At 49.3% G+C, this 57,671-nt stretch carries 47 protein-coding genes (2 of these 47 only partly in view); 33 read left to right on the top strand and 14 right to left on the bottom strand.

All coding sequences use genetic code 11. The features are described from left to right. Both porZ and recO read left to right on the top strand, forming a co-directional pair. Positions 1 to 341 carry the 3' portion of a type IX secretion system anionic LPS delivery protein PorZ gene (porZ, locus tag J3P35_RS20920; RefSeq protein WP_210466662.1) on the top strand. Its footprint begins 1,975 nt before the window's first position, so 341 of the gene's 2,316 nt are visible here — the last part of the coding sequence; the start codon falls outside the window, past its left edge; its stop codon occupies positions 339 to 341. Between the two features lie 93 nt (positions 342 to 434). Further along, on the top strand, positions 435 to 1,142 hold the full coding sequence (gene recO / locus J3P35_RS20915) for a DNA repair protein RecO (RefSeq protein WP_210466661.1): 708 nt from the start codon (positions 435 to 437) through the stop codon (positions 1,140 to 1,142). Positions 1,143 to 1,238: 96 nt separating this feature from the next. Here recO and J3P35_RS20910 read toward each other — a convergent pair whose 3' ends face one another. The 3 genes from J3P35_RS20910 to J3P35_RS20900 are packed head-to-tail and all read right to left on the bottom strand — an operon-like array spanning position 1,239 to position 3,820. Further along, on the bottom strand, positions 1,239 to 1,757 hold the full coding sequence (locus tag J3P35_RS20910; protein WP_210466660.1) for an FKBP-type peptidyl-prolyl cis-trans isomerase: 519 nt from the start codon (positions 1,755 to 1,757) through the stop codon (positions 1,239 to 1,241). Positions 1,758 to 1,768: 11 nt separating this feature from the next. Then, entirely contained in the window at positions 1,769 to 2,776 is a 1,008-nt protein-coding gene (locus J3P35_RS20905) for an FKBP-type peptidyl-prolyl cis-trans isomerase (protein ID WP_210466659.1), read from the bottom strand. A gap of 33 nt (positions 2,777 to 2,809) precedes the next feature. After that, positions 2,810 to 3,820, bottom strand: a complete 1,011-nt coding sequence (locus J3P35_RS20900) for a DHH family phosphoesterase (protein ID WP_210466658.1) — start codon at positions 3,818 to 3,820, stop codon at positions 2,810 to 2,812. A 193-nt stretch (positions 3,821 to 4,013) separates the two neighbouring features. Here J3P35_RS20900 and J3P35_RS20895 point away from each other — a divergent pair, with 193 nt between their 5' ends. Then, positions 4,014 to 4,433 carry a nucleoside-diphosphate kinase gene (locus J3P35_RS20895; RefSeq protein WP_210466657.1) on the top strand — a complete coding sequence of 140 codons (420 nt, stop codon included), beginning with the start codon at positions 4,014 to 4,016 and terminating at the stop codon, positions 4,431 to 4,433. A gap of 140 nt (positions 4,434 to 4,573) precedes the next feature. Here the strand turns inward: J3P35_RS20895 and J3P35_RS20890 are convergent, their stop codons facing one another. Beyond that, the gene (locus J3P35_RS20890) at positions 4,574 to 5,050 is read right to left on the bottom strand and encodes a cell division FtsX domain-containing protein (protein ID WP_210466656.1); all 477 of its coding nucleotides are present in this window, start codon (positions 5,048 to 5,050) and stop codon (positions 4,574 to 4,576) included. Positions 5,051 to 5,495: 445 nt separating this feature from the next. On the opposite strand from J3P35_RS20890, the gene J3P35_RS20885 reads away from it, so the two are divergent. Beyond that, positions 5,496 to 6,623: an energy transducer TonB gene (locus tag J3P35_RS20885; protein ID WP_210466655.1), complete on the top strand. Its 1,128-nt coding sequence runs from the start codon at positions 5,496 to 5,498 to the stop codon at positions 6,621 to 6,623. Positions 6,624 to 6,656: 33 nt separating this feature from the next. Continuing rightward, positions 6,657 to 7,616 (top strand): DUF1684 domain-containing protein, encoded by a 960-nt coding sequence (locus J3P35_RS20880; RefSeq protein ID WP_210466654.1) that lies wholly within the window; start codon positions 6,657 to 6,659, stop codon positions 7,614 to 7,616. Positions 7,617 to 7,702: 86 nt separating this feature from the next. Here the strand turns inward: J3P35_RS20880 and J3P35_RS20875 are convergent, their stop codons facing one another. Together J3P35_RS20875 and J3P35_RS20870 are read right to left on the bottom strand one after the other, a co-directional pair. Then, entirely contained in the window at positions 7,703 to 8,821 is a 1,119-nt protein-coding gene (locus J3P35_RS20875; RefSeq protein WP_210466653.1) for a lysylphosphatidylglycerol synthase transmembrane domain-containing protein, read from the bottom strand. After that, entirely contained in the window at positions 8,805 to 9,581 is a 777-nt protein-coding gene (locus J3P35_RS20870; protein WP_210466652.1) for a segregation and condensation protein A, read from the bottom strand. Before J3P35_RS20870 ends, J3P35_RS20875 begins: the two co-directional genes overlap by 17 nt. A 395-nt stretch (positions 9,582 to 9,976) precedes the next feature. On the opposite strand from J3P35_RS20870, the gene dxs reads away from it, so the two are divergent. The 5 genes from dxs to J3P35_RS20845 all read left to right on the top strand — a co-directional run bounded on the left by dxs (position 9,977) and on the right by J3P35_RS20845 (position 17,273). Beyond that, positions 9,977 to 11,893, top strand: a complete 1,917-nt coding sequence (dxs, locus tag J3P35_RS20865) for a 1-deoxy-D-xylulose-5-phosphate synthase (RefSeq protein WP_210466651.1) — start codon at positions 9,977 to 9,979, stop codon at positions 11,891 to 11,893. A 370-nt stretch (positions 11,894 to 12,263) separates the two neighbouring features. Continuing rightward, entirely contained in the window at positions 12,264 to 12,518 is a 255-nt protein-coding gene (locus J3P35_RS20860) for a hypothetical protein (RefSeq protein WP_210466650.1), read from the top strand. A 132-nt stretch (positions 12,519 to 12,650) separates the two neighbouring features. Continuing rightward, positions 12,651 to 13,259, top strand: coding sequence for a hypothetical protein (locus tag J3P35_RS20855; protein ID WP_210466649.1), 609 nt, complete (start codon positions 12,651 to 12,653; stop codon positions 13,257 to 13,259). Positions 13,260 to 13,316: 57 nt separating this feature from the next. Then, the gene (locus J3P35_RS20850) at positions 13,317 to 14,132 is read left to right on the top strand and encodes an alpha/beta fold hydrolase (protein ID WP_210466648.1); all 816 of its coding nucleotides are present in this window, start codon (positions 13,317 to 13,319) and stop codon (positions 14,130 to 14,132) included. 207 nt (positions 14,133 to 14,339) lie between these two features. Continuing rightward, entirely contained in the window at positions 14,340 to 17,273 is a 2,934-nt protein-coding gene (locus J3P35_RS20845) for a VPS10 domain-containing protein (RefSeq protein WP_210466647.1), read from the top strand. Between the two features lie 121 nt (positions 17,274 to 17,394). Here the strand turns inward: J3P35_RS20845 and J3P35_RS20840 are convergent, their stop codons facing one another. Further along, positions 17,395 to 17,835 carry a response regulator gene (locus J3P35_RS20840; RefSeq protein ID WP_210466646.1) on the bottom strand — a complete coding sequence of 147 codons (441 nt, stop codon included), beginning with the start codon at positions 17,833 to 17,835 and terminating at the stop codon, positions 17,395 to 17,397. Positions 17,836 to 18,143: 308 nt separating this feature from the next. Between J3P35_RS20840 and J3P35_RS20835 the strand changes: the two genes are divergently transcribed. Both J3P35_RS20835 and J3P35_RS20830 read left to right on the top strand, forming a co-directional pair. Beyond that, positions 18,144 to 19,202: a hypothetical protein gene (locus tag J3P35_RS20835; RefSeq protein WP_246850394.1), complete on the top strand. Its 1,059-nt coding sequence runs from the start codon at positions 18,144 to 18,146 to the stop codon at positions 19,200 to 19,202. 188 nt (positions 19,203 to 19,390) lie between these two features. Beyond that, positions 19,391 to 19,738 carry a DUF6970 domain-containing protein gene (locus J3P35_RS20830; protein ID WP_210466645.1) on the top strand — a complete coding sequence of 116 codons (348 nt, stop codon included), beginning with the start codon at positions 19,391 to 19,393 and terminating at the stop codon, positions 19,736 to 19,738. 81 nt (positions 19,739 to 19,819) lie between these two features. Here J3P35_RS20830 and J3P35_RS20825 read toward each other — a convergent pair whose 3' ends face one another. Next, a complete protein-coding gene (locus J3P35_RS20825; protein WP_210466644.1) occupies positions 19,820 to 20,809 on the bottom strand; it encodes an aspartate-semialdehyde dehydrogenase in 990 nt (329 codons plus the stop codon). Positions 20,810 to 20,984: 175 nt separating this feature from the next. Between J3P35_RS20825 and J3P35_RS20820 the strand changes: the two genes are divergently transcribed. From J3P35_RS20820 to J3P35_RS20770, 11 genes are all read left to right on the top strand, one after another. Continuing rightward, positions 20,985 to 23,558: a lamin tail domain-containing protein gene (locus J3P35_RS20820; protein ID WP_210466643.1), complete on the top strand. Its 2,574-nt coding sequence runs from the start codon at positions 20,985 to 20,987 to the stop codon at positions 23,556 to 23,558. A gap of 120 nt (positions 23,559 to 23,678) precedes the next feature. Next, complete coding sequence (locus J3P35_RS20815; RefSeq protein ID WP_246850392.1) at positions 23,679 to 24,434, top strand: sulfite exporter TauE/SafE family protein; 756 nt, start codon at positions 23,679 to 23,681, stop codon at positions 24,432 to 24,434. Between the two features lie 162 nt (positions 24,435 to 24,596). Continuing rightward, the gene (locus J3P35_RS20810; protein WP_210466642.1) at positions 24,597 to 25,709 is read left to right on the top strand and encodes a DUF6588 family protein; all 1,113 of its coding nucleotides are present in this window, start codon (positions 24,597 to 24,599) and stop codon (positions 25,707 to 25,709) included. Between the two features lie 732 nt (positions 25,710 to 26,441). Then, positions 26,442 to 29,471: a SusC/RagA family TonB-linked outer membrane protein gene (locus J3P35_RS20805; protein ID WP_210466641.1), complete on the top strand. Its 3,030-nt coding sequence runs from the start codon at positions 26,442 to 26,444 to the stop codon at positions 29,469 to 29,471. 12 nt (positions 29,472 to 29,483) lie between these two features. After that, positions 29,484 to 30,989, top strand: a complete 1,506-nt coding sequence (locus J3P35_RS20800; protein ID WP_210466640.1) for a RagB/SusD family nutrient uptake outer membrane protein — start codon at positions 29,484 to 29,486, stop codon at positions 30,987 to 30,989. A gap of 11 nt (positions 30,990 to 31,000) precedes the next feature. Further along, on the top strand, positions 31,001 to 31,564 hold the full coding sequence (locus J3P35_RS20795) for a DUF4843 domain-containing protein (protein ID WP_210466639.1): 564 nt from the start codon (positions 31,001 to 31,003) through the stop codon (positions 31,562 to 31,564). 1,106 nt (positions 31,565 to 32,670) lie between these two features. After that, positions 32,671 to 35,664, top strand: coding sequence for a SusC/RagA family TonB-linked outer membrane protein (locus tag J3P35_RS20790; protein ID WP_210466638.1), 2,994 nt, complete (start codon positions 32,671 to 32,673; stop codon positions 35,662 to 35,664). A gap of 13 nt (positions 35,665 to 35,677) precedes the next feature. Continuing rightward, on the top strand, positions 35,678 to 37,168 hold the full coding sequence (locus J3P35_RS20785) for a RagB/SusD family nutrient uptake outer membrane protein (RefSeq protein ID WP_210466637.1): 1,491 nt from the start codon (positions 35,678 to 35,680) through the stop codon (positions 37,166 to 37,168). A gap of 11 nt (positions 37,169 to 37,179) precedes the next feature. Next, positions 37,180 to 37,806 carry a hypothetical protein gene (locus J3P35_RS20780; RefSeq protein ID WP_210466636.1) on the top strand — a complete coding sequence of 209 codons (627 nt, stop codon included), beginning with the start codon at positions 37,180 to 37,182 and terminating at the stop codon, positions 37,804 to 37,806. A gap of 142 nt (positions 37,807 to 37,948) precedes the next feature. Next, positions 37,949 to 39,622 (top strand): amidase, encoded by a 1,674-nt coding sequence (locus J3P35_RS20775; protein ID WP_210466635.1) that lies wholly within the window; start codon positions 37,949 to 37,951, stop codon positions 39,620 to 39,622. A gap of 262 nt (positions 39,623 to 39,884) precedes the next feature. After that, positions 39,885 to 42,170 (top strand): S9 family peptidase, encoded by a 2,286-nt coding sequence (locus tag J3P35_RS20770; RefSeq protein ID WP_246850390.1) that lies wholly within the window; start codon positions 39,885 to 39,887, stop codon positions 42,168 to 42,170. Between the two features lie 79 nt (positions 42,171 to 42,249). Here J3P35_RS20770 and J3P35_RS20765 read toward each other — a convergent pair whose 3' ends face one another. After that, the gene (locus J3P35_RS20765) at positions 42,250 to 43,089 is read right to left on the bottom strand and encodes a phosphatase PAP2 family protein (RefSeq protein ID WP_210466633.1); all 840 of its coding nucleotides are present in this window, start codon (positions 43,087 to 43,089) and stop codon (positions 42,250 to 42,252) included. Beyond that, on the bottom strand, positions 43,089 to 43,898 hold the full coding sequence (locus J3P35_RS20760) for a phosphatase PAP2 family protein (RefSeq protein ID WP_210466632.1): 810 nt from the start codon (positions 43,896 to 43,898) through the stop codon (positions 43,089 to 43,091). The genes J3P35_RS20765 and J3P35_RS20760 overlap by 1 nt, the downstream gene beginning before the upstream one ends. 323 nt (positions 43,899 to 44,221) lie before the next feature. Here J3P35_RS20760 and metK point away from each other — a divergent pair, with 323 nt between their 5' ends. Then, positions 44,222 to 45,526, top strand: a complete 1,305-nt coding sequence (metK, locus tag J3P35_RS20755) for a methionine adenosyltransferase (protein ID WP_210466631.1) — start codon at positions 44,222 to 44,224, stop codon at positions 45,524 to 45,526. A 74-nt stretch (positions 45,527 to 45,600) separates the two neighbouring features. Here metK and hpf read toward each other — a convergent pair whose 3' ends face one another. From hpf to J3P35_RS20735, 4 genes are all read right to left on the bottom strand, one after another. Beyond that, the gene (gene hpf, locus J3P35_RS20750; RefSeq protein WP_149092113.1) at positions 45,601 to 45,900 is read right to left on the bottom strand and encodes a ribosome hibernation-promoting factor, HPF/YfiA family; all 300 of its coding nucleotides are present in this window, start codon (positions 45,898 to 45,900) and stop codon (positions 45,601 to 45,603) included. A gap of 26 nt (positions 45,901 to 45,926) precedes the next feature. Beyond that, complete coding sequence (locus tag J3P35_RS20745) at positions 45,927 to 46,805, bottom strand: tyrosine-type recombinase/integrase (protein WP_210466630.1); 879 nt, start codon at positions 46,803 to 46,805, stop codon at positions 45,927 to 45,929. 74 nt (positions 46,806 to 46,879) lie between these two features. Next, positions 46,880 to 47,074, bottom strand: coding sequence for a 30S ribosomal protein S21 (rpsU, locus tag J3P35_RS20740; protein WP_149092115.1), 195 nt, complete (start codon positions 47,072 to 47,074; stop codon positions 46,880 to 46,882). An 84-nt stretch (positions 47,075 to 47,158) separates the two neighbouring features. After that, positions 47,159 to 48,298 carry an acyl-CoA dehydrogenase gene (locus J3P35_RS20735; protein ID WP_210466629.1) on the bottom strand — a complete coding sequence of 380 codons (1,140 nt, stop codon included), beginning with the start codon at positions 48,296 to 48,298 and terminating at the stop codon, positions 47,159 to 47,161. Positions 48,299 to 48,668: 370 nt separating this feature from the next. Between J3P35_RS20735 and J3P35_RS20730 the strand changes: the two genes are divergently transcribed. The 9 genes from J3P35_RS20730 to J3P35_RS20690 all read left to right on the top strand — a co-directional run. After that, complete coding sequence (locus J3P35_RS20730; RefSeq protein WP_210466628.1) at positions 48,669 to 49,499, top strand: polysaccharide biosynthesis/export family protein; 831 nt, start codon at positions 48,669 to 48,671, stop codon at positions 49,497 to 49,499. Positions 49,500 to 49,514: 15 nt separating this feature from the next. Then, positions 49,515 to 51,953 carry a GumC family protein gene (locus J3P35_RS20725; protein ID WP_210466627.1) on the top strand — a complete coding sequence of 813 codons (2,439 nt, stop codon included), beginning with the start codon at positions 49,515 to 49,517 and terminating at the stop codon, positions 51,951 to 51,953. A gap of 4 nt (positions 51,954 to 51,957) precedes the next feature. Beyond that, entirely contained in the window at positions 51,958 to 52,710 is a 753-nt protein-coding gene (locus tag J3P35_RS20720) for a tyrosine-protein phosphatase (RefSeq protein WP_210466626.1), read from the top strand. Positions 52,711 to 52,738: 28 nt separating this feature from the next. Next, positions 52,739 to 53,704 carry an NAD-dependent epimerase/dehydratase family protein gene (locus J3P35_RS20715; protein ID WP_317195411.1) on the top strand — a complete coding sequence of 322 codons (966 nt, stop codon included), beginning with the start codon at positions 52,739 to 52,741 and terminating at the stop codon, positions 53,702 to 53,704. A 74-nt stretch (positions 53,705 to 53,778) separates the two neighbouring features. Next, positions 53,779 to 55,179 (top strand): tetratricopeptide repeat protein, encoded by a 1,401-nt coding sequence (locus J3P35_RS20710; protein ID WP_210466624.1) that lies wholly within the window; start codon positions 53,779 to 53,781, stop codon positions 55,177 to 55,179. Between the two features lie 7 nt (positions 55,180 to 55,186). Further along, a complete protein-coding gene (locus J3P35_RS20705) occupies positions 55,187 to 55,969 on the top strand; it encodes a phosphosulfolactate synthase (RefSeq protein WP_210466623.1) in 783 nt (260 codons plus the stop codon). 18 nt (positions 55,970 to 55,987) lie between these two features. Beyond that, the gene (locus tag J3P35_RS20700; protein WP_210466622.1) at positions 55,988 to 56,632 is read left to right on the top strand and encodes a DedA family protein; all 645 of its coding nucleotides are present in this window, start codon (positions 55,988 to 55,990) and stop codon (positions 56,630 to 56,632) included. A gap of 33 nt (positions 56,633 to 56,665) precedes the next feature. Beyond that, complete coding sequence (locus J3P35_RS20695; RefSeq protein ID WP_210466621.1) at positions 56,666 to 57,403, top strand: shikimate dehydrogenase family protein; 738 nt, start codon at positions 56,666 to 56,668, stop codon at positions 57,401 to 57,403. A gap of 205 nt (positions 57,404 to 57,608) precedes the next feature. Next, on the top strand, positions 57,609 to 57,671 hold the 5' end (the start) of the coding sequence (locus J3P35_RS20690) for an RNA polymerase sigma factor (RefSeq protein WP_246850388.1). It continues 513 nt past the right edge of the window; the window shows 63 of its 576 coding nt (coding positions 1–63); the start codon lies at positions 57,609 to 57,611; its stop codon lies off the right edge, out of view.

Here is a 57,671-nt window from a genome sequence, read left to right as displayed (position 1 = left end):
CTGGCGAGGTGCTTATTGGTACCGAGGGCGGCATTGCGGTTTTCAGGGGTAGTGCCACCCGCAATGAGACTGTGAACAAGAACTGTCTGCAGGTTTTCCCTAACCCGGTGAGAACAGGTTTCACGGGTAACATCGGGATCTCCGGAGTGCCGGAGAACGGGTGGGTGAAGATCACGGATGTTGCCGGTTTTCTGGTGTTTGAGGGCAAGGCGGCTGGTGGCACATTTGCCTGGCACGGGCGTGACTACAACGGCCGCAAAGCCAAGCCTGGGGTATACGTGGTCCTGGCCTCTTCGCAGGATGGCTCGCAGACGTGTAACACCAAAATCGCCATTCAATAGGGGCAAGCCCTGCCATATTCTCCCGGAGCTGCGCCCTTGTAGTACCATGACCCACGCGCCTACGTATGGGTAATCAGAAATCAGAATCCTTTTATGCTGGTAAAAACCCGGGGCATTGTCCTGAACTACATCAAGTTCAAAGAGTCTTCCATTATTGTGCGCATCTACACCGAGGAACTGGGCCTGCAGAGCTACATTGTGAACAGTGTCCGGAAGAAGGGGAGTGCCTCACGCATTGCCTTGTTTCAACCTTTTACGCTGCTGGACATGGTGGTGTACCCGGGCAAAGGCGGTTTGACGCGCATCTCTGAGTACAAATGCAGCCATCCGTTCATGACCGTGCCTTATGACATCCGGAAGAGCAGCATCCTGCTGTTTCTGTCTGAGATGGTATCCAGAACGGTGCGGGAAGAGGAGGAGAACCGGCAACTTTTCTCGTTCCTGCACAATGCCATCCTGCTTTTTGACCAGATGGAGACCGGCTTCGAGAATTTCCACTTGGCTTTCCTCATCCAGTTGGCTAATTACCTGGGTTTCGGGGTGCCCTCCGCTGATGAGGTGATCACGCAGGTGGCCTTTGAGATGGGTGGTGCCTCGGCGCTGGGCAACAGCCTCATGCAGCTGCAGCAACTGGAGCCTTACCTGGCCGAGGTGATCAAAGATGCGGAGAATGCCAAGCTCCCCAATGGGAAAGTCCGGCGTGAACTGCTGCAACTGTTGGTGCGCTACTTCCAGCTGCACGTAGATCAGTTGGGCGAGATCAAGTCACTGCCGGTACTGTCTGAGGTGCTGAGTGAGTAAATAGCTTAGCCGGGTTTAGCGGCTATTTTCATAAAACAAGGCAAAAAAGAAGGGCCTCCTGTGCAGGAGGCCCTTCTTTTTTAATGCTTACAACAATTAGAAGTTGATGAGGTGAATCTCAAACATAAGCGGGGTGTTAGGCGGAATGCTGCCTGACCCGTAGAGACCGTAAGCCAGGCGGGACGGAATCAGCAATAAGGCTTTCTCGCCTTTTTGCATCATGGCCACGCCTTCATCCCAGCCCGCAATCACTTTCTTCTGACCCAAAACAAACTTGAAGGTCTGCGCCCGGTCATAGGAGGAGTCAAACTTCTGACCGTTCTGTAAGAAACGGCCTATGTAGTTCACTTCTACTGTGGCTCCGGCAGTTGGTTTATCTCCGGTACCCGCATCCTTTTTCACGTAATAAAGCCCTGAGGCTGTCTTGGTGAAATCGGTGATGTTGTTATCCGTGAGGTATTTCTGAATCAACGCATCTTCCAATGCCGCCTGGGCCGCATGGTCAAAGTTTGCATACGGATCATAAGGATCCTTGTCATTGCAGGCGTTAAAGACGAAAAGTACCCCAATCGCCAGTAGCCACTGCCAGGCTTTTCTTCTTATTAATTGTTGCATATAACGTTAGATTATAAACCTGCGCCTGGGCCGGCAGGACCGCCAGCTGGACCAGCAGGGGCTGCCGGAGCATCTTTAATGTCTACCAGTTCCACATCAAAACGCAGGATAGAGTTAGCTGGTAACTCGGCACCGCGTGCCATAGAGCCGTATCCCTGAGGAGAAGGAATCAACAAGGTGCCTTTGCTGCCTTTGTTGAATTGCTTGATGCCTTCTTCCCAGCCTTTGATCACCTGGTTCTGACCCAGCGGGAATTCAATTGGGTTACCGCCGTTTGATTTGTCAGAAGAGTCAAACTCTTTGCCGTTCAACAGGGTGCCTTTGTATTTCACGCTCACTACTTTGCCGTCTGTGGCGTTAGGACCGCTGCCTGGCTGGGTGATCACGTAGTACACGCCGGAAGCGGTTTTCTGCACTTGTAGGTTGTTTTTCTTCACGTACTCCTGGATGAGTTTGTCATCAATTGGAGCTTGTTTGGCGGCGCGGGCTTCCATCTCTTTCTGCTGACGCTCCATCATCTTAGGATAGTCGGCCATGGCCTCCTGCTCAGTCTGCAGGTTGATGGCTTTCACGAAGAAAGTAAGGAAACTGCCTTTCTCAATGAAGGGAGGAAGCGGGCTTCTGAAAGTTTTGGCGAATAGAGTATCTGCGTTGATTCTGAACACGGCGCTATCGCCTTTGTCTAACATCAGGAACGCTTCTTCAATGCTGCCTTTGTTTGGAGACGCCACCATTTTGATCTGGATAGGCATTGCGTTGTCTTTGGTGCTGAACAGCAAAGAGTCTTTGGCGTTGCGGTACTCCATCTCAAAGCTCATTACTTTGTCAAGTTTGGCTTTGTAGGCGGCGGAATCAACTTTCGCTTCTTTTACCTCATATTTTCCGTCTTTCTGGGTGTACAGTTTGTACTCTAGACCAGAAGGGGTTTTCATAAACTTATCCTCGCCCAGGTTCTTGCAAGAAGAAGTAAACAAGGCCGCCGCCAGAGCAGGCAGCAGGTAAATTGATTTTTTGAACATTGGTTTTAGTTTAATTAAGCGTCTTTTAAGGGTTTAGTTTACCAGTTGTTCCGCGTACTGCGGTAATAGACTCACAAATTTCTCTACGGTTTCGTTCAGGGGGAGAGGGGAGATCCCGCCTGCGGCGTTCTTGTGCCCGCCGCCGTTGAAGTGCGCCCGCGCAAACTCATTCACCGAGATGTCTCCCACAGAGCGGAAGGAGATTTTCACGGCCTCCTGGCGTTCAATGAACAGGGCGGCAAAGCGTACGCCTTCAATAGAGAGGGCAAAATTCACCAGTCCTTCGGTGTCGCCGGTCTGGGAGTTATAGGCCTTCAGTTCCTCAGCAGTCACCGCAATAAAGGCGGTGTTGAATTCCCGTACCACCGTGAGCTTGTCTTTGAGCACATAGCCCAGGAACCGCAGCCGGGTCTCTGAGTAGCTGTCATAGATGTTGCGGTGCACCTTGCAGATGTCAATGCCGTTGTGGAGCAGGTCTGCAATGATCATGTGCACGTTGCGGGTGGTGCTGGAGTGCCGGAAAGAGCCCGTATCGGTCATGATACCGGCGTAGAGGCATTCGCCAATGGCTACATCCACGAGCGACTCATCGCCCATTTCCCTGATCACCTCGTACACGATCTCCGCGGTGGCGGCGGCGTTGGTGTCAGAGAACATGATGTCAGCGAAGTCTTCGGGCTGGAGGTGGTGGTCAATGAGCACCTTGGTGCCCGTGGCCTGCTGAATGTAGGCGCCCAGCTCGTTGATGCGGCTGAGGGCACTGAAATCCAGACAGAAGATGGCTTCAGCGTCTTTGATGATGGCCTGGGCCTGGGCATCGGTTTTAGGGCTGTACACCAAAACGTCTTCGTTGCCGCTCATCCAGTTAAGGAAAGAGGGGTAGTCAGACGGGGTGATCACCTGTACCTGGTGCCCTTTTTTCTTAAGGTAGCCGGCCAATCCTAGTGAAGACCCCAAAGCATCCGCATCCGGTTTATGGTGCGTGGTGATCATGATCTTCTTAGGAGACTCTAAAAGCTCCTTTAGCGCGTTGATTTGCTGCATTGTATACTCACAGTCCGCTGTGAAAAAATAGCGGATACAAGCTGCAAAATTCTAAAGAATTAAAGTACAAACCAAATAAAATCAATCAACTGGCCAACGCCCCAGTATTTTTGCCGTACAGAATGGGTTTTGGCCCAAAGAGTATTAATTTTGCCGGGCAAATTCTATTTAAACCGATAACGAAAGAAGAAAAATGGCTGGAAACGTAACGTTCACCATGATTAAACCAGATGCCGTGAAGGATAACCACATTGGCGGTATCACCAAAATGATGGAAGAGGCTGGCTTTAGAGTAGTGGCCCTGAAAAAGACCCGTCTTACCGAGGAGCGTGCCGGTCAGTTCTACGAGGTGCACAAGGAGCGTCCTTTCTACGGCGACCTGGTGAAATACATGAGCTCTGGACCAATCGTGGCCATGATTCTGGAGAAAGACAACGCCGTGCTTGATTTCCGTACCCTTATTGGCGCCACCAACCCAGCCCAGGCTGAGGAAGGAACCATCCGGAAGATCTACGCCAAGTCTGTAGAAGCCAACGCCGTGCACGGTTCTGACTCTGACGAGAACGCCCAGATTGAAGGCGATTTCTTCTTCACAGCTGACGAGCGTTTCTAAGCTCTTTTAGAGAAAAGATAATGAAAACGCCTGGCCGCAAGCCAGGCGTTTTTTTGTGGGCTTCTGTTTTTGCCCCGTTTTGGTGAAAACAAGCTGTAATCCCCAGTTGTACTCTTAGCGCTTACCTTATACCCCAAGAACTAGTATTCTGCTTTTTCAGGTTGGCCGCCGGAATGGTCAAAAGCCATCATAAGGATGTAGCTTGTCATGGCACCCACGGCAGTACCTAGAATCACCACGGAGCCCAGCACCATCAACAGCGGCAACCGGAAGCCAAAATAGTCCTGGTTATGGAGTACGCCGGCATACCCAGGATTGAGGAAGATCGCATGGAAAAGAATAAAGGCTGCGTAGAGCGCGGCGCCTACCAGGCCTACCAGAAACCCAATGGACAACCCAGAGAGGTAAGGCGGATGTCTGTGCAGGGCGTCATAGTTTCTCCTGAAGGTGTTAATAGCCATGATGACGGCTATCAGGATGAAGATATTGCTGGCAAAACGAATGATTTCGCTGTTTTGTAAGCCAACGAAGTTAATAAACAAGTAATAGACGATCATCGCAACGGCGGACATGGTGCCATAATAAAAGCCTATGCGTTGGGCTGAATTTGTTGCCATTGTTCCATTCTTATGTTGGAGTTTGCAAATACCAAAGGAGCTGAACGGGCGCTTTTTCTGAGAGGCGAAAAAGTACGATGGGCAGTAATTGATACGTAAAAATCTGTATTTCGTCAATTACACTTGATAAAACAGGAGACTTCCTCGGAAATCTATTCTTGTAACCACCACTTTTCTGAAATGTTTAGGTGAAAAAAAATTCTCCGTAACACCTCCTCTTTTCTGAAGGAACAGCCTTATCTTTTCCAAAAAAAAGAACAATTCCGTTTTCAGCCTACTTTCATAAAATCGGCCTTAAAATGGATTTACTGCGTTTCATTTCTCCGCTTGAACACGGTGCAAGAGATTTGCTTTATTTTAGGCAGTAGTTTAAAGCCTCTTTTACAAAAAGTATATCAAAAATCAGATCAAATCATTTATCCGTTAACTATCCTGCTTCACCGCCATGCGATTTCGTATTCTCCTTTCTTTGTGTCTGTTGGTTTTCCTGCTCCAGCATGCCGGTGCGCAGGTGGTACCGGTGACCATCTACTATGACCTTAACAAAATTGTCACTACCAAGCAGAAGTCCGCTTTCATACGGGTAGCGTCTTTAGACACTGTCTCCTTCAAGTTCAAAGGGAAAGTCACTGACTATTTTGCCAACGGGCAGGCATTTCAGCAGTTTACCTACGGTGAGGCCGGGAAAGAAGGGATATTCCAGCTTCTGCACCCAAACAAGAAGTTAGACCGGGAAGGCTTTTTCAAAGAGAACCAGCCTGTGGGGCAATGGCGGTTCTATTACCCAGACGGCAAGCCGATGCAGACCGTGGAGTTTCTGCCAAACCAGGACTACAAGGTTCTGGAGTCCTACAACTTCCTGGGGCAGCAAATGGTCAAAGACGGTACGGGTACCTGGGAAACCACCAGCAGAATCAGGGTGGGATTAACCTTCTATGACTTGCTGTTGGAAGGGCAGTGGAAGGACGGGGTAAAAACCGGTCAGTGGCAGTTCCTGAAGCCCGACGGGAAGAAAGTACTGGTGAAAGAGTATGAAAACGGCATCGTTAAGAAAAGGAAGTTGTATGACCTGCAAAGCGGGAGAGCGGTGGAAACCAAACTGCATCAGGAAGACGAACTCTGGCCTTTCCTGATATCCCTGGACGATATGGAGCAGTTGCGTTTTGATCCGGCGGTATTCGGGAGTAAAGAACGGGCCCTGCAGTACATCTTAAGGAAAGAGCATCTGTTACCCTTAGATTCCCTCAACCTGGCGGCAAACGCGAAGGTTGAAAAGGAGCCCGAGTTTCCGGGCGGCCAGGAGGCTTTTATGCGGTTTTTGGGTAATAACTTTAGAATATCCCCTGTTGATGCAAGAAGCAGAGTATCTGGGACCGTGCTGGTTTCATTTGTGGTGGGTGTGGATGGAACCCTGTCTGATTTCAAAGTGGTGAAATCACTGTCTAAGGGGCTTGATGCAGAAGCGCTAAGGGTCCTTAAATTGATGCCCAGGTGGAAACCTGCCATTAGTAACGGAAAACCAGTGCCTTATACTATGACCGTTCCTTACAAAATTATGTTCGGAAACGGGTAAGCCGATTGGCCTATCAATAAGAAAGTGTTTTATATGTTGCCAAAAATATTTGCCACCTCTTTGCTGGCTTTTCTCTTACTTCCCCTGCTTAGCATAGCACAACAAGTCCCGGTCACCGATTACAGAGCAGAAATAGCCCGGCACCGCGCTCATGAAGACAGCGTGTTCAAGTTTGATGAGCACTCTCCCCTGAAAGCCGAGGCAAAGACCATTTTCAAAGGCTTGGAGTACTTCCCGGTGAACGAGGTCTACCGCGTTAAGGCGAAGTTTGTCAGAAACACGCAGGAAACAGTCTTCATCATGCCCACCACCGGCACCCGCACCCCGGAATACATGAAGTACGGCGAGTTGCATTTCAAACTACAGGGCCAGCCTCTCAAACTGAGCGTGTACCAGAACCAAGAGCTCAAGAAGCAGCCCAAGTACATGGCCTACCTGTTCATCCCCTTCACCGATGCCACCACCGGCCAGGAGACCTATGCCACCGGCCGCTACCTTGACTTCACCATTCCCATGGGCGCAGATAGCGTCTGGCTGGACTTCAACAAAGCCTATAACCCGTACTGCGCCTACGGCGATGGCTACTCCTGTCCCATTCCACCTAAGGAGAATAAGCTGCCGGTAAGGATTGAGGCGGGGGTGAAGAACTATGAGAAAGAGAGAAACAAGGAAAAAGGAGTGAATGAAGTTCCTGTGGAAGTAATACCGGAGTTCCCGGGAGGGGACAAAGCCATGTTTGCTTTTATATCGCAGGAGTTCAGGGTTCCCAATTCTGTTCGAAGAGCGGGGTTAACGGGAACAGAAGTTATTGCGGTGATTATAAATGAAGATGGTTCCATTGGAAACATAGAAAGTGTGAAATCCCTTCACCCTGATCTTTTCGCAGAAGCGTCACGGGTTGTGAGTAAGATGCCAAAATGGAAGCCAGGCAGGCATAATGACGAAGCTGTGACGGTCAAATACACAATACCTTTTCGTATTACCCAGAGGTAAGAAAAGGCAGAATATAAAGTCCTTTTAACTGAAAAGCCCCGGATTATCAATGATCCGGGGCTTTTCTATTTTGTTTAATCCGAGGTCTAACCTCTATATTTTCGTTTTACGTCTGGTTCCTCAGAAACAGGCCTTAAACGCAGTTCGTTTTCTTCTTCGTCCTCAGGATGTTCACCGAAAACACGGAGAACCCAGCGGGGCAGGAAGAAAGAGCCCAGGATCAGGTACAGGTAATAGGTCACTACGCGATACAGCAAAATGATCACCGTAGTGAAGCGGCCCAGGAACTGCCCGAAGAACGTGGGGAAAGCCACCTCGGCAATACCGGCCCCGCCCGGCGTCACGGCCACCAGCAGCACAATCTTGTAAACCATGTTGCGCGAGAAAATGAGCACGTGGTCATGGAAACTGATATCGGTGAAGGCGGCAATAAGGCAGTTGATCACAAAATAGCGGGCGGTCCAGACAAAGGCGGTGCTCAGGGCGGCGTTGGCCCAGTACCCGAAGGTACTGCCTTTGAGTTGCTGCGAAGCCCACACCAGTTCGTTTCCGTTCTTATAGGCGGCAGGTCTCCAGCGGCGCGTCAGCTTGAAAGAAGTAGCCCGCAGGAAGAGGCGTTTCACGGCCGTGGGGTTAATAAGGAGGCCGTACGCCATCAGAAAGGCGTAGAAAGCAATGAGGATGTAACTGACCGCAAAAGCGATCTCCAGGCTCTGTGTCACCGAGAACTCCATCGCCGAGACCTCGGGGAAGATATTGCCGGCGGTAATCAGGAAAACGAGGGGCACGGCGATGATGAAGTACAGGTTGTCCATCATGGCGGTCACCATCACGTACGCCAGGGACTTGCCCAAACTCAGGCCTTCTTTGTTCAGCATAAAGGCCGCTACCGTAGACCCGCCCACCACCGAGGGCATCACGCAAGACGCGAACTCCCAGAGCATGATCACGTCCACGCTTTTGCGCCAGCTCAGGAATTTCTCCGTCACGTACCTGATGCGGTAAATGTACCCGAAGTCACGCACCACCAGCACCGCAAAGGTCATGAAGATCCAGAACGGCTTGGCGTTGTAGAGCGGCGAGAAGTCCATCTGGGCACTGTCCCGGTAGAACATGTATCCTATCACGCCCAACCCAATCACCACTGGAATGAGAATGCGTTGCGGCGTGAAGTACGAGAGCAGTTTCTTACGATTCAGATCCATGGTCAGTGAGGGTCAGGTGCTGGTGTTCAGAATAAGGCACTATACGGAAATTATTGAACCCTTCCGCAATCTCCAAGCCAATTTCGTTTAGCTGGAGCAAATCAAGGATGGCCAGGAAGTTGAAAATCAACCCAATCTTGTCGGGGAAAGCCTCTACCAGGTCGGCAAACTGCACCACACCCTGGGCGTTTACCCGGTGCTTGATGTAATTGCGCTGCTGTTCAATGGTGTAGGGGTAAGTGACCACCGTGTGCTTGGGACGGTTCTGCTCGTCTTCGTAGCGCTGCATGGCTTTGTGGAACGCATGCATGAGGCTGTACAGGTTCAGGTCCTTGAGCTCGTACTCCAGTTGGTGCTTGGCCGCTATCTTGCTCAGTTCCTCATCGGTGTTGCCGCGTTCCTCCTGCTGCAGGCGCACGTCTTCCAGAAGGCTCAGGTCGCCCAGTACCTCTTTAAACCGTTTGTACTCCAGCAGGTGCTGCACCAGTTCCTGGCGCGGGTCAATCTCGTTGCCCTGCTCGTCTTTCTCAAAGCGGGGCAGCAGCATCTTGGCCTTTATGCGCATGAGCGTGGCGGCCGTGAGAATAAACTCGCTGGCCACCTCCATGTTCATGGTTTCCAGCTGCCGGATGTAGCCCACAAAATCATTGGTGATCTTGAAGATGGGAATATCATGGATGTCCAACTCATCGCGCTCAATGAAGAAGAGCAACAGGTCAAACGGACCCTCAAAGAGCGACAGCTTTATTTCGAAACTCACGTGTGGCGGTACAGAAATGGTGTACTTGCAAAATTACGTATAAGTATTGCCATGTGCCAACGTTTAAGCCAGAAGAACCTGTTTTTGAGACGTTTTCTGAAAATAAAGCCCTAAACAAAGCTTTGGCAGGTAATTTGCGGACCTAAACAGCGTTTAACAGACTGTTTCTTCGGGCGTAAGCCCTAAACAGGAAGTATCGAGCAAGGAATTGGAGATACGCTGTTTTTAGGCTATTTTTCAGGAATAAGGCCAAAAATGCGCTTGCCTTGTTCTGCGCAGGAAAGGACCTCTGAGAAAAAATTCTTAATTTTGCCTTTTACTGGGTGCGGCTACGTATATGTGAAAACTTTCAGAGCCTTACGCTGTTGCATCAATATCCACCCAAGTGCACCCCTATGATAATTGAACCCGGAGAACTGCTGGCCAAGATAAACTCGCCCGCAGATTTGCGCCAACTTTCTGAAGACCAACTGCAACAGGTCTGCCAGGAATTAAGGCAATTCATCATTGACAACGTGTCTATTTACGGAGGGCATTTTGGGGCTAGTCTGGGCGTGGTGGAGATGACGGTAGCCCTGCATTACGTGTTCAACACACCTTATGACCAGTTGGTCTGGGACGTGGGGCACCAGGCTTACGGGCACAAAATCCTTACCGGCCGCCGCGACAACTTCCACACCAACCGCAAACTCAACGGCATCTCGGGTTTCCCCAAGAGAAAAGAGAGCGAGTATGATGCCTTCGGGGTTGGGCATTCCAGCACGTCCATCTCGGCGGCGCTGGGCATGGCCGTGGCCTCGCAGTACAAGAAAGAGTATGATCGGCACCACATCGCCGTAATAGGCGACGGATCTATGACCGCGGGTATGGCCTTTGAGGCCCTGAACCACGGCGGCGCCTCAGACGCCGATCTGCTGGTGGTGCTTAACGATAACTGCATGAGCATTGACCCCAACGTGGGCGCGCTCAAAGAATACCTCACCGATATTACCACCTCCCGCACCTACAACAAAGTGCGCGACGAGATATGGAACATCCTGGGCAAGATCAGCAAGTTTGGGCCCAACGCCCAGCAGATTCTGGCCAAGGTGGAAAGCGGTATCAAAGCCACGCTCCTGAAGCAGAGTAACCTGTTTGAGAGCCTGAACTTCCGTTATTTCGGCCCAATTGATGGCCATGATGTAAACCATCTGGCCCTGGTGTTGAAAGACCTCAAGAAAATACCGGGCCCTAAAATCCTGCACTGCGTGACGGTGAAAGGAAAGGGCTTTGCCTTAGCCGAGAAAGAACAAACCAAGTGGCACGCACCCGGTCTGTTTGACAAAGTCACCGGCGAGATCTACAAGGTGCACCATACTACGCCGCAGCCACCCAAGTACCAGGATGTCTTCGGGCACACGCTGCTGGAGATGGCAGAGAAGAACGAGAAGATCATGGGGGTGACCCCGGCTATGCCGAGCGGTTCTTCCATGAACATCATGATGGCGGCCATGCCAGACCGCGCCCTGGACGTGGGAATCGCAGAGCAGCATGCTGTGACGTTCTCCGCCGGTTTGGCTACCCAAGGCCTGGTGCCGTTCTGCAATATCTACTCCAGCTTCATGCAGCGCGGTTATGACCAGGTGGTTCACGATGTCTGTCTGCAGAACCTGCATGTGGTGTTCTGCCTGGACCGCGCCGGTTTCGCCGGGGCCGATGGTCAGACCCACCATGGTTCCTATGACATTGCCTACATGCGGTGTATTCCCAACATGGTGGTGTCATCGCCTATGAACGAGCAGGAACTGCGTAACCTCATGTACACCGCCAGTCAAGACGGTATGGGACCCTTCACCATCCGCTACCCGCGCGGCGAAGGTGTGATGCCTGAGTGGCGCACCCCGCTGGAACTGATTGAGGTAGGCAAAGGCCGCGTGATCCAGGAAGGCGAGGAAGTGGCAATTTTGACTATCGGGCACATTGGTAACTATGCCGTGGATGTCTGCAAGAACCTGAGAATGGATGGTCTGCGCCCAGGCCACTATGACATGCGTTTCGCCAAACCGCTGGACGAGAAAATGCTGCACCACATCTTCCAGAAATACGACAAAGTATTGACCGTAGAAGACGGCTGCCTGCAAGGCGGTTTCGGAAGCGCCGTGCTGGAGTTCATGGCCGACCACGGTTATAATGCCCAAGTGAAACGCCTCGGCATCCCGGACATGATCGTGGAGCACGGCTCCCAAATGGAACTGCACCGCCTCTGCGGCTTCGACCTAGACGGAATAGAGCGTACTGTGCGCGAACTGATGGACGTGACCGTACGGGTGTAAAAACCTCCAAATAATAAGACCAGACCTCACAGGTTTTCAAAACCTGTGAGGTCTTTTTGTTTTGGGGCTATTTCATGGAAAACAGCCTCAAATTGAGAATTGATTACAGATTTAAGCACGCATACCGTCCCCCTTTGAAGGGGGTAGGGGGATGATTTCTCGTGTTAATCTCACCCATTCCCAATTTGGTAGGGGCAATCCCTTGTGGTTGCCCTTGCGCTTAGCAGAAGTTGGGCGGTTCTCCAAACGCCTTGTCATCCCGGGCCTTCAAAGGGGAACGATAAAGTAACAATGAATCTTGGGGTGCAGCCAATGAGCCAAAACCACTAAGAAGCAAATCCTTACCTTTAAGCCAAAGAACCTGTCTTCTATGTCTGAACTTACCTTGCCTTTAAAGGAGAAACTTAAAATCTGCCTGTTGTCCTTTTTGTTGACTTTGGCTATTTACCTGGTCATTGACCTGTACGTGCCTGCTAAAAAGCTGCTGGCCGGAGAAGAAATGGGCTTTTCTGAGTTGGTGGCCCACTTCCAGTTTTACAAGAAAGCGCCTTTCATTGTGGCCATTACGGTGCTTATGTCGATGAACAACATTAAGAAAAAGACCAAGGCCCTGGCTGCACATTGAAAGTTCTTGCAAAGCACTGAAGTAAATTCATTTCATTGAATGCCCCTTCAACTGATACGCCCCTTTGGAGAAAACCAAAGTGGGCTTTTTATTTCTATACATTTGCTATCTTCCCTGCAGAACTGCCTGTCTATGAAAAAGCTGATCATCTACTCTCTTTGTTTTTGCTTGTTTTCTTGCGGGTCTAAAGCAGTGCAAGACGCCCCAGTTGCGGTTCAAGAGAACACCGCAGAAGCCTCGGTTTCTGAGGGAAGTGCACCGGTGGTAACTACTTCTGCTGTTGGAGACAATAATAGCTTACCGGAGCCGGAAAGTAAATTTATAGAAGGAGATAACGGTGACTATGAAGAGTATGCCATTTACTACGTCACCATTGCAGATACCGGAAAGTCTTATTACCCCTTGCGAGAGAAGATGATGGCCCTGTCCCAAGCCTTGCCACTAGCTATTGACACTATGGGTCGGTATTATGACGCCAAGAAAAAGATGATTGTTCTGCCCGAGGATGACGAAGATGAGGTGTTTGCCGGGGATTACTTTCCAAGACGAGGTCCGGACGTACACCTAAGCCTGGAGTACCTGGATTTGTACCAGAAGAAGGCTGGAAAGAAAACCATTGCTTTGGTTTCCGGAATCTATGAGAAGAAAACCAGTGCAGATTCTGCCCTGCGGGTAATGAAAAGCGCTGCGGGTGGAGCCTTCGTGGTAAAAACAGAGATGTATATGGGTTGTATTCATTAATAAGGATGCTTCTTTTGCTCTCCTTTCCGTAAAACAGGCCAAAATCACGCTTGCACCATGACCAATACCCCACTTACCTATACTGAGGCCGGCACCGGCCCCGCCCTTGTTTTCCTGCACGGCTTCTGCGAAAGCAAAGACGTTTGGACCGATTTCACCAAACCGCTCGTGCACCAGTTCCGAGTGATTGCCCTGGATTTGCCCGGCCACGGCGAAAGCCCGGGCACACAGGATTTCTCCATGGAGAACCAGGCCCGGCAGGTGCAGGAAACCTTGCAGGCACTGCAGGTAGAGAAATGTCTCTTAATCGGGCACTCCATGGGCGGTTACGTAAGCCTGGCCATCGCGGAGTTATTTCCTGAGTTGCTCTACGGATTATGTCTGTTCCATTCCAGCGCCTTGCCAGATTCTGAGGAGAAAAAAGAGAACCGGAACAAAACCGCCGATTTCGTGCAGAAACACGGCCTTGACAAGTTCATGGATTCTTTTGTGGCCCCACTGTTTGCGGAGAGCAATCGGGTTTCCTGCCAACCTTCCATTGAGAAGATGCAGGCCATCGGGAAAGCCACGCCGCTGGAAACGGTGCTGGGCTGCCTGCAAGCCATGCGCGACCGCCCCGATAGAACTGAGGTCCTGAAGACCACCGCCGCGCCCGTGTTTTTCATGGCGGGCAAGGAAGACCCGGCGGTTCCGCTGGAAGCCACTCTGCAGCAATGCCACCTGCCTGAGAACAGCATGACCTACTTTCTTGGGCATGTGGGCCATATGGGCATGTTTGAGAATACCGCCCTCACGCGCCAAGCCCTGCTTAAGTTTGCCGAGACCCTGTACCCCGCCGATGCCCAGAAATACCGGGCGGCCAATTCGTTCTAAGACCTTAATCAAAGTGCTTCCCTGGGCGCCGTTTAGGGGCTGTTTTCTGAAAAACAGCTGCTAAACGGCGTTTCTTTTTTGAGGCCAGGAGAAATCAGGGCAGGGGAGAGACAAATACCGGCGGCGGTTTCGTTAACTGCAGTTTTTCCTCTATTTTCAGATTTTAAAACTACACCTAACGCGAACAAATCTACTTTTTTGCCCTTTATGCTACGCAAACCCATTTACCCACTTCTGCTGATGGGGCTTCTGAGCCTTCCGGCGATGGCCCAGAAGAAAGAAAAGCAACCCGCCGCCACTTCGGCCAAATCCCGGATGGAAGGCTACAATCAACGGCTCCAGTTGCAGAAGAACTCCCTGATAAGTAACCTGCCGTTCCGCAACGTAGGTCCAACTGTGATGAGTGGGCGCGTGGTAGACGTAGACGTGAATCCGGCAGACCCTACCAACTTTTACGTGGCCTACGCCTCCGGCGGATTGTGGCACACCACCAACAACGGCATCTCGTTTGAGCCGCTCTTCAGCAATGAGACTGTCATCACCATCGGGGACATCAGCGTTGACTGGAAAACCAACACCATTTACCTGGGTACCGGTGAGGCTAACTCCAGCCGCTCTTCTTACTCGGGTGTGGGTATCTACAAAAGCACCGATGGCGGTAAAACCTGGCAGTACAAAGGCTTGCCCGAGTCGCACCACATTGGGCGTATCATTCAGCACCCTACAGACCCCAACACGGCCTGGGTAGCGGCATTGGGTCACCTGTACTCTCCTAACCCCGAGCGCGGCGTCTACAAAACCACCGATGGCGGTAACACCTGGAAGCACGTCTTGAAAGGAGGCGATGACAACACCGGAGCCGTGGATTTAGTTATTGACCCGTCTAATCCCAATGTATTGTACACCAGCATGTGGCACCGTGAGCGCCGCGCCTGGAACTTTGTGGAAAGCGGCAGCACCTCGGGCGTGTTCAAAAGCACCGATGGTGGTAATACCTGGCAGCGGGTCACAGGCGGCAACAGCGGCTTCCCGGCTACGGAAGGTATCGGGCGGATTGGCCTGAGCATTTTCCCGCAGAACCCAAACATCATTTACGCCAGCGTAGACAACCAGGACCTGCGCAAAGACGTGAAGCCCGCAGTGGCCACGGGCAACAAGCTGCGCAAAGAACAATTCAAGGATTTTACCAAGGAGGATTTCCTGAAGATGGACGATGCGGCTATCAACACGTTTTTGGAGGAAAACAACTTCCCGCGTCAGTACACGGCCAAAACCGTGAAGGAGATGGTGAGTTCGGATAAAATCAGACCAGTGGCGCTGTCAGATTTCCTGGTAGATGCTAACTCCATGATGATTGAAACGCCTGTGACGGGTGCGCAGGTCTACCGCTCAGACGATGCCGGTAAGACCTGGAAGAAAACCCACGAAGGCTACATCGATGACCTGTACTACACTTACGGCTACTATTTCGGGGTAATTCGGGTGTCGCCGTTGAACGCGAACCACGTGTACATTCTGGGCGTGCCGTTGCTCAAATCTGAGGATGCGGGTAAAACTTGGAAAGAGATCGGCGGCGACAACGTGCACTCAGACCACCAGGATTTGTGGGTGAGCCCAACGCGTCCCGGTCACCTGGTGAACGGCAATGACGGCGGCATCAACATTACCTATGACGATGGTAAAACCTGGTTCAAAGCGAACTCACCGGCCGTTGGGCAGTTCTACTCCGTGACTGTTGACATGGCGCAGCCTTACAACGTGTACGGCGGCTTGCAGGACAATGGCGTGTGGGGCGGTCCCAGCACTTACCAGGCCAGCGCTGCCTGGACCGACAACGGCCGCTACCCGTACCAGCGCTTAGGCGGCGGCGACGGCATGATGGTGCAGGTAGATTACCGCGACAACAACACCGTGTACACCGGCTCGCAGTACGGCGCTTATTACCGCCTGAACAAAGCCACTGGCCAGCGTTTGTCCATTCAACCCAAGCATCAATTAGGAGAGCGTCCGCTGCGCTTTAACTGGGAAAGCCCCATTCTGCTGTCACGCCACAACCAGGATGTGCTGTACTTTGGGTCCAATAAATTCCACCGCTCTCTGAACAAAGGCGAGAACATGGAAGCCCTCTCTGGTGATTTGACCAAAGGCGGCCGAAAAGGTGATGTGGGCTACGGCACCTTGACGACCATTGAGGAATCGCCTAAGCGCTTTGGTTTGCTGTACACGGGCTCAGACGATGGCCTCATCCACGTGAGCCGCGACGGGGGCTACACCTGGACTAAAATATCTGATAAACTTCCGCAGGACATGTGGATCAGCGGACTGGCGGCCTCGGCGGAAAACGAGGGAACTGTTTATGCTACTTTGAACGGATATCGTTGGGATGACTTCAATCCTTATTTGTTTGTGTCCAATGATTACGGAAAGACCTGGAAGCAAATTGGCAAGGATTTGCCAAAAGAGCCGCTAAACGTGGTGAAGGAAGACCCGCGCAATCCAAATCTGTTGTACGTGGGCTCAGACAACGGCTTGTACGTGTCTCTGGACAAAGGCCAGACCTTCCAGGCGATGGGCGGCGATGTGCTGCCGGCGGTGGCGGTGCATGACTTAGCTATCCACCCGCGGGAGAATGACCTGGTGGTGGGCACGCATGGCCGCTCTATCTACATCGGTAACGTGTGGCATCTGCAGCAACTCACGCCGGCCGTGCAGCAGAAAGGCGTGCATGCGTTCCAGATTGTTGCACCGCAGTACTCAGAGCGTTGGGGACAGAAGTTCGGGGCCTGGGACCAGCCTATGACCCCATCATTAACCATCCCTTACTTCGTGAATGTCGCTGGTACAACTACCGTGCGCGTGAAGACTGACAAAGGACAGGTGCTGAAGGAACTGAAAGACCAGAGCGAACGCGGCCTGAACTACGTGGCTTATGACTTGACCCTTGATCCCTTGAACACCGGGGCGTACGAGCAGGCTTTGAACGAGGGCCGCAAAGGCGGTGATCCGGTGAAAGTGACCAAGTCTGCCAATGAGCAGCTGTACCTGCGCCCGGGTAAGTACGTGGTGGAGATTGAAGCCAATGGAAACAAGACCTCACAGGAATTTACTTTGAAAGCGCCTGAGCGCCGGGGAAGAGAATAAGTCCGGACCTGTCTTAAAAAAGAACTTCCGTTCTTGGCCTGTTTTATAGAAAGCAGGGCAGAAACGGAAGTTCTTCTTTTTAGATGAATTAGGTAAGCGGTTTCAGCCGCTATGCTGGTGGTTAGCTACTGGCAAAAGTGTCAGTGCTGGAGCCATTGGGCCCGAAATGCTCTTTGATCAGGTGGAGGGCATCGGCTTGGGTGAGGGGCTTGGAAAGGTGGCCGTCCACATCGGGGAACTCCTTGAGTCGGTGCAGGTCATAGAAGCTGGCCGAGGAAGACAAGGCAAACAGCTTTTTCGCTTTCCGTTCCGGGGCCAGGTGCTGGTACCGTTCCAGGAAGTCAAACCCGTCCATCACCGACATTTTTATATCCACCAGGATCAGGTCCAGGGGGACTTCTGCCTCCAGGTGCTCGGGGCTGCTCAGGTAATTCAGAGCCGCCTGGCCATCGGTAACCACATCAATCTGCTGCGCGATCTCGGCTTTATTGAGAACGCGTTTGTTCATATAGTTGGTGATATCGTCGTCGTCAATTAACAAGACCCGGTTGATTCTTTCCATGGGTGGAGCGTTTTATTTCCGGTAAAGGTACAGTATACGCAAAATAAGGAGTCAGGTAAAAGAATATAAATCCTGAGCCGACAGGTTCCTGCCCTACATGCCTAACCCAGAGACAACCTTTTGGCAGAGAAGCAGTTTTCAAGAATAGAAAAGATGTTTGGCGATTGCTTGTAAGGCATTAGAATTCAATTTTTTACGAGCAAAACTGAAGTCTTTGCGCTTTTTTCTGAGGAGAAGCAGTTGAAAAAGGCTATCTTCAACACCATAAAGGCGGAAACCGCAAATTTGATTTATCCACTTAGTCTCACATGAATTTCAATCTGATAAAGAGAGGCAACGGCCTGCAACTGCTGTGTGCCTTTGGTATAGGTTTGCTTACCGCTTGTAATGGGGGAGGGCAGAAAGAAGCGAACGGAGCCCAGGCCGCTCCCCATCAAGACGCAGTTGCTGCCCCAGATTCTACCAAAAAAGTGAAAGCCACGGCTACGGCCCTGAAAGACTCAACCGCAGCCGGTGATTCTTCGGCGGCTCCGGCAGCAGCCCCTGCCTTTGTAGTGAAAGACGAGGCCGCGGATAACCCCGGTGCCATTCTGCCCCACAAACGGATTGTGGCTTATTACGGAAATCCGCTCTCAAAACGGATGGGAATCTTGGGCGAAATTCCTCGGGACCAAATGCTGGCTAGACTTGACGGCGAAGTAAAAGCTTGGCAAGCGGCAGACCCCAGTATTCCGGTACAGCCGGCGCTTCACCTGGTGTTTGTGACCGCCCAGGGTGCTCCCGGAAAAAGCGGTACCTACCGTATGCGCATGAGCGATCACCTGGCCGATACCGTGATTGCCTGGGCTGCCAGAAGAAACGCCATTGTGTTCCTTGACATTCAGATTGGACGCAGCACCGTGGAAGCTGAATTGCCGCGCCTGGAACAATGGCTGAAATTGCCTCAGGTGCATTTAGGCATTGACCCAGAGTTCGCGATGAAGAACGGCGCCATCCCGGGCCGTAAAATAGGTACCCTAGATGCAAGTGAAATCAACTATGCTACCCAGTTCCTAAACGATATTGCCGTGAAGTATAACTTGCCGCCAAAGATTCTGGTGGTGCACCGCTTCACCCAGCGCATGGTGACCAATTACAAGAACATCAAGTTGCGGCCCAACGTGCAGTTTGTCATGCACATGGACGGCTGGGGAGACCGCGTCCTGAAGAAGAGTACCTACCTGGCTTACATCAAGAAAGAGCCGGTGCAGTATACCGGGTTCAAGATTTTCTACTACAACGATACCAAGAAAAAGGGCTCCAAGCTGTACACGCCTAAAGAGGTGCTGGCCCTCACGCCAAAGCCTATGTACATCCAGTACCAGTAGAACGCAGCATCAGTTGAAATAATAGAACCTGTGTTCTGGGCCAGTTTTATAAAAATCAGGCGCAGAACACAGGTTCTCTGCTTTTGGAAAGTCAAGGGCCCGGACCATTCCGGCCGATTTCAAAAGAAAATGAGCGGTGATGCAACCTCCAGTTTGTTTTAGGTATCTTCTGTTTAAAGCCCCCTTCTATGAAAACTCTGTACGCTATGTGTTTGCTATGCATTCTTGCGCTTACCTCCTGCGAGGATGAGCAGGTTTACCAGACCTGCGTGGTCGCTAATCCCACCCAGGAGATTGAATGGCTGAGGGTGAAGGTGCAGGAACTGCAGGCATCTGAGTACTGCCAGGTGGTGCAGACCGGCACGTGGAAAAACCGGACCGTTTTTGTGTTGGGAAGTTGCGAGCCCAATGTCAATTCCATCAGCTCTGTGTATGATTGTGACGGCAACCTGCTATGCTACGGCGGAGATGAAACCTGCCCTGATTTCTCCAAAGAAGTGAAAGACATAAAACCAATCTGGACGAACGGGAAGTAGGTTAAGCCACCTCCAGACAATCTTATAAAAGAAAAGGCCACCTCTGCAGGTGGCCTTTTCTTTTATAATCAAATGCTACGATTATACCAGCTTGTTTTCTACCAGGTACTCGGCGATTTGTACCGCATTGGTAGCGGCACCTTTGCGCAGGTTGTCGGCCACGATCCACATGTTGATGGTTTTATCCTGGGTCTCATCGCGGCGGATGCGGCCTACCAGTACCTCGTCTTTGCCGTGGGCATCCATCGGCATGGGGTACTTAAGGTTAGCTACGTCATCCACCACCACTACGCCCGGTGTTTCGTTCAAAATTTGATATACCTCGTCCAAGGTGAAATCGTTCTCAAACTCCACGTTCACCGACTCTGAGTGACCGCCCATCACGGGGATACGCACGGTAGTAGCCGTTACCCTGATGGAGTCATCGCCCATGATTTTCTTGGTCTCGTTCACCATTTTCATTTCTTCTTTGGTGTAACCGTTGGCTTCAAACACGTCAATGTGCGGAATCACGTTCAGGTCAATAGGGTAGGCGTAGGCTTTCTCGCCTTCTTTGCCGGCACGCTCGTTCATGAGCTGGTCTACCGCTTTCTTGCCGGTTCCGGTCACAGACTGGTAGGTGCTTACCACAATGCGTTTGGCCTTGAGGTTTTTGTGCAGGTTATTCAACGCCACCACCATCTGGATGGTAGAGCAGTTAGGATTGGCGATAATCTTATCCTCGGGGGTAAGCTCTTTGGCGTTGATCTCAGGCACCACCAGTTTCTTGGTGGGGTCCATGCGCCAGGCCGAGGAGTTGTCAACCACCGTTGTGCCGGCCGCGGCAAACTTAGGGGCCATCTCCTTGCTCACGCTTCCGCCCGCCGAGAAAATGGCGATCTCTGGTTTCAGCGCAATGGCTTCCTCCATCCCGATCACGGTGTATTCCTTGCCTTTAAAATTCATCTTCTGGCCCACTGATTTTTCAGAGGCTACCAACAACAATTCGTCAACCGGGAAGTTACGCTCCGCCAGGACCTTCAGCATTTCGCCACCCACTAGGCCGGTGGCGCCTACTACAGCTACTTTCATGTAAAGGTTTGTAAAAAATATTTGAACAATCACCGGAGAAGAACGGGTGGGGTAGCTTTCTCCGGAAACAATGGTCTGGGTGTTTTAAGCTTGTTTTCTGAGAATCAGGCAGAAAGCGCACAGGCCAATTGCAAAGTAAGCCAACTTTTCACGGATTATAAAGTACAGGCTTATTATGAGGCAATTCTTTCTTGCTTTTCTTTTATACTGGGCCTTTTTAACTGCCCCGCACGCGCAAATTCAGGAATCTTTTTCAGACGGAGACCACACCCAGAACCCAGTTTGGCAGGGAGATGCAGGTTTTTTCCGGGTGAACTCCGCTGGGCAACTGCAAAGCCAGGGCCCGGCGGTAACAGGTACCGCCCTGCATGTGGCTACCGGTAACGGTCTGGCCGTGGCCACGCAGTGGGAGTTCTACGTGCAACTGGGTTTCGCTACCTCCTCGGGTAACCTGGCGGAAGTGTACCTGGTCTCTGATGCACCTGATCTCAAAGGTAATCTGCAGGGGTACTTTGTGCGCCTGGGAGACACCGAGGATGAGGTGAGCCTATACCGTAAAGACGGCAGCACCGTCACCAAAATCATCAACGGACCCGATAAAGCCATAGCGGCCACAGATAATAAACTCTGGGTAAAGGTCACCCGCACCGCCACCCACGACTGGACCCTGGAACTGGACAAAACCGGCACCCGGCAAAGCTACGAGGTGCAGGGCGCCGTGCAGGATGCGCGCTATACCACCTCGGCTTACGCTGGGGTGCTTTTCAAGTATTCACAGGCCAATGCCCAACGCTTCTATTTCGATGACTTCACGGTCAAAGACCTGGGCGGAACCAGCCTAGTGAGCACGGTGGCTACCGGACGCAAGACAGTTGAGCTGACTTTTTCCGGGCCAATTTTGGGAAATGATGCCGAAAACGTGGCGAACTACCGGCTCAACGGAAAGGAGGTGCCCACAAAAGCAGATTGGCAAGCTGCCACGCCCCAGCTAGTGGAACTGCAGTTCAACCAGGATTTTGAGACCGGCAGCAATCAGATTGAGGTACTGCAAATCACGAGCTCTAATGGCACCCTCACGCAGCACCTCGCCGGAACATTCTCCTATTCTCCTGTGGCCCAGCCAGGCGAGGTCCGCGTCACCGAAATTTACGCCGACCTGAACCCCTTGCAGGATCTACCGGATGCCGAGTTTATTGAGCTCTACAACCGCAGTGACAAAACCTTCAACCTTAAAAGTTGGCAAATGTCAGACGCCACCGCCACGGCAGGCACCTTCCCCGATTATCTCCTGAAGCCGGGCGCTTACCTGATTGTATGTGCCGCGGCCGATACAGCACTTTACCGGCCGTACGGTTCTGTAGTGGGGCTTACCACTTTTCCGTCGCTCAATGACAGCGGTGATGACGTGGAGCTTTTCAACGCCAGCGGCCAATTAATTGATTTGGTGCGCTACAATGCCACTTGGTACGTAGACGCAGATAAGAAAAACGGTGGCTGGAGTCTGGAGCTGAAGGATGTGAACACCCGCTGCACTGGGGCTTCGCAGTGGATAGCCTCTAAGGATGGGAGAGGTGGCACCCCCGGTCAGCTGAACTCGGTAAAGGAAGTAGACCAGACGCCTCCGGCTTTGAAGCAAATAGTAACCCATAGCCCGGACAAGATTCTGCTTACCTTCGATGAACCGCTGGATAGCGCGGAAGCTGCCCAAGTAAATCATTACTCCGTCTCCTCCGGTGTTGCTGTGCAGCGAGCCCGGGTTTTGTCACCGGAATTTACTCAGGTGGAATTGATGCTTTCCACCCCGTTGCAGGAAAACATGCGCTATACCGTCACGGTGCAGGGGTTAACCGATTGCGCCGGGAACAGAGCGGATTCTCAGGCGCAAACCGTGCTTCTTCCAGCCGCGCCAAAGAAAGGCGATGTAGTCATCAATGAGATCCTGTTCAACCCTAGGTCCGGCGGTGTTGACTTTGTGGAGATCGTGAACCGGTCTACCAAGTACCTGGACCTACAGAACTGGAAATTGGCCAACAGGTCTTCTGATGGAGAGGTGGCGAGCGCCCGCGTGATCACTCCGGTGAATTTCCTGTTAGCACCCGGCGAGTACCTGGTTCTGACCTCTGATTCTGCCATTCTGCAAAGGGAGTACCCATCTGGGCACGCGGACCGATTTATGGCGATGGCCACCCTGCCCTCGTACCCAGATGAGGCGGGCACCGTGATCTTGCTCTTACCAGATGAGACCATCATGGACGAGGTAGTGTATCAAAAGGAGCAGCATTTCAAGCTTATCCATGACACCGAGGGAATTTCCCTTGAGCGCATCTCTCTGGCCGGGCCCTCCACGGCGGAGAATTTTTACTCGGCGGCAACTCAGGTGAAAGCCACGCCGGGTTATGAGAATTCTCAGTTTCGGGAAAACGGTGCTCAAAACGGAAAGCTGACCCTGCAGCCCAAAACCATCACGCCGGACGGAGACGGGATAGACGATGCCCTGTTGCTGCAGTTCAAGTTGCCGCAGGCCGGGTTTGTGGCTTCAGTGACCATCTTCGATGCCCACGGGCGCTACATTCGGAAACTCTCGGCCAATACTTTGCTGGGTGCTGAGAGCGTGCTGCAGTGGGACGGCCTCACCGATGCTGGTTCCAAAGCGGCCATCGGGTATTATGTGGTGCTGGTGGAGTTGTTCAACCTGCAGGGGAAGAAAGAGGTTTTGAAAGAGACGGCCGTGGTAGGTGGGCGTTTTTAGCTTGTTTTCTTATAAATGAGCCAAAATCGGCTTGGGCCACAAGTCTAACTTTGATTAAGCCGCACATTTTCAGAATATTTGCGGCTTCATTTGCCGCGTAGCGGGCTTAATTCTTCAACGTTGGATATTGTTTACCTGTGCCTGTTCGCTTTTCTGGCAGGCTTGATTGATTCTGTAGTGGGTGGTGGAGGGCTTATCCAGTTGCCGGCGCTGTTTGTGTTTCTGCCCCACGTGCCTATCCCCACGGTATTTGGCACTGGCAAGTTGTCCAGTATTGCGGGTACATCGGTTTCTATGTGGCGTTATGCCAAGAACGTGGAGATCAACTGGCACGCCCTGCTGCCCGCCGCCATTACCGCCTTTGTGTTCTCGTTCCTGGGTGCCCGTGCCCTCAGCCACTTCAACGCCGATCTGCTGCGTCCCTTGATTTTGGTGCTCCTTATCTCGGTGGCCATCTACACATTCTTTAAAAAGGACTTCGGCGCGATCCATGCACCCCGGTTGGCTCCTTCTAAAGAGATCTGGTACGGCATAGGGGTAGGGCTGGTGATAGGGTTCTATGATGGGTTCTTCGGGCCTGGGACAGGCTCTTTTCTCATGTTCATCTTCGTAGGCGTTTTTGGCTTCAACTTCCTCACGTCCTCGGCTTCGGCCAAAGTGGTGAACGTGGCTACCAACCTTTCAGCGCTGTTGTATTTTGGGTACAAAGGCTACATCCTGTATCATATAGGCATCCCTATGGCCGTTAGTAGTGTGATCGGCTCGGTGGTGGGTACGCGTATTGCGCTGGTCAAGGGCTCTGGCTTTGTGCGGAAGCTTTTCCTGGTGGTGGTGTCTGGCATCATCCTTAAGTTCGCTTTTGACACTTTCAAGTAAAAGCGTTTTAGGACAGCTTTCTGAAAACCTGTTTAAAAACGTTTACTTAAAACTAAGTATTATAAGATTGTCCTATTTGAAAGTTGCTGTTTATTAATGAAGTTCGCAAACAGAAAAGGATAGTACCAACAGCAACAGACACCAACAAAAAAATAGAGTGAAATGAGAAATAATCTACTGAAGATCTCTTTTTGGGCCATGCCCGTACTGGGCTTGTTTCTGGCCGCTAGTCCGGCCCAGGCCCAGGATGAAGTAGGTGAGTTTATTAGAGCGGGCAAAGAAGACGCAAACAAACTGGTGCGGGCTTACGCCGAACCTGCCTCCAAAGCATTTGGCCACGGCCTGAACGGTGGTTGGTTCAATTCGGGCAAAGCCATGAAGTTGGGCCGCTTTGATGTGCGTGTGTTCGCCACTGCCGCCTTCTCCCCAGAAGAAGACAGGACATTTGACTTGTCTAAACTGGGCCTGACCATGGTGCGGGATGCCAACGGAAACAAATTTGATCCCAGCAAACCAGTGATCACCCCCACCATCTTCGGGGAGGATGAAGAAGGCCCTGAGATTTCGCTGTATGCCAAATCAAATGGCATAGACCAAAGGATTGGCTCTATCAACGCGCCGCAGGGATCTGGCTATAAATTCTTACCCGTACCCATGGCGCAGGTAAGCTTGGGCCTGATCCAAGACACGGAAATAGCCGTGAGATACTCGCCTAAAGTAAAGTATGATGACTTTGAAGGGCAACTTCTTGGGTTTGGGGTGAAGCATGGTATTAAGCAGTACATACCGGTTATCAACATGATTCCTGGGTTTGACATCACCGTTTTCGGGGGATATACCAATTTAAAGAGCTCTTACTCGGGGATAGATGTGCCTCTGTCGGAAGAAGACCGGCCTTATGCTACCGCCCAGCAGCGCGAAGCTGGTTACTATGCCGGCCAAGCCCTTACCCTGAACACCAAAGCCTGGACCGCCAGTTTGGTTGCCTCTAAAACTTTCAGCGTGCTTACCGGGTACGCCGGAGTTCGTTACAGCAACGTAGAGACCGATCTGAACGTGGAAGGCAAATATCCTGTATTAGCCTACCGCACTACTGTACCATTTAACAAGTACGTAGAAGACATCACTGATCCTGTGCTGCTGAACATGAAAGACAGCCAGTGGGGGCTTACCGGCGGACTTCGCCTGAAATTGTTGGTTTTCTCACTTTACGGAGAATATACCCTGGCCAAATACCCCACTGCTACCGCCGGTATAGGGATTGGTTTTAATTAATCTTAAGATAGATTGCCCACTAAAAGGCCTCCGTCAATACTTTGACGGAGGCCTTTTAGCTATTAAGACGTCTTTGCAAGCGGTTGCTCTCCGCCTGTGCCCTGGTTTGATGTAAACGGGAGAAGGTGTAGCTCTAAGTTTTGTTTTAAGCCTGTTTTGCGCAAAGAGGGACAAAATCAATTCTGTAGACCGGTGCGGTGTATGACAGTGTCAAATTCAAAGGGCGTCTGTTTCAAGTGCCTAAGGGTGAGAGGTGAGGTCTTGCCAATGAGGGTGAATTCCTTCTTTATTAATAATAGTTAAATAAAATACAATTTCATTTTATATGATTAATTATTTATAAAATATAAATTAATAAAGCAAGTAACTGTTTTGATTATACTGATAAATCAATTTCAATCCTCTTAATTATTTGATATCCAATGCTTAATAATAAGTATTTGGTTGATGGTGTCTGTTGAAAACCCCCTTTATTTCAAAGTTAAAAGGGTTTTATTGAAGAGGTAGAAAGGAAGGTGCGTGTTTTACTAGAGATTTAGAGAAGGGTAGATGTGTTTTGCCTGAGAATCTGGGGTTTGTTGAACTACATGACTTTTAGAAGCTGTCGTTAAACGTTTCTTTAGTGTATAGGTTTCAAATTTTAGGGAAAAGTTATGTTAAGAGTTTGTTAATATACCTTTTAGGTCTAAATTTGATTTCTAACAATAATTTTTACAAACAAACCAAAAACACATGAAGAAAGCTTTACTACTCAGTTTTGCTTTGATCTTAGCCCTGGTGACTCAGGTGTGGGCTCAAACCAGAACTGTGACGGGACGAGTGACTGACGCACAAACAGGAGAGGGAATGCCTGGTGTGACAGTTCAACTCAAGGGAAGTACAACCGCCGCGCCAACGGACATCAATGGAGCTTACTCCATTGCAGTGCCTAATGCAGGTGGTACCTTAGTTTTTACCTTTATTGGTTACGCTAACCAAGAAATTGCCATTGGGAGCCAATCAACCGTGAATGCACGGTTAGCAACTGATGAGCGTCAGATCTCAGAGATTGTGGTAACCGGTTACGGTGTACAGGAAAAAAGAGAAGTAACCGGTGCTATTGCCAGAGTTAGCGGTGCCTCTATTCAAAACCAGCCAATTGCTTCTTTGGATAAAGCCTTGCAAGGTAGAGCCGCTGGGGTAGTGGTTCAGTCAAACAGCGGTATCCCAGGTGGTGCTATCAACGTGCAGATCCGGGGGGTAGGTTCTGTGAACGCTAGTACTCAGCCTTTATACATTGTAGACGGTGTGCAGATCAACACTTCTACTGCGCGCGTAGCCTATACCTCTTCAAACCCTTTGTCTGCTATCAATACCAATGACATTGAGTCAATTGAGGTGATTAAAGATGCTGCAACTGCTGCGGTATACGGTTCTCAGGCTGCCAACGGGGTAGTAATCATCACTACTAAAAAAGGTAAGGCTGGCAAGACGCAGTTCACTGCTAACTACTATACCGGTACTTCTAAGGAACTGAGCAGATTTGATGTGTTGAACACACAACAATATTATGCTCTAAGAACAGAAGCTTACAGAAATGCCAACGCTCCGGCCACTGCTAGAGCTTCTGTTATTTCAGAAATGGGTCTTCCTTCTACCATCACTGATGCTCAGATTGCCGCTTTGCCTACTTATAACTGGCAAGATGAGGCTTTCAGAAGAGGTGTGGTGAACAACTATGAATTGTCTGCCAGAGGTGGTAACGATAAAACCACGTTCTATCTGTCTGGTGCTTACAACGAGCAGGAAGCTGTTTTAACGTCTGCAGATTTCAAGAGAGGTTCTTTGCGCTTAAACTTAGACCACTCTGCCACTGACCAGCTAAGCTTCACTACCTCCTTTAACTTAAGTACAGTTAACCAGGTAGCTCCTTTCTCTACATCAGGTTCATCTTTGGGTAACCCGGCGTTCTCCAGCAGCTTAATTCTGCCACAGAACCCTGTTAGAAACGAAGATGGTACTTACTACGGTCTGCCAGGAAGCGGCCAGGTGTTTGGTGGTATCCTGAACCAGAACATCGTTTCTGTGAATGAGTATTCTACCGGTGATCAGCAGACCAACTCTTTCATTGGTTCATTTGCTGCTACTTACAAAATTCTGCCTGGTTTGTCTTTCAAGTCTAGCTATAGCTTGGATTACAGTAACATCAACGCTGATTTCTACTATGACCCAAGAACGCCAGACGGATTTGCCAACAGAGGTGATGCCTATAAAGCAAGTGACTGGAACACAAACTTTCAGACAGTTCAATTGCTGAACTTCGGCAGAACTTTCGCTGAATTGCACAAAGTAGACGCGCAAGTAGGTTTTGAATACAGAACAGACCAACGCAGATCTTTCTCTGCCAACGCCAGAGGTTTCGCTACGCCAGAATTCAGAACATTAGGTGCTGGTAGTACGCCGGTTTCTATTGGAGAAGGTTTCACCGGATACAAGAGAACTGGTTTGTTCGGTTCTGTTAACTATGTGTTCAACGGTAAATACTCTTTAAGAGGTATTGTTTCTTACAACGGTTCTTCACGTTTTGGTACTTCAACTCAGTTTGGTTTCTTCCCTGGAGTTGCCGCTGCCTGGAATATCTCAGAAGAAAGTTTCCTGAAAGAAGTGGACTGGTTAAGCTCATTGAAACTGAGAGCTAGCTGGGGTCAGAACGGACGTGATGGTATTGGTGACTTTACTTCTCGTTCTCTTTATGGTAACGCTGGTGTTTACCTTGGTTCTCCAGCTATTGCGCCAACTGGCCTGGCAAACACAGACCTTAAGTGGGAAGTGCGTACCATGTTAGACTTAGGTATTGACTTTGGTTTCCTTGGAAACAGAATCACTGGTACTTTGGGTGCATTCTTTGAGAAAAACGATGACTTGCTGTTCAACCAGCCGTTGCAGTCTAGCACAGGTTTCAGCACGGTGTTGAACAACGTGGGTGCTTTGGAGCAGAAAGGTATTGAAGTTGAGTTGAACACGATCAACCTTGATTTCGGTGGATTCCAGTGGAGAACCAACGTGAACTACACTTTCATCCACAACGAATTGACCCGCCTTTACAATGGATTACAGCGTCTGGCTGACAATACTCTGATTGTAGGAGAAGATATCGGGGTGATCTGGTCTTATGAGTATGCCGGTGTTAACCCTGCAACTGGTAGACCAATGTGGTACAACGGAAATGGAGACCCTACCTATACAGTAACTGCTGCAACTGACGCCAAAGTAATTGGTTCTACGCTGCCTAAGCACACAGGTGGTATTGACAACTCTTTCTCATACAAAGGTTTTGACTTCAACTTCTTGTTCCAGTACCAGTACGGCAGAATGCAGTTAGACCAACAGTATGCTTTCTTGCTGGAAAACGGAAACCGGGCTCTAAATACCCTGGCTGATGTGTATAACAGAAGATGGACAACTCCAGGCCAAATCACTGATGTTCCAAGACCTTACCATGGTGGTGCTGAGTTGCAAGGAAACAACCACGTTCTTGCCTCAACCCGCAACTACCTGAAAACTGATTACATCAGATTGAAAAACGTTCAGCTTGGTTACAACCTGCCATCTGCTGTTCTTTCAAGAACTAATGTACTTACCAGTGCCAGGCTTTATGTACAAGGAACAAACCTCTTTACCTATTCTGACTTCCCAGGATATGATCCAGAGTTCTACGGAACTGCTTTGGGTATCATCCCTCAGACGAAGAATTTGACATTCGGTGTTCAGTTAGGTTTTTAATTAGCTCTTAAGATGAAAAAAAGTTTCTTATATAGAATAAATACAGTTGTGCTTGCTGCTGGTATTGTATTCTCTACTTTCTCCTGCGAGGACTTGTTAGAGATTAAGCCAGAAACAGCAATTGATGGTGCAACAGCGCTTAACTCCAAGTCTGCCATTGAGGCAGCGATCAATGCCGCTTATGTTCCTTTGAAGTCTCTTCCGCTTTACGGAAACAGATTGATCACTTTGCCAGAAGCTCTGGCTGACAACGGACGTGCCACAAACAAATCTGGCCGTTTGCTCAACGAGGCTTCTAATATAAGAGGTGTTGCGAATCATTTCACTCACTGGGCTACTTCTTACAATGCTATTCAAAGAATTAACCTTGTTCTTGAGGCAATCCCTGGGTTAGCTGATCCTACCGTTTCTCAGACTGGTAAAGATGCTTACATAGGAGAGTTGAAGTTCTTAAGAGCATTATACCACTTTGACTTGGTGCGTTCTTACGCCTACATCCCAGGTGCGGTAGTAGATGCAAAGAACTTTGGAGGTGTTCCTGTCATTACCCAAACGTTTAAATCAGGACCGGATGCTGCCGCATTCCTGCCAGCAAGAGCCAGCCTTGATGAAACCTACAATGCCATCTATGCAGACTTAGATGAGGCGGTAGCTAAACTGGGTGCATTTGCAAACGCAGGGAAAGCTTCTAAAGTAGCGGCTCAGGCTCTTTACTCTAGAGTGGCACTTTACAGAAGAGATTATCCTAAGGTGATTGAAATGTCTACTGCTGTTATTGATGCAAGAGGCGCTACTTTAACTACTCCTGCTAACTACCTGGCTGGGTGGACTGCTGCCACTAACCCAGAAACTATCTTCCACGTTGCGTTTCAAACCGCAGCCGAAGGAAACGGGGTGAATGAGTCATTACAGACTGCTTTCACAACTCTGGTGACCAGAGGAAACCGCACGCAAACTGGTGGTTTTGGAGACTTAGTGCCAACACCAACCCTTTTGTCTGACCTAGGAATCACTGTTGCAGGTAACGGTACCGCCACTGCTGCAATCACTGCTCGTTCTGAAGATGTTCGTAATCTTCTGTTTGAAGTAGGAACTGCCGGTAGAGGAAACCCATGGGTTGAAGCCACCAAATTCATTGGTAAAAACGGCGCTATCAACTTAGACAACGTTCCTGTGCTGCGCATCTCTGAGATGTACCTGAACCGTGCTGAGGCTTATGCTAATACTGCCGGTGGATTAGTAAACGCGTTAGCTGACGTGAATACCATTAGAACAAACAGAGGCTTACTGCCAAGTGTTGCCGTTGATCAGGCATTGAAAAACGAAATCTTGTTGCAGCGCCGGTTAGAGTTTGCTTTTGAAGGTCATAGGTTCTTTGATCTTAAGCGTTTAGGAATGGACATCTCTAAGCCTGCATTAGGAACTACTGTTGCCTTTACTGAGGACGTGATTCTACCTGCTATCCCAACCATTGATGTGAATGGTAATCCTAATCTGAAGCAAAACAGCGGATATTAACAGAAATTAAAATGAAGAGATTATTATATTTTTTTGCTTTTGCTACACTATTGCTTAACTCCTGCATAGAGAACGATGAGGTTCTATGGGAAAAAAGCATGGTGGAGTTTGATGCTGCGGCATACAACGCTAAATCTACAGTAGACAAAGTAGTTAAAGATTACACGCTGTTGCTGCGCAGACCACAGTACGGAAGAAGTGTCTTGACTTCTGCTACTACCAGCTTTGCGGCAGATACGGTAATCACCAGAACCTGGGCAGCTACCAACGGCATGTTCAGACTGCGGGTGAACTTAGTAGGAGCCCAGAGAAGCGAAGCCCAGACGGTGTCTTATGTGGTAGTTCAGGATGAAACTACTGCTGTGCAAGGAACCCATTATGGCCCGTTATCTGGTACTGTTACCATCCCTGCTAACTCTAGCTTCGGGTATGTGGAGATTCCGATCCTGAACCCAGGACCGGCCACTGGCACTGCTCCAACTGCAGTACGCCTTGTGCTTGAACTCCGCGGAAACGAAGTGCTGATGCCAAGTCCTAACTATGATCGCATAGGCATTAACATTAGCCAATTGTAATTCATAAGAAATTAGATTATAAAAAAGCCCCGGAATATATTCCGGGGCTTTTTTGCTTTTGATAACATGTTAATTGGGAATTTTATTTTCTCCTATTTTTATAAATTACTGATGGGTAATAACTTATGTGTTTTTTATTAAAGGAAAAAAAAGCATTTTCCTTATTTATTTAAGTTAAAAGGCCTAAGCCACTATTCTAATATTTAGAAGATTGGTAAAGGCAGAAGCTTTGGCTGAAGTTTTTACGGATTAATAGCTTCTTATAATGCACTCTTTCATATCTTCTACTATACCCCACCTTGTATTGCAGACAGAGGTGCTCTAAACCCGTATCATTTATAATCCACACTTGCATTAGAGATTTCTGCCATAGTGGTTGAAGAGGAAGTAAGTAATTTTTAAGCCATTCATCATTTCAAAGCTATTCTTGGCTTGCCTTTAATTATTGCAGTGTCCTAGGTTACCTCAGTTTCAGGACTGATGCTATTTTACTCAATTTCCAGCAAAACGGCCCTTAAACACCCATTTTAAAGGTTATGCATAGGTAAGGAAGGCTTTCTGTATAAAGGCTCTGTCTGTTTTGGCAGGGCCTTGGCCGTCTGAACGAGTCAATGTTTATGCCTAAGCCGCGCTGTGATCAGGGTTTGCTCATAAAAACTTCTGGGGTTTTACTTCTAAAATACTAGAGAGCCCCAGCCGGACACTATTATATATAGTGTGAGAAATAGGGCACTCCAAAACTTAAAGATCTATTTGCAGGCTTACGCATAATTTATTAAGGGGTGCTTTTGAGCCCCTTCCATATGACCTTTCAGAAAAAAAATATTTGAAAATTATTTATAGTAACTCAGAGAAAAATAGATTAAGACTTTGTTAAAGATATCTGGCGTCTAAATGATATTATTTAAAAGTTGTAGGTGCAAAGCAGGCGAATTTATAAAATCAAGAAAAGCCCTGATTATTCCTTTGCTTAAACAGGGTTAAGTAGCTGCTAAATGGGTGGAAACTAGTGAAAAATAGAATGTTAAGAATTTGTTAAAGTATCTAATAAGTATATATTTGGTTATCAAACAAAATCATATCTCTACAAACAAACCAAAAAACACATGAAGAAAACACTACTCTTTAGTTTAGTGTTTATGCTGACGCTTCTTACCCAAGCGTGGGCACAAACACGAACTGTAACAGGACGAGTGACTGACGCGCAAACAGGTGAGGGAATGCCTGGCGTAACAGTTCAACTCAAAGGGAGCAGCACAGCCTCTCCAACGGATGTGAACGGTTCCTACACTATTAATGTGCCCAGTTCAGGCGGTACCCTGGTGTTCTCCTTTATTGGGTATTCAAGCCAGGAAATTGTGCTTGGGGCATCTTCAACGGTAAACGCCCGTTTAGCCACTGACTCCCGTGCAATCTCTGAAGTGGTAGTAACCGGCTACGGTGCTCCGCAGGAAAAAAGAGAAGTAACTGGTGCTATCACTTCTATTAAAGGTGCGGCTATTGAAAGTTTGCCAACTCAAACCTTTGACAGAGCCATGCAAGGCCGCTTAGCTGGTGTGCGGGTTACTTCTCAAAGTGGTCAGCCTGGTGGTGGAATTAGCGTTAACATTAGAGGTGCTGCTACTATCAACGGTTCCACACAACCTTTGTACGTAGTAGATGGGGTTCAAATAAGCCCAGGTGGTGCTTCTTCCCAGACTTCCGCTAACGTGCTTTCTTCCATTAACCCGGCAGATATTGAAACCATTGAAGTGTTGAAAGATGCAGCAAGTGCGTCAATCTACGGTTCTCAGGCAGCTAATGGGGTTGTGATCATTACCACTAAAAGAGGAAAGTCTGGCAAGACCCGAATTAAGGTTTCTGGCCAGTATGGGGTTAATGAAATGTATAACCCTTATGAGGTCTTGGATGCTTCATGGTATTATGCTTTGAAACAAGAAGCTTACGTTAATCAATATCTGCGTAGAGGTTTCACACGTGAGGAAGGTCTAGCCGCAGCTGCTGCAGCTGTTTTCCCTGGTGGAGTGCCAACTTCTATTCCTTCTACGGATTGGTATGACGCCATCTCCCAAAAAGGCAAAGTACAGCAGTATGATCTTTCTGCCAGTGGTGGTGATGAAAAGACCAGATTCTTTATTTCGGGCTCTTTTAACAAAACAGAGGGTACTATCATCAATTCTGATTTTACCCGTGGTACAGTAAGAGCAAACATTGACCACAAACTGTCAAATAAGTTTTCCTTAGAAACCACTTTAGGTCTGACTGGTTCAAAATCTAAAGGTCCTACAACTAACGTTGGGTTCTTTACCAACACTCCGTTCACAGGTGCTTTGTTCATCCCGCCTTATAACAGTGTTTATAACGAAGATGGAACCTTCAATAAAAACATCCGGAACGCTTACAACCTGAACATTGTGCAGTCTCTGTATGAAGAGGACAGGATGACCGACATTGCTCAGACCGTAAGTAATATGGCCATCAATTATGACATTGTACCTGGTTTGCGTTTCCGGGCTTTTGCAGGGATAGATTTCTCAGATGCCAAGAACCGAAACTACAGACCAACTTCTCTGCCTATCTATGCTCCAACGGGTACCGCCAATGAGTCTTTTGACAGAAGAATAAACTGGACTACCAGCCATACCTTAAACTTCAACAAGAAATTTGCTGAGGTACACAATGTGGGCGCTTTGGGAGGTTTTGAGTATCGTCAAGTAGACAACACTACGTTGAGCTCTGGTGGATCTGGTTTTGCCAGTCCTTTGTTTAGATTGCTCAGCAGCGCAGCCACGCCTACTTCTGTTGGTTCTGTCTTTGGAGGTTACAAAGTGGCCAGCTTCTTTGGTAATTTCAAATACGACTATAAGTCAAAGTACCTGGCTTCTGCCACCCTGCGTTATGACGGGTCTTCCAGATTCGGTGCTAACAACAAATGGGGTCTGTTCTACGGACTATCTGCCGGATGGCGTATTTCAGGTGAGGAATTCATGCAAGATCTTGCCTTCGTAAATGACTTGAAACTGAGAGCGAGTTACGGGGTAGTAGGTTCTCAGCCTACTGGTGATTTCACCTCCCTTGGTCTGTTTGGCAACGGCGGCCAGTACAATGATCAGCCAGGAATTCGTCCTACCCAATTGGCGAATGCTGATTTTGGATGGGAAAGCTCCAAGCAGGTGAACTTAGGGTTAGACTTCTCGGTGGCTAACAACAGAGTCTCTGGTTCATTCGATATCTACAGAAAAAACACCACTGACCTGATCTTGTCAAGACAGTTACCATCTGATGCGTTTCCGGCTGGTATCACAGAAAATGGCGGTGAAATAGAGCAAAAGGGGATTGATTTTGAGATCACTACTATCAACGTAGATGCAGGTGATTTCAGATGGTCTACTACTTTCAATATTGGTTTAACTGAAAACAAGCTCCTCTCTTTGAACGTGGGAGACCGTATAGGAAACACCTATGTAGTAGGCAAACCGCTTTACCTGATGTACACTTACAAATGGGCAGGGGTTAACCCAGCAGATGGCCGTCCTATGTTCTATGACAGAAACGGAAACATTACCTATAGCCCAACTACTGCAGACCAGGACTTTGTAGGCGACCAGAACGCAGATGCCTTTGGTGGTGCCGGAACAACCTTGTCTTACAAAGGTTTGTCATTGGATGTGTTATTTCAGTATGAGTATGGCAGAGACGGGTTCATCCAAACCGGTCAGGTATTGGAGCAGGCAGGATCTGCAAATGAAAACCAGGCTACTTCACAGTTAAGCAGATGGATTAGACCCGGTCATATGACTTGGGTACCTCGTCCGTACGAAGGTGAACTTGAGCCAGGCGGATTCTATCATTCTGATTTCTCAAACAGATTTATTGAGGAAGGATCTTACATCCGTTTGAAGCAAGTAACCCTAAGCTATAAAGTGCCAACAGCACTTTCTGAACGCATCCGTATCCCGTCCATAAGCATGTTCGTGCAGGGCTTGAACTTGGCTACCTTCACAAATTACCGGGGCGATGATCCAGAGAATACAGGCCAGAACCTGAACGCCTATCCTAATCCAAGAACCATCACTGGCGGTATATCTGTAGAATTTTAATCATTGATTCAAAATGAGAAATAAAATAATAGCATTATCAATATTGGCGAGCTTTGCTGTTTCATCTTGTGATGATTTAGTACAAGTGGAGCCACAAAACTCTGTCTCAACAGGGGTTGCTCTTTCAGATGTGAACAGTTACCAGGCGGTGCTTACCTCTGTTTATGACCGTCTTCAAAGCTTCAACTACTGGGGGCGCGATTTCGCCCTTTTAGGAGATGCTTTGAGTGATAATATATTCACTGCCTCTACCTTGGCCGGTGGTCGTTATGTAACGGCCAACGTGAACGGTAGAGGAGCGCACTACGGTATTTGGGGCACGGCTTATGCTGCCATCAATGAGTTGAATACAGTTATTTCTACCATTGACGGGTTAACTGTTCCCACCTCTCAAGTAGGTGCCAGAGACCAGGTGAAGGCAGAAGCTTATGCGTTACGCGCTATGATCTATTTTGATTTGGCTCGTGTGTATGGGTATGAGCCTACTAACATTCCTACAACGGGACAAGGAGCAGGGTTCAACAAAAGTGTTATCCTGCGTATTACCCCTACTACAGATGCAAGCCAAGCTGATTTTAGAGCTAGAGCGACCATAGATCAGGTATATGCTCAGATTGAGTCTGACTTCAAAGCTAGTTTCCCATTGTTTGAGTCGGCTTTCGCGGCGACAAAAACAGCGCCTAGTAAATACAAAATGAATATTGGCGCAGCCCACGCTTTATTAGGAAAAGTGTATCTGTATGCTGGAAAGTATGCTGAGGCGGTCACTGAGTTTGATGCTGCCATGGCTACCTCTGTTGCTTCTTTGGCCAACTCCTACACCGATATTTTGGCTCCTGGAAGTGTTGAATCCTACTTTGAACTACGGTTTGTGGCTGCCACTGAAATGGCGGGTGTAACTGGCGGTAATGAGTCTCTGTTCTCTTACACGAACAATACCCTTAACAATCCCTTAGGATTGAGTACCTTTGGCGGGCAAACTGCTTCTGCTGAATTACAGGCCTTGTTTACTCCTGAAGACACCCGTTGGGGCGTAGAGGACGGCCGCTCTTATACCGCAGCAGGGTTTACCTGGGGTTATAAGTACACCTCTTCAAACGGTACTTTCACAGATAATCCTAAAATCATCAGATATGCAGATGTGCTCCTGATGAAGGCAGAGGCCCTGGCCATGCAAGGACAGTATGCGCCTGCCGCCACCTTGGTTGATCAACTAAGAGCCAAACGCATCACAGGCACACCAACCGCTTCTCCTACAGATGCTACTATCATTAACTTTATTAAAGATGAGAGAAGAAGAGAGCTGTACTTTGAAGGACACAGATGGTTTGATTTAAAACGTTACGGAGAAGGTATTGCCAAACCTTCCCTCACGGGAGTAGGTACTATTCCGGCAACAGACTTCAGAATTCTAGCTCAGATACCTACTGGTGAGGTTCAATTAAGCCCTGCTGTAGGTGATGATCCTTCTGTTAAACTTTTAGAGCAAAACCCTGGCTATTAATGACATCCTTTATGAAAATCTCATTTAAACATATTTTCTTGCTTTTAGCTTCTGGGGTTGTGTTCTCCAGTTGTCTGCCAGATCCGGCTGAGAAAGCCTTAGTATATAACGGTCCTACTGTTGTGGAATTTAAAAACCATACCCTGGGAATGGTTGCCTCTTCAGCGACTGCGGCACATGGGCTGGATTTCAGAGGAATTCTTTCCAACACCGGAAATGGGCAGACAGACTCTTCAAGAGTTATTTCTTTGATGGGGTATACTATTCCTGCTACATCAACGGCTCCCCGGAGAGACATAAGTGCACGTACCGTTGACACCGTTTATGTGCAGTTAGTTGGTCCGCAAAGAAGTACGACTACCGAAGTAAAATTCGAGGTTTTTCCTGCTCCTAACGCTGCCGGTACAATTACTGGTGCCGTAGAAGGTACTGATTACACTCTGGAAGGAGGTAACAGCAACAAGGTGGTGACAATACCTGCAAATTCATCTGTAGGGTATATCTACCTCAGAGGGAATGCTGCCAGCTTTACTGGTAGAGAGAAAAAGAGAGTTGGATTACGGTTGCTTGGAGCCCCAGATGCGTCTCCAAACCCCAACTATGATGCTTTCTATGTGACCATGACCCTTACCAACTAGAAGTAAATAGCTCTTTGAAAAAAGCTGCCCCTTGGGGCAGCTTTTTTTATTATAGGTTAGGCCTAAACCACCCTGGAAGCCTAGAAAGTCCTAAACTTTGACCTAAATTGTCATGGCAAAAAGTGCACATAGAGAAATTAGCATGATCAGAAATCTGAATAGAATTTTAACGCTGTCGGCCTTTGGCGGAGTCCTTTTCGTTTCTGGGGCGTTTTTCGGGAAACAGGCCCAATTAGAGAAGATTACGGTACCTATGGTGCAGAGTGCCCAGCAGTTGCTCGGTCTCAACTTTAAGCCCGCGCAGCTGGATACCGCGTTGGCAGAGCTAACTGATTTAAGGAAAAGCTATGGCAGGTTAAGGGAAGCCAAACTGGACAACAGCGTGCCTCCGGCCCTTATGTTCAACCCTTTGCCAGTTGGGTTTAGGTTTGAGAAGGAGTCAAAAGCCTTCAAGGCCTCGGACGCTGGGAAGGTGAGCCTGCCGGCCAATCAGGAGGATCTGGCGTTCTACACGGTACGGGAATTGGCTGAGCTGGTGCGCACGAAGAAAATCTCATCGGTGGAGCTGACCAGGTTCTTTTTGGCCCGATTAAAGAAATACGACACTAAACTGCACTGCGTCACCTCTCTTACTGAGGAACTGGCCCTTCAGCAGGCCCAGCTGGCCGATGCCGAGATCAAAGCCGGTAAGTACAAAGGTCTACTGCACGGCATCCCGTATGGGGTGAAAGATCTGCTGAGCACCAAAGGCTATAAAACCACGTGGGGCTCGGTGCCCTACAAAGATCAGGTCATAGACGAAGATGCCACCGTGGTGCAGAGGCTGCACGAGGCCGGGGCGGTGCTCGTAGCCAAAACCACTTTAGGCGAGCTGGCCATGGGCGATGTGTGGTACGGCGGCAAGACCAGGACCCCCTGGGACCTGAACCGTGGCTCCAGCGGCTCCTCGGCGGGATCGGCGTCTGCGGTGGCAGCGGGGCTGCTTCCCTTCGCCATAGGTACCGAGACTCTGGGTTCCATCGTGTCACCGTCCACCGCCTGCGGTACCACGGGCCTGAGACCTACGTACGGACGGGTGAGCCGCCACGGCGCCATGGCGTTGAGCTGGTCCATGGATAAGATCGGGCCTATTGCCAGATCGGTGGAGGACTGCGCTATCGTCTTCAATGCCATCTGCGGACCAGACGGCAAAGACCAGTCGGTGTATGAGGCGCCTTTCAACTATTCGCCTAGCATCAATGTGAAGAAACTGCGCATCGGGTACCTCAAGAACGATTTTGGCAAAGACTATCCGTTCAAAGCCCAGGACCAGGCCACGCTGGAGGCACTGAGAAAAGCAGGGCACGAGCTTATCCCTATGGACCTGCCCAAGCTGCCGGTGAACGATCTGGTGATGACCATCTCGGTGGAGGGCGCGGCCGCATTTGAGCAGATCACCCTGAACGGGAAAGTAGACCAGATGGTGAACCAGGACCGAAACGCCTGGCCCAACACTTTCCGCAGCGCCCGATTTATCCCGGCGGTGGAGTACCTGCAGGCACAGCGGGTCCGCTACCAACTGGTGCAGGAAATGGATAAGCTAATGCAGAAAGTAGACGTGTACGTGTCTCCGTCCTTTGCCAGCAGCAACTTGGTGGTCACCAACCTGACGGGGCATCCGTGCGTGGTGATCCCCAACGGCTTCACGAACCAAACCCGTCCCACCACCATCACTTTCATCGGGAAGTTGTTTGGCGAGGCGGAATTGCTGGCCTTCGTGAAGGAGTACCAGGACAAAACCGATTTCCACAAGAAGCATCCTTCCATCGCATTGTAGAAGTTTCGACCCAATCCCATAAAGTGTCTCAGGCTATTTTTGCTTTGTTTCGTGAAAAAGAAGGCAAAAACAGTTTGTGGCAAGCTTCGGATTGCAGGAGGTTTGTCGCCTTCTGGGGACGTTTCCGATTTTAACCCATTTTCCAGAAAACAAGCTGAAAATGCACACTTTCACTAAATCCCTTGTAGTAGGGACCCTAACTTTATTTTCATTCCTACAGAGCCAGGCCCAGACCAAGCCTACGCTAACTGTGGATAAAATCATGCAAGACCCGGCTCAGTGGATCGGGACCTCGCCCAGCAGTGTCTACTGGTCAGATAACGGCAAGCAGGTCTACTTCCAGTGGAATCCTGAGAAAGCCCGGCGCGACTCGCTGTACACGGTGCAGGCGGGCAGCAAGAAAGTGAGCAAAGTATCGGCGGCGGACCGGAAAAAGCTGTTCACGCCGGGTGGCGTCTTTAACCAGAAGCGCACCATGCGGCTGTATGAGCGTGGCGGCGACCTTTTCCTGGTGAACGTGAAGGACGGCAAACTGCGCCAGCTCACCAAAACTGTGGAGCGGGAGTCATCGCCGGCGTTTGCCTATGATGAGCAGGAAATCACCTACGTGAAAGATGGTAATCTCTACGCCTGGAATTTAGGTAACGGTCAAACCCGGCAACTCACCGATTTCAGGAAAGGCAGAAAGCCCGTGGACCCCGAGCTGGTAAAAGACAAGCAGGACCGTTTCCTGCAGGCGCAGCAAACAGAACTGTTGCATATCATCCAGAAACGGGAAGAAGAACGTCGGCAGCAGCGTCTGGCGCAGAAAGAAACCGCCAGGAACCGGCCCAAAGAGATTTACATCGAGGATAAATCGGTGGACAATATCATTCTGAGCCCCGATGAGCGGTTTATCACCTATCGTATGGTAACTAGGCCAGCGAACGGCAAAATAGCGCAGGTTCCCAACTATGTGACGGCATCGGGCTACACCGAGGAGATTCCCACCCGCACCAAGGTTGGCGATGACCAGGCCACGTATGAACTGGGGCTCTATGACACGCGGCTGGATACCACTTACCTGGTTTCCTTCAAATCGCTGCCTGGCATCCAGGACAAACCCGCTTACCTCAAAGACCAAAAACAGTCTAAAGCTGATTCTGCGCGCACTGCCTCCGAGGTAAGAAAGGTTATGATGTTTGGACCTTATTATTCACCGGATGGCAAGAAAGCGGTGCTGGTGGCCAGATCACATGACAACAAAGACCGCTGGATCATGGCCTTTGACCCGACTACCCGTGCCATCAAAGTGCTGGACCGCCTGCACGACGAGGCCTGGATCAACGGCTATGGCGCTGGCGAGATAGGCTGGTTGCCCGATAGCGAGAACGTGTGGTTCTTGTCTGAGGAAAGCGGTTATGCCCACCTGTACACGGTCAACGCCACCTCAGGAAAGAAAGCTGCCCTTACCAACGGTAAATTTGAGGTGCTCAACCTGCAGATGTCCCAGGATAAAAAGTACTGGTATCTCACCACAAACCAGGTGCACCCGGGGGAGCAGCATTTCTACCGGATGCCTCTGAAAGGCGGCAAAATGGAGCAGATCACACGCATGACGGGCGCCCATGAGGTAACCATGTCCCCGGACGAAAAGAACCTGGCCATCCGCTATTCCTACTCCAACAAGCCCTGGGAGCTGTACCTCATGGAGAACAAGCCCGGCGCCAAACCGGTGCAGATCACCAAATCTACTACGGCGGAGTTCAACGCCTATCCTTGGCGAGAGCCGGAGGTGATCACCTTCAAAGCCTCGGACGGGGCCGATGTCCATGCCAGGTTGTACAAGCCGGAGAACGCGAATGCCAGCGGTCCGGCGGTGATCTTTGTGCACGGCGCGGGGTACCTGCAGAACGCCCATAAATGGTGGAGCACTTACTTTAGAGAATACATGTTCCACAACCTGTTGGTAGACAAAGGCTATACCGTACTGGATATTGACTATCGTGGCAGCGCGGGCTACGGTCGGGACTGGCGAACGGGCATCTATCGGCACATGGGAGGCAAAGACCTCAGCGACCACGTAGATGGCGCCAAGATGCTGGTGGAGAAATACAAAGTGAATCCTAAACGCATAGGTATCTACGGCGGTTCTTACGGCGGTTTCATCACGCTCATGGCCATGTTTACCCAGCCCGATGTTTTCGCCGCGGGCGCTGCCCTGCGGTCCGTAACGGACTGGGCCCACTACAACCACGGCTATACCTCCAACATTTTGAACGAACCGCAGAATGACAGCCTAGCCTACGTGCGCAGTTCGCCCATCTACTTCGCCGAAGGCCTGAAAGGTGCCCTCCTTATGTGCCACGGAATGGTAGACACCAACGTGCATTTCCAGGACATCGTGCGGCTGTCGCAGCGCCTGATTGAGCTGAAGAAGGAGAATTGGGAGTTGGCCGTTTATCCAATAGAAGACCATGGGTTCGTGGAGCCAAGCAGCTGGACCGATGAGTACAAGCGTATTCTGAAGCTGTTTGAAACCAATTTAAACCAATCGGCCCCGAAATAGAATCTGAACTTAAAACAGGAAAGCCAGCCTCCATGGAGGCTGGCTTTCCTGTTTTATAGGGCTTTTTGAAAAATATAGCCTAAAAACGTCTGGTGAGTGCCACGCCCTGCAGAGACTGGCCAGGGAGCTGCTCGGTGGCCGGCACCAATCGCCAGCTGGTTTCCCGGCTTCTCTTATGAAGTTCCGGTACCAGAATACCAATTCCCGCCCCAACGGCGTAACCCACCAGGTTATCGCTGAGGAAATGTTTGCCAGCCTTTAGCCGCAGATAGCCAACTGTAGCTGGGTAAGCCGCCGCTACTCCCCACACCACCGGCCGCCAGGGAGAATCTGGGTGCAGGTCATGAAAGACCTTGGCGGTGAAAAAGGCAACGCTGGCCGTGGCCGCCGTGTGGCCTGCGAAAAAGGAGTTCTCAGCGTACTTGTGCAGGCGTTCCTCCAGCGGTGCATCGGTGGCATAGACGTTGGGTCTTTTCCGGTTAGTGAGTCCGGCAGTCAGCGCGTACACTCCTCCGGCCAAGGAAACTGTCTCGGCGTAGAGAAAGAAGATGTCTTTGGCGTGTGGGCCTGCTTCTTTATCCGCCAAGAAAAGTAATGGCACAAAGTAGGAGGTGTAGAAGAAGATATCGCTGGCGTCTTTGGCTTTCTTGCTGTAATTGCCCGCAGCCCACCGGTCAAACTTGTTTACCTGGCTTTTGTCAATGTTCCTCAGGTCTTCCTCGGTAAGCTGTTTCTTGTTGGTGAGCAGCATGGAGCCGGTCACAGCCATGGTTACGCCGCCGGCGGTGATGAAGCCATCGCGGAGCAGGTCTGTGTGGTACAAACGTTCCTGGCTTTGGGCTCGCACCGGGCCGGCCACAAACTGCAGCAGCACCAACAATACCAACACGTACCGATATGGAAGAAGCAGGCGTTTCATCAGAATTTATATTGCAGGCTTACTCCGTCAAGATTCTGGCCAAGTACCGGGATCACGCTGGGCGAGATGGAGAGTCCGCTGTTTTTCTTGTGCAGCTGCGGCACCAGAATACCTACGGCTGCGCCTACTCCGTAACCTACCAGGTTATCGCTGAGGAAGTGCTTTCCGGCCTCCAGACGCAGGTAACCTACTGCAGCGGGTACAAGGGCCGCGCCAGCCCATACAAACGGACGCGCGGGAGAATCTGGGTTATAGTCATGGAAAACCTTGGCGGTGAAGAAGGAGATGGTAGACACTGCCGCCGTATGCCCGGCAAAGAAAGAGTTCTGGGAGTTGGCGCGGGTCTTCTGACCCATTTCCACCTCGGGGCTATACGTCAAAGGCCGGGCCCTGGGAAATGCGGCGGAGCTCATGGTGAAAATGGTTCCTGTGATGGACATGGTCTCTACATACAATGCCAACAGTTGACCCGTGTTGTTATTGATCTTGGAGTCAAACAGCAATAGCCCAGGGGCTGCCAGAGAGCCATACAGCATGAAGTCACTTACCTTTTTAGCGCTTTCGCTATGGTTTCCGGCCGAGAAGCGGTCAAAGCTGTTGACATCGCTCTTCCGCAGGTTCATGGCTTCTGCCTCGGTGAAAGGCTCTTTCTGCTGCATCAGGTAAAGACCTAATCCGCTTAAGCCCATGCCAACGGCGGTAACGGGGGCATCTACCTTGAAGGAGGTATTATAGGGTGATTCTGATTGGGCAAAAGTCTGGGTAAAAGTTAAAATGCTTATGATAAGTGTAAACAGGTTCCTTTTCATAGTTGGGGAAGGTAGGTTTGGATTAAAAGATGTTTTTGAAACGGGAGGAGGTATAAAAGGTTTCTGCCCTGCAAAACGGAGCCGGCCAGAGTGAGAAAACTCGTTTTGGGGCCGTTTTCTTTAAACCAAAGCAAAAGCAGAAATGGGTACCGGAATAAGGAGACTTACAGAAGAAATTGGAGACAGAACCCCGCATTTAAGAAGCAAGGTTTTTGCATCTTCGGCAATTAAGCTAAATTTGCCTCTTGCGGACCAAGTGCCTGATGCGTTTTTCATAAAACCTCGGAGGTGACCGCCTTGTCATAGAAATTATACCTTAGAGAATGCCTTATCTTTTTACATCTGAGTCGGTATCGGAAGGACATCCGGATAAAGTAGCCGATCAAATCTCTGACGCTCTGTTAGATGAGTTCCTGAAACAAGATCCTCAGTCCAAAGTAGCCTGCGAAACCCTGGTAACTACCGGTCTGGTGGTGCTGAGCGGCGAGGTGAAATCAGACGCTTACGTTGACGTGCAGAAAGTAGCTCGCGAGGTGATCCGCCGCATTGGGTATACCAAGTCAGAGTATAAGTTTGATGCCGAGGCCTGCGGGGTGATCTCTACCATCCATGAGCAGTCCGGCGATATCAACCAGGGCGTTGAGCGCGAGAACCCAGAAGATCAGGGTGCCGGTGACCAGGGCATGATGTTTGGGTACGCCACAAATGAAACCGACAGCTATATGCCATTGGCCCTGGAGATCTCTCACTTGCTCCTGAAAGAATTGGCCGCTGTGCGGAAAGAAGGCAAAGAAATGACCTACCTGCGCCCCGATGCCAAGTCTCAGGTGACCATCCGCTACTCAGACAACCACGTGCCGGAGAAAATTGACACTGTGGTGATCTCTACCCAGCACGATGAGTTTGAAAGCTCGGACGCCTCTGATAGAACTGCCTCTAAGCAGGCTGAGGAGAAGATGGTGGCCAGGATCAAAGAAGATGTGCTGAATATTCTGTTGCCAAGGGTAAAGAGCCATTTGCCGCAACGTACCGTTGATTTATTCACGGATGACATTACCTACCACATCAACCCAACCGGGAAATTCGTGATTGGTGGTCCGCACGGCGATACCGGCTTAACAGGCCGTAAGATCATCGTGGATACCTATGGGGGCAAAGGCGCCCACGGCGGAGGGGCATTCTCCGGAAAAGATTCCTCTAAAGTAGACCGTTCTGCTGCTTACGCAGCCCGCCACATTGCCAAGAACCTGGTAGCCGCCGGGGTGGCTGACCAAGTACTGGTACAGGTAGCCTACGCGATTGGGGTAGCTGAGCCGGTTGGCTTATATGTGACCACCTACGGTACCACCAAAGTAAAAGGCGCCAATGGCGAGGTAATGACGGACGGCGAGATCGCCAACAAAGTGAATGAGTTGTTTGAGATGCGTCCTTATGATATTGTGAAGCGTTTCGGGCTGCAGAACCCTATTTTCTCAGAAACCGCCGCTTACGGTCACATGGGGCGCGAGTCTGGCTTGAAGCAGGTGACTTATCAGGTGAACGGTAAAGCCGAGACCAGAGAGTTCGAGACTTTCACCTGGGAGAAGCTGGACTACGTAGATAAAATCAAAGCTGCCTTCAATTTATAAGATTGCGTTTAGCACCTGTTTTAACGAAAAGAGCCCCAAAGTGGGGCTCTTTTTTTTTATAGGGTGTCTTTATCTTAATGGGTGGCTAACTTGTCTTTGTACCTGATGAGTTGCTTTTTGAGGTCCTCTACGGCTTTGTCTGTGGCAGTTTCAAAAGTGCCGGCCTCTTCTGAGCAGTACAGGGTAGCGCCAGGAACGAAGATTTTTACCTCCACCAGTTTATTATCATGAGACTCTGGCTTCTGCACACGCAGGGCCACTTCGCCGCTTACTATTCTGTCAAAAAAGGTATCTAACTTGTCTAATTTTCTCTGAAGGAAATCTAACAGACTTTGGTCTGCGGTGAAGTGTACAGATCGGATTTGCAGTTTCATAGTTTACTTCTTTAGGGTGTTACGAATTAAGCCTTTGGATGAGCCTTCTCAAAGACGGCTTTGAGCTTCTCAATTGAGTTGTGGGTATAGACCTGCGTGGCCGCCAGGCTGGCATGGCCCAACAAATCTTTAATGGCGCCCAAATCTGCCCCTCGGTTAAGTAGATGGGTGGCAAAGGAGTGACGGAGCACGTGCGGACTGTTTTTAATAGCAGTAGACACAGAACTCATGTACTTTTTCACCACCCGGTATACATACTTGGGGTAGAGGGGCGCTTCTTTATCCGTAACGAAGAGAAAAGGAGAATTGTTTTTGGGAAAAGTAGCCCGCCGTTCCTGCAAATAAACGGTGAGAGCCTGGACCAGAGAGGGGTTCAGGGGCAATATTCGTTCCTTGTTGCCTTTGCCCAAAACCTTCAAAGTGCTGGAGGAGAGATTAATATCTTCTAGTTTGAGGTTGGTCAGCTCGGCCAGGCGCATGCCGGTGCCATAAAGCAATTCAAGGATGAGTTTTTCCCGCTGGCCCTTAAAATCAGGTGAGAATTTGCTTTGGTCCAGTAATTGGGTAAAGGCATCCTCCGGGATGAAGGCCGGGAGTTTCTTGGCTAATTTTGGGGCTTTTATACGAACCGTGGGATTCACATCCAAAACGCCGCGCTGTACCAGGAAACGGAAATAGGAGCGGAGAGAGGCAATTTTCCGGTGGATGGTGCGGCTGTCCAGTTCCTTCTGGACCAAAGTTACTACCCAGGACCTGATAATGGCATGGTCTGCCGCCTGAATATCCTCCAGGTCATATACCTCCTGCAGGTATTCTTTGAACTGCTGAAGATCTGTTTGGTACGAGGTAATGGTATGCGGACTGAAGCGCTTCTCGTACTGGAGGTACTTAAAAAATAATTCCATAAATCAGTAAGTAGCCGCTGTGGGGCGGTACGCACTAATTTATGGAATTACCACGTAAATTCTAAAGATAAGGCCTAGTAGTTGTCGTTCGCGAACAACTGTTGCTTATAGATTGCTCTCTCTTTCTGCTTTCTTTTGGCTACAGAAGGCTTTTGGAAGAAAGTTCTGGCACGCAATTGCTTCAATACGCCAGTTCTTTCAAATTTCTTTTTGAATCTTTTTAAGGCTTTGTCTACAGACTCGTTATCCTTTACGTTGATGATGATCATATAAGAGATTGATTTTAAAGTCAATTGTTTTAAGGAGTGCAAAGATATTGACAAATCTATTGACAGTCAATACCTATTCCCTAATTATTTTAATACTGATCTGGAGATAACAAGTTTCTGGATTTCTGAGGTGCCCTCGCCAATGGTGCAGAGCTTGGCATCGCGGTAGTATTTCTCCGCAGGGTAGTCTTTGGTGTATCCGTATCCCCCGAAAATCTGCAAGGCCTCGTTGGCGGCACGTACGCTCACTTCCGAGGCATACAGTTTAGCCATGGCTGATTCCTTGGTCACGTTTTCGCCCCGGTTTTTCATATCAGCGGCCCGGTAGGTCAGTAGGGAAGCGGCCTCAATCTCGGTGGCCATATCTGCCAGTTTGAACGCGATGCCCTGGAATTGAGCAATGGGTTTGTTGAATTGCTGGCGTTCCTTGGCATAAGCCAAAGCCGCTTCGTAGGCTCCCTGGGCAATACCTAAACTCAAAGCCGCAATGGAGATCCGGCCGCCGTCGAGTACTTTCATAGACTGAATAAACCCTTCGCCTACGTCTCCCAGGATATTCTCGTGCGGTACGCGACAATCCTCAAAGATCAACTCAGTGGTCTCTGAGGCACGCATGCCTAACTTATCTTCTTTACGCCCCGCTGAAAAACCTTCGGTTGGTTTCTCTATGACAAAGGCAGTCATCCCATGGGAATCACCCACCTCGCCGGTTCTGGCAATCACTACGGCAATGTTGCTGGATTTACCGTGGGTAATAAAGTTCTTTGCGCCATTAAGCACCCAGTGGTCTCCGTCTCTTACCGCTACTGTGCGCATGTTTCCTGCATCGGATCCGGTGTTAGGCTCCGTTAGTCCCCAGGCGCCAATCCACTCGGCGGTGGCTAGTTTAGGAAGCCATTTACGTTTCTGTTCCTCATTGCCAAACTGCAGGATATGTCCGGTACACAAAGAATTGTGAGCGGCCATGGAAAGGCCAATAGAACCGTCAATCTTGGATAACTCAGCAATGGCAGTCACATACTCCAGGTAGCCGAACCCTGACCCACCGTATTCCTGTGGCACTAGTACGCCCATGAGCCCTAATTCACCCAACTGCTTGAAGACATGGACGGGGAACTCCTGGGATTCATCCCACTTCATCATGTCTGGTTTGATGGACTTTGCGCCAAAATCACGGATCATATCAGCAATCATTTGCTGATTCTCGTTATAGATAAGTTGCATTGGGGTATAGGTTATCCTTTTAGTCTTGTTTTTATAAAAGTAGCACAAAAACTTAATCCTACCTAACGTATGTTAGGGTTTCTAGTTCTAAACTGAGGAATTTGTCACTCTTAAGATTACGTGTGTTCGCAAAGCTGGTGTTTACCCCAAATGAAAATGCCTGCTTTTAGTGTTTGCTAGGATTATATAAACTTTTTTATCAGAAAAAGACTACAAAGTTGATTGGGTGTTTTTGAAGTAGACCTATTCCTTTATGCAAGATTTTGGCGTAGCCATTACTTTTGCCTTACTTTGTGGTTGGCTTTGTCTGTACCTAACCTAAGTGAGGTGCAGATGTTTAATTTGTATTTAAGACTCTTCCTGTATAGGTATGCTTTTTGCTTTCCGCAAACCAATTTTTTATCTCCTTCTTTTGATTGGGATTTCACAACTCAGTTCCTGTAATGTCTATCGGCAGAACGTCATGTTCAGAACAGAGGGTGACGTAAACGCCGATTTGTTGCGGGCTTCTACGGCCGAGGCTGGAAGAAACTATAGGATTCAACCAAATGATGTCCTGAACATCCGGATTTACACGAACAAAGGTGAGATTCTGGTAGACCCTAACAACTTCTTGCGTCAGGAATTAACCCAGACAGGAGGTAGAGGTGGGGGAAACGTGGCAGCCCAACAAAACAACCAGAAGGATCAACAGGAATACACAGTTCTGCCCAATGGCGAGGTTAAAGTTCCTATGATTGGCTTTGTGCCGGTACAGGGTTTGACCGTTTCCCAAGCCGATAGTCTGTTCCAAAGCAGATTTGAAACTTATTATAGAGACACCTATGTTTATTCACAAGTAATCAGTAGAAGGGTGGTGGTGCTTGGTGCCACAGGAGGTAGAGTGGTTCCCCTTTCTAATGAAAATATCAATGTGGTAGAAGTTCTGGCGCTGGCAGGCGGAATCCCGGAAAATGGGAAGGCGCATAATATAAGATTGATACGGGATGTGGCTTCTGGAAAACCTATTGTGCATGTCATAGACCTCTCCACCGTGGCAGGTTTGCAGAGGGCGAGCCTCAAGGTGCAGCCTAATGATGTCATTTACGTGGAACCAGTGCGACGGGTATTTAATGAGTCCCTGCGAGATGTTTTGACAGTAGTAGGGGCTCTTTCAAATGTGCTTACCTCTTATATCGTTATCCGGAATATAATCAATTAAGGTCAAAGTAATTTCATGAGCGTAAAGACAGCCAATGATCTGGATGAACTGGATCATCGTTTGGGGAGTGTTGAGGATGAAGAGGATGACGGAGGAACAAGCATAGATTTTGTTACTCTCCTGCATGTAGTACGGCGCAGCATTCCATGGGTATTACTGCTTGTTATTCTGGGTGCTTCAGCCTCTTATTTATATTTAAGATATACCAAAAAAGTATATGAATCATCCTCCACCATCAAGTTGGATGAGCAGTCTGAAGCGGGTGTGCTTGGGTTAGAGAATAATGGCCTCAAAGTAGAGTCTGGAATTGGAAAGCTTCAAGGAGAGGTTGATCTGATCAAGTCTAATATTGTATTTGAAAGACTGAAGAGAACCATGCCTCTTCAGGTGAGTTACCATGTGGAGGCACGGGTGCTAGATGCAGAGTTGTATAAAGACAGTCCATTTGAAATAGTTTATGACTCTACAAACTTTAACGTGTATGATCAGAAAATATACGTGAAGTTTGACTCCCCCAGTAAATTCGATGTTTATGTAGGCGAAGGAGGAAAACATTCTTCACATCCAGTTGGCGTTCCTTTTGCACTTTCTGGTAGTACCATTACTATCAATGCTCTGCCTTCCTTTACTACTGCCAATGTTGGAGAAACGTATTTCTTTATTGTGCATAGTAATCGTTCTCTCAAAGGTTATATTGATAATAATCTAACCACTGCCATTCTAAATCCTGAGTCTAAAACAATTCAGATTTCATTCAAAGACTTTAATCGGTATAAGGCACACGATATTGTCAATAATATTGACGCTGTTTATCTGCAGCACAAGATTGAGCGAAGCAACCAGGCAAGCAGGCAAACCCTTAATTTCTTAAACGATCAGTTAAAGGACACGGAAGACAGCCTCCGGAAAGCAGAGAATGATATAGAAAGATTTGTAAGACAGACTAAGTCTTATGATATCAAATCCAACCTGCAGGAAGCGCTCGCTCAGGTCCAGGAATTGGAAAAGGAAAAGCTAGAACTCAGGTTTCAATTATCACTACTGAACACTATCCAAGCTAAAGTTCAGAGAAATGAAGATTTGGCCATGGTTGTTTCCGGTCTTCAAGGACAGGAAAATCAGGATCCTGAACTGGCTGAACAGTTAACAGAATTGAGTGATCTGCAGGCGCGCCTTAGAACTGTTAGATTAACCAGTAGAGGCAATACCACCGCCGATAATGCGCTTGAGGAGAAACTGGCTTTTTCGCAAAATAGAATTGCTGGTATCCTAAATAGTAGTAGAGCCCTGGTACAAACGAAGATTCAAAACATTGATAGAACTCAAGGTGAATTGACAGGTAAAATCCTGCAAGCTCCTTCACAGGAAACAGAGCGGGCCAGATTAGAGCGGATTTTTGGTCTGTATGAAAGCTTCTTTACCCAAATCCTGAATAAGAGAGTGGAGTATGGAATTGCGATGGCAGGCACTACTCCGGATTTCCAAATCCTGTCACCTGCTAACCTGCCTGATGAGTCGAGCCCCATCTCTCCCAACAGGCTTATCATCTATGCCATTGGGGTTGCCGGAGGGTTGTTCTTGGGCATTGGCTTAATTGCCACGCGGTATTTGATGCACGATACTGTGACAAACGTTAGAGAATTGGAGCGGAATACATCCATCCCGGTCCTTGGGGTTGTTCCATCTTATGACAAGCAGAAAATGCCGTTCTCCAAGTTGGTGGTGAATCAGAACCCTAAGTCTGCTTTGAGCGAGTCTATTCGATCCATCCGGACTAACCTGGAGTTTATGAGTGCCTCCAAGAAGAAACGGATCATTTCAGTTACGTCGACGATAAGTGGCGAAGGAAAGACCTTTGTGGCGGTGAACTTGAGTGGTATCATTGCCATGTCTGGGTTGAAAGTTGTGGTTCTGGACTTAGATATGCGGAAACCTAAGGTGCATATTGCTTTGGATGGAGACAACAGTAAGGGTATGAGCACGATTCTCATTGACAAGCATACCGTGCTTGAGAGCGTGCAAAATACCTCCATTCCAGACCTGGATTTTATCTCGGCGGGTCCTACACCTCCGAATCCGTCTGAGTTGATTATGGGTAGCCGTTTTGATGCTGTTTTAGAGGAACTGCACCAAATCTATGATATCGTCTTGATTGACAGTCCACCAGTTGGTTTGGTAACAGACGGGGTGTTGATTATGCGCAAGGCAGATGTTCCGCTTTATATTGTGCGGGCCAATTACTCCAAAAAAGCGTTCTTGAAAGGCATTGATAAGCTGGTGCGTACAAACCACCTCTCCAACATGGCCGCTATCTTAAATGATGTAAGCGGGGCCAATATGTACGGTTATGGTTATGGTTACGGGTACGGTTATGGTTACGGGTACGGGCAAGGCTACTATGATGAGGAAGTAAAACCAACATTTGGAAGCAAGTTGAAGTCTATCTTCAAATAGAGATATGTGGGGTAACCTTCGTAAGCTCTGGGGTAAGAGTGAGACTGCTACCTCTTCTTTTGCTGATCTGTTTGCCGATATGCACTCTCATCTACTCCCAGGGTTAGATGACGGTGCTACAACCTTAGACGATTCTTTGCAGCTTCTTGAAGGCCTTTCCGCTTTGGGCTTCAAGAAGCTTTGCATGACGCCCCACATTATGGGCGATTTTTATAAAAATACCCCAGAAACTATAAGGGCTAAGCTACAAGAACTTCAGGAGGCAGCAAATGCTCGGGGCTTTGAGATGGCTCTTTCCTGTGCGGCAGAATATTACCTGGATGAATGGTTTTCCGCTAAACTTGAAAAGGGAGAGGAGCTCCTAACTTTCGGAGGGGACCGTAAGTTCCTTCTGGTTGAGACTTCCTATATGAATGAGCCCTCCCATCTGCGGCAGGTGATTTTTGCAACCCAGGCCGCAGGCTATACCCCAGTCTTGGCACATCCTGAGCGGTACACTTACTTTTATGGGAGAATGGAAGCCCTGCTTTCCTTGAGGGAGACTGGCGTGCTGTTTCAGATTAACACCAATTCATTGACGGGGTATTATTCTAAACAGGCCAAAGAGGTAGCCCGGCAACTCATCAAAAGGAAAGCGGTCGAGTTTCTGGGTACAGATACACACTCTGAGAAACACATTAGGGTACTGGAGCGGGTGGTAAATGAACCTTTGTTCCAGGAAGCGATGAAATTGCCCCTCCTAAATACCACGCTATAACTTTAAGCTGATTATCCTTTTGAAACATGTGCTGGTAACCGGTGGCAGTGGCCTTTTAGGCCATTTTCTTTTGCAGCGTCTGCTGGAAGAAGGCTGTGCGGTTACGGCCATTATCAGGAAAACTGCCTCAGAAATAAAACATCCTCACTTGAAATGGGTGGAGGGAGATATCTTGGACCCTTTGTTTCTGCGGTCTTTGTTGCAGCAGGTAGAGGAAGTGTACCATTGCGCAGGTTTTGTCTCCTATGCCCCGCAGGATGCCGGGCTGCTGCAACAGATAAACGTAGACGGGACCGCCAACATAGTGGATGCCTGCTTAGCAGCCCCGGGAGTGAGGCTATGTCATGTTAGTTCTATTGCGGCCATTAACCGGAAAAAGGGCGAGAAACTCATTCATGAAGACATGAAATGGGATCCGGCGGTAGAGAGGTCAGTATATGCGTTTACCAAACATTTCGCTGAGATGGAGGTCTGGCGAGGAATCTCCGAAGGCCTTCAGGCAGTAATCGTGAATCCTTCCGTCATCCTAGGCCCTGGTGATTTGTCGCGGAGCAGTACCCAACTTTTCAAATATATTTCTGATGAGCGTGCCTTCTATACCCAAGGGTATGCTAACTTCGTAGATGTTCGGGATTTAGTAGAATGCATGTGGCGGTTAATGAACGGAAACCACTGGGGCGAACGTTTTATCATCAACGGACACCAGGCTTCTTATCACGATTTCTTCCAGGCGGTGGCATCATTGATGGGGAAAAAAGCCCCTAGCATGAAAGTGCCTTCCTGGGTAGCGGAGATAGTCTGGCGGGTAGAAAGCGTGCGTGGAAAATTGACAGGCACAAAACCATTGATTACCAAAGAAACTGCCCGGATGGCAAAAGAGGAACACTTTTATTCTAATTCAAAAATAAAGGCGGCAACTGGAATTACGTTCCGTCCGTTGCAAGATACCTTGCGTTGGAGTTGTGAGGAGCTTGCAAAAGCAGGAGTCGTCTAGCACAATCCAGATAGGGTAGAGGTGTTGTATTGAGAAGGGCCATGACCATGGCCCATGTTGAGATTTACTTGTAGATGAACGATAATTTTGAAGATTTCTCCAGCGAAGACCTGGACCTGGTAAAAAGGTTCGAAAACATGCTGGAGTCTAATACTACTGTATTCTTTGATCTCTCAGATTATGAGAGTATCATAGATTACTATGCTAATAGCTTTAACTACAGCCAGGCTTTGAAAGCCTGTGATGTGGGTATTACGCAGTATCCTTTCTCCACGGAATTGCTCATTGACAAGGCGCAGGTGCTGGCCATGTTAGGCGCGTTTGATGAGGCTTTGAACTTAGTGGAGGAAGTAGCCCAGATGGAGCCTGACAATGAGGATATTCCTTTGACTAAAGGAATTATTTTCAACCAGAAGGGAGATTTCGCGCTGGCCATTGACTATTTCAAGCAGGCCGTAGACCAATCTGAGGTAAAGGATGACATCTATTTCAATATAGGTCTCTCTTACCAGAGCTGGGGCAAGTTCAAGGCGGCCATGAAGTACTACAAGAAGAGCCTGCTCCTGAACATGGAGAATGAACTGGCCTTGCAGGAACTGTTGTATTGCCTGGAGATCACCGGCGAGGGAGAGGACGTCATCAACTTCTTCCAGGGATTCGTGGATGAAGATCCGTATTCTGCCATGGCCTGGTTTAACCTGGGTTTGGCGCAGAGCAGGCTGGGAAACCATGAAAAAGCCGTAGGCGCCTATGAGTATGCGACGCTTATCCAACCGGATCTGGCGCCAGCCTACGTGAACCTGGCCAACAACTACGTGTACATGGGCGAGTTCACCAAGGCCATTGAGTCTTTCCAGGCTGCTTTAGAACACACAGAACCAAACGCCGATATCCTGTGCAACATAGGGGAGTGCTATGAGAAGCTTTCCCAGTGGGACCTTGCGCATAAGTACTACCAGAAAGCCATCGACCTTTCCCCCGAAATGGATGAGGCTTGGTTTGGCATTGGGGTGATTTTAGACTTGCAGGGGAAATGGATGGAAGCCGTCCATTTTTATAAGAAAGCCATTTCTTTCTACGCTGAGAACTCTGATTACTGGCTGGCTTTGGCTGCCGCCGAATACCAACTGGGAAACATCATCTCCAGCGTAGAAGCCTATGAGCAGGCCAGCACCCTGGCCCCCGAAAACAAAGATATCTGGCTGAACTGGTCCATTATCCTGTACGAGCAAGGCAACTATGAGGGAGCTATTGATCTACTCCTGAATGCTTTAGAGTTGCAGCCCGATGAAGCCGAACTCCAATATCGCCTTTGTGCCTACAGCTTGGCGGCAGGAAAGTATAAGCAGGCATATAATTATTTGGAAAATGCTTTAATTTTGGACTTCGATAAGCATAGGCTTCTCTTCGATTTCTTTCCTGAACTGGAGTCCCAGCGAGCCCTTGCTCGCCTTATAGACCAGTATCGCAAATAACGCTTTCATGAACTACGAACTTACCCACCTCCCCCAACGCACTTCCAAACCAAGAGACAGCGGTTTTACCATGGCCATGGACAAAGGCCTTAGCTTACGTGAAACTGAGAATTTTGTAGAGGTAGCCGGTGAGTACGTAGATATTGTGAAGCTGGGCTGGGCAACTTCCTTCGTGACGCCTAACTTGGACCAGAAACTAGACATCTACCGGGCAGCGGGAATTCCGGTGTACTTTGGCGGTACCCTGTTTGAGGCCTTCATCGTACGCGGTCAGTTTGAAGATTACCGCCGTTTGCTGGACAAATACAAGCTGGAGTTTGCCGAAATCTCAGACGGCTCCATTGAAATGGACCACGAGCTCAAGTGCAAGTATATCCGCACGCTGGCGGAGCAAACCACTGTCCTCTCTGAGGTAGGGTCTAAAGATGACCAAAAAATCATCCCTCCCTACAAATGGATCAGCCTGATGCAGGCCGAGTTGGATGCCGGCGCCTGGAAGGTAATCGGGGAAGCCAGGGAAAGCGGCAACGTGGGGCTTTTCCGCTCTACCGGTGAGGTGAGAAGCGGCCTGGTAGAGGAAATCCTTACCAAGATCCCTTTTGAGAAAATCATCTGGGAAGCGCCGCAAAAAGCGCAGCAAGTCTTCTTTATCAAACTTCTGGGGGCCAATGTGAACCTGGGCAATATTGCGCCTAATGAGATTGTGCCGCTAGAAACTATTCGGTTAGGCCTCAGAGGCGATACTTTCACGCATTTCCTTGACAAGGGAATGTTAGATAAACTTATCTAAGCACCATTCTACAACCCTATGGAGTTACTCCGTCAGTTCATTGATTTGTTTCTGCACCTGGACCAGCACCTAAGCCAGATTATCTCTGACTACGGTACCTGGACCTATGCTATCCTTTTCCTGATCATTTTTGTAGAAACTGGGGTGGTGGTAATGCCTTTTCTGCCCGGCGATTCGCTTTTGTTTGCCGCGGGTGCGTTTGCGGCCACTGGTGTGCTGAACATCTGGATATTGCTGGTCCTGCTTTTTGTGGCCGCTTTTCTGGGAGATACCCTAAACTACCTCATCGGGGATTACTTTGGGCCCAAGGTTTTCAAGCGGGATTACCGGTTCCTGAAACGGGAGTACCTGCTCAAAACCCAGGCTTTCTATGAGAAACACGGCGGTAAAACCATCATCTTTGCCCGCTTCATTCCCATCATCCGCACGTTTGCCCCGTTTGTGGCCGGCGTAGGAACTATGAAATACAGCAAGTTTCTTTCCTATAACATCATAGGCGGTTTCCTGTGGGTGGTTGGCTTCACGGTGGCAGGTTTCGTATTCGGGAACATCCCGGCAGTGAAGAAAAACTTCTCCTTGGTGATTTTCGGGATCATCCTTATCTCTATCATCCCGCCCATCATTGAAATAGTAAAGCAGAAGCTGAGCCCCAAACAGCAATAGGCCAACAGTAAGCCAACTCGCAAATTACCTGATATGGAAAATGTTTACGGGCTGGTAGGTTACAAGCTTAGCCACTCTTTCTCCCAAAGATACTTCACAGAGAAATTCCTCACAGAGGGAATCAAGGACAGCGTCTACCATCTCTTCGAGCTGGACACCATCGATGAGTTTCTCGGTTTACTGCAGGCGCATCCCAACCTGAAGGGGTTGAACGTGACCATCCCGTACAAAGAAGCCGTCATTCCTTTCCTGGACTCTCTGGACCCGGCCGCGGCGCGCATTGGGGCAGTGAACGTTATTAAGTTTGAGGACGGCCGACTGGTGGGCCACAATTCAGATTACCAGGGCTTCATGCAGTCACTCCAGCATTTCTACCCGTGCTTTCCGCTGTCGCAGGCGCTGGTGCTGGGTACGGGTGGGGCAGCCAAAGCGGTGATAGCGGCGTTGGAGTATCTTAATATTTCCTATAGAGTAGTCTCCAGGGAGAAGAAACCGGGCCTGCTTACCTACGGGGAGCTCACGCCCGGCATCATGGCATCGGTCTCCCTCATTGTCAATACCACGCCGGTGGGCACTTTCCCCAAAGAAGACGAGGCCCCAACCATCCCATATGAGCTGCTGTCTTCGCACCATTATCTGTATGATTTGGTGTACAATCCGGCCGAGACCATGTTCATGAAACGGGGCAAGGAGATGGGCGCCAAGACCATCAACGGCTATGAAATGCTCTGTCTTCAGGCCGAAGTCGCCTGGCAGATCTGGCACAGCTAATTTCGTTTTTAACTTCTTTTCTGTAAAACGGCCCTAAAACAGGGTAGGCAACGCTGTGCCTTAGGCTGGGATATACCCTGTTTTCTGGTTATCTTACCTGTGGCCAAGTAAGTTGTAAAATTATTTTCTGTGGACGCCGCGGCCATGCAACCATTGCGGCCCATAAGGGCTCTTACCTGTAGAAGATCATTTTAATGACCCTCCGTTGAAGATATTTAAACCCAAAGATCCTTCAGAGGCAGACCTCATCAAGCGGGCGGTAGCCGGC

It is taken from the genome of Rufibacter roseolus (genome assembly GCF_017916365.1).
In the GTDB taxonomy this organism is placed as follows: domain Bacteria; phylum Bacteroidota; class Bacteroidia; order Cytophagales; family Hymenobacteraceae; genus Nibribacter; species Nibribacter roseolus.
Note: the sequence above shows the minus strand (reverse complement) of the source record. Positions and strands in the feature narration are given on the sequence as shown.

Coding starts and splice junctions, on each gene's coding strand:
- recO (WP_210466661.1), top strand. CDS start 435: ATGCTGGTAAAAACCCGGGGCATTGTCCTGAACTACATCAAGTTCAAA.
- J3P35_RS20910 (WP_210466660.1), bottom strand. CDS start 1,757: ATGCAACAATTAATAAGAAGAAAAGCCTGGCAGTGGCTACTGGCGATT.
- J3P35_RS20905 (WP_210466659.1), bottom strand. CDS start 2,776: ATGTTCAAAAAATCAATTTACCTGCTGCCTGCTCTGGCGGCGGCCTTG.
- J3P35_RS20900 (WP_210466658.1), bottom strand. CDS start 3,820: ATGCAGCAAATCAACGCGCTAAAGGAGCTTTTAGAGTCTCCTAAGAAG.
- J3P35_RS20895 (WP_210466657.1), top strand. CDS start 4,014: ATGGCTGGAAACGTAACGTTCACCATGATTAAACCAGATGCCGTGAAG.
- J3P35_RS20890 (WP_210466656.1), bottom strand. CDS start 5,050: ATGGCAACAAATTCAGCCCAACGCATAGGCTTTTATTATGGCACCATG.
- J3P35_RS20885 (WP_210466655.1), top strand. CDS start 5,496: ATGCGATTTCGTATTCTCCTTTCTTTGTGTCTGTTGGTTTTCCTGCTC.
- J3P35_RS20880 (WP_210466654.1), top strand. CDS start 6,657: ATGTTGCCAAAAATATTTGCCACCTCTTTGCTGGCTTTTCTCTTACTT.
- J3P35_RS20875 (WP_210466653.1), bottom strand. CDS start 8,821: ATGGATCTGAATCGTAAGAAACTGCTCTCGTACTTCACGCCGCAACGC.
- dxs (WP_210466651.1), top strand. CDS start 9,977: ATGATAATTGAACCCGGAGAACTGCTGGCCAAGATAAACTCGCCCGCA.
- J3P35_RS20860 (WP_210466650.1), top strand. CDS start 12,264: ATGTCTGAACTTACCTTGCCTTTAAAGGAGAAACTTAAAATCTGCCTG.
- J3P35_RS20855 (WP_210466649.1), top strand. CDS start 12,651: ATGAAAAAGCTGATCATCTACTCTCTTTGTTTTTGCTTGTTTTCTTGC.
- J3P35_RS20850 (WP_210466648.1), top strand. CDS start 13,317: ATGACCAATACCCCACTTACCTATACTGAGGCCGGCACCGGCCCCGCC.
- J3P35_RS20845 (WP_210466647.1), top strand. CDS start 14,340: ATGCTACGCAAACCCATTTACCCACTTCTGCTGATGGGGCTTCTGAGC.
- J3P35_RS20840 (WP_210466646.1), bottom strand. CDS start 17,835: ATGGAAAGAATCAACCGGGTCTTGTTAATTGACGACGACGATATCACC.
- J3P35_RS20835 (WP_246850394.1), top strand. CDS start 18,144: ATGAATTTCAATCTGATAAAGAGAGGCAACGGCCTGCAACTGCTGTGT.
- J3P35_RS20830 (WP_210466645.1), top strand. CDS start 19,391: ATGAAAACTCTGTACGCTATGTGTTTGCTATGCATTCTTGCGCTTACC.
- J3P35_RS20825 (WP_210466644.1), bottom strand. CDS start 20,809: ATGAAAGTAGCTGTAGTAGGCGCCACCGGCCTAGTGGGTGGCGAAATG.
- J3P35_RS20820 (WP_210466643.1), top strand. CDS start 20,985: ATGAGGCAATTCTTTCTTGCTTTTCTTTTATACTGGGCCTTTTTAACT.
- J3P35_RS20810 (WP_210466642.1), top strand. CDS start 24,597: ATGAGAAATAATCTACTGAAGATCTCTTTTTGGGCCATGCCCGTACTG.
- J3P35_RS20805 (WP_210466641.1), top strand. CDS start 26,442: ATGAAGAAAGCTTTACTACTCAGTTTTGCTTTGATCTTAGCCCTGGTG.
- J3P35_RS20800 (WP_210466640.1), top strand. CDS start 29,484: ATGAAAAAAAGTTTCTTATATAGAATAAATACAGTTGTGCTTGCTGCT.
- J3P35_RS20795 (WP_210466639.1), top strand. CDS start 31,001: ATGAAGAGATTATTATATTTTTTTGCTTTTGCTACACTATTGCTTAAC.
- J3P35_RS20790 (WP_210466638.1), top strand. CDS start 32,671: ATGAAGAAAACACTACTCTTTAGTTTAGTGTTTATGCTGACGCTTCTT.
- J3P35_RS20785 (WP_210466637.1), top strand. CDS start 35,678: ATGAGAAATAAAATAATAGCATTATCAATATTGGCGAGCTTTGCTGTT.
- J3P35_RS20780 (WP_210466636.1), top strand. CDS start 37,180: ATGAAAATCTCATTTAAACATATTTTCTTGCTTTTAGCTTCTGGGGTT.
- J3P35_RS20775 (WP_210466635.1), top strand. CDS start 37,949: ATGATCAGAAATCTGAATAGAATTTTAACGCTGTCGGCCTTTGGCGGA.
- J3P35_RS20770 (WP_246850390.1), top strand. CDS start 39,885: ATGCAAGACCCGGCTCAGTGGATCGGGACCTCGCCCAGCAGTGTCTAC.
- J3P35_RS20765 (WP_210466633.1), bottom strand. CDS start 43,089: ATGAAACGCCTGCTTCTTCCATATCGGTACGTGTTGGTATTGTTGGTG.
- J3P35_RS20760 (WP_210466632.1), bottom strand. CDS start 43,898: ATGAAAAGGAACCTGTTTACACTTATCATAAGCATTTTAACTTTTACC.
- metK (WP_210466631.1), top strand. CDS start 44,222: ATGCCTTATCTTTTTACATCTGAGTCGGTATCGGAAGGACATCCGGAT.
- hpf (WP_149092113.1), bottom strand. CDS start 45,900: ATGAAACTGCAAATCCGATCTGTACACTTCACCGCAGACCAAAGTCTG.
- J3P35_RS20745 (WP_210466630.1), bottom strand. CDS start 46,805: ATGGAATTATTTTTTAAGTACCTCCAGTACGAGAAGCGCTTCAGTCCG.
- rpsU (WP_149092115.1), bottom strand. CDS start 47,074: ATGATCATCATCAACGTAAAGGATAACGAGTCTGTAGACAAAGCCTTA.
- J3P35_RS20735 (WP_210466629.1), bottom strand. CDS start 48,298: ATGCAACTTATCTATAACGAGAATCAGCAAATGATTGCTGATATGATC.
- J3P35_RS20730 (WP_210466628.1), top strand. CDS start 48,669: ATGCTTTTTGCTTTCCGCAAACCAATTTTTTATCTCCTTCTTTTGATT.
- J3P35_RS20725 (WP_210466627.1), top strand. CDS start 49,515: ATGAGCGTAAAGACAGCCAATGATCTGGATGAACTGGATCATCGTTTG.
- J3P35_RS20720 (WP_210466626.1), top strand. CDS start 51,958: ATGTGGGGTAACCTTCGTAAGCTCTGGGGTAAGAGTGAGACTGCTACC.
- J3P35_RS20710 (WP_210466624.1), top strand. CDS start 53,779: ATGAACGATAATTTTGAAGATTTCTCCAGCGAAGACCTGGACCTGGTA.
- J3P35_RS20705 (WP_210466623.1), top strand. CDS start 55,187: ATGAACTACGAACTTACCCACCTCCCCCAACGCACTTCCAAACCAAGA.
- J3P35_RS20700 (WP_210466622.1), top strand. CDS start 55,988: ATGGAGTTACTCCGTCAGTTCATTGATTTGTTTCTGCACCTGGACCAG.
- J3P35_RS20695 (WP_210466621.1), top strand. CDS start 56,666: ATGGAAAATGTTTACGGGCTGGTAGGTTACAAGCTTAGCCACTCTTTC.